The sequence below is a fragment of the Arthrobacter sp. B0316-1-20 genome, assembly GCF_059091865.1.
This window is the reverse complement of the sequence record NZ_JBNHHC010000004.1, coordinates 56,413-113,666: the sequence shown is the minus strand read 5'-3', so window position 1 is coordinate 113,666 and position 57,254 is coordinate 56,413. Positions and strand designations below refer to the sequence as shown.

At 63.3% G+C, this 57,254-nt stretch carries 52 protein-coding genes (1 of these 52 running past the window's edge); 19 read left to right on the top strand and 33 right to left on the bottom strand.

The window, feature by feature from the left end; genetic code table 11:
* Window positions 1-233 precede the first annotated feature (233 nt).
* Window positions 234-554: a hypothetical protein gene (locus AC5RW2_RS07940; RefSeq protein WP_494073896.1), complete on the bottom strand. Its 321-nt coding sequence runs from the start codon at window positions 552-554 to the stop codon at window positions 234-236.
* Window positions 555-931: 377 nt separating this feature from the next.
* Between AC5RW2_RS07940 and AC5RW2_RS07935 the strand changes: the two genes are divergently transcribed.
* Window positions 932-1,063: a rhodanese-like domain-containing protein gene (locus AC5RW2_RS07935; protein ID WP_493963013.1), complete on the top strand. Its 132-nt coding sequence runs from the start codon at window positions 932-934 to the stop codon at window positions 1,061-1,063.
* A 111-nt stretch (window positions 1,064-1,174) separates the two neighbouring features.
* Here the strand turns inward: AC5RW2_RS07935 and AC5RW2_RS07930 are convergent, their stop codons facing one another.
* A complete protein-coding gene (locus tag AC5RW2_RS07930) occupies window positions 1,175-1,531 on the bottom strand; it encodes a zinc ribbon domain-containing protein YjdM (protein ID WP_493963014.1) in 357 nt (118 codons plus the stop codon).
* Window positions 1,532-1,757: 226 nt separating this feature from the next.
* Between AC5RW2_RS07930 and AC5RW2_RS07925 the strand changes: the two genes are divergently transcribed.
* The 8 genes from AC5RW2_RS07925 (at window position 1,758) to AC5RW2_RS07890 (ending at window position 11,694) form a co-directional block, all read left to right on the top strand.
* Window positions 1,758-1,883 carry a hypothetical protein gene (locus AC5RW2_RS07925; RefSeq protein ID WP_493963015.1) on the top strand — a complete coding sequence of 42 codons (126 nt, stop codon included), beginning with the start codon at window positions 1,758-1,760 and terminating at the stop codon, window positions 1,881-1,883.
* 500 nt (window positions 1,884-2,383) lie between these two features.
* On the top strand, window positions 2,384-2,926 hold the full coding sequence (locus AC5RW2_RS07920; protein ID WP_493963016.1) for a flavin reductase family protein: 543 nt from the start codon (window positions 2,384-2,386) through the stop codon (window positions 2,924-2,926).
* 475 nt (window positions 2,927-3,401) lie between these two features.
* The gene (locus AC5RW2_RS07915) at window positions 3,402-4,991 is read left to right on the top strand and encodes an ABC transporter substrate-binding protein (RefSeq protein WP_493963017.1); all 1,590 of its coding nucleotides are present in this window, start codon (window positions 3,402-3,404) and stop codon (window positions 4,989-4,991) included.
* 105 nt (window positions 4,992-5,096) lie between these two features.
* The gene (locus AC5RW2_RS07910; RefSeq protein WP_493963018.1) at window positions 5,097-6,125 is read left to right on the top strand and encodes an ABC transporter permease; all 1,029 of its coding nucleotides are present in this window, start codon (window positions 5,097-5,099) and stop codon (window positions 6,123-6,125) included.
* Window positions 6,122-7,006, top strand: a complete 885-nt coding sequence (locus AC5RW2_RS07905) for an ABC transporter permease (protein WP_493963019.1) — start codon at window positions 6,122-6,124, stop codon at window positions 7,004-7,006. The genes AC5RW2_RS07910 and AC5RW2_RS07905 overlap by 4 nt, the downstream gene beginning before the upstream one ends.
* Complete coding sequence (locus AC5RW2_RS07900; protein WP_493963158.1) at window positions 7,006-8,673, top strand: ABC transporter ATP-binding protein; 1,668 nt, start codon at window positions 7,006-7,008, stop codon at window positions 8,671-8,673. Before AC5RW2_RS07905 ends, AC5RW2_RS07900 begins: the two co-directional genes overlap by 1 nt.
* Before the next feature lie 171 nt (window positions 8,674-8,844).
* On the top strand, window positions 8,845-10,434 hold the full coding sequence (locus tag AC5RW2_RS07895; protein WP_493963020.1) for a 4-hydroxyphenylacetate 3-hydroxylase N-terminal domain-containing protein: 1,590 nt from the start codon (window positions 8,845-8,847) through the stop codon (window positions 10,432-10,434).
* Window positions 10,435-10,860: 426 nt separating this feature from the next.
* Window positions 10,861-11,694, top strand: coding sequence for a VOC family protein (locus tag AC5RW2_RS07890; protein WP_493963021.1), 834 nt, complete (start codon window positions 10,861-10,863; stop codon window positions 11,692-11,694).
* Here AC5RW2_RS07890 and AC5RW2_RS07885 read toward each other — a convergent pair.
* A complete protein-coding gene (locus tag AC5RW2_RS07885) occupies window positions 11,646-12,773 on the bottom strand; it encodes a PucR family transcriptional regulator (protein ID WP_493963022.1) in 1,128 nt (375 codons plus the stop codon). The two genes, AC5RW2_RS07890 and AC5RW2_RS07885, sit on opposite strands and share 49 nt — an antisense overlap.
* A gap of 243 nt (window positions 12,774-13,016) precedes the next feature.
* Here AC5RW2_RS07885 and AC5RW2_RS07880 point away from each other — a divergent pair, with 243 nt between their 5' ends.
* Window positions 13,017-14,336, top strand: a complete 1,320-nt coding sequence (locus AC5RW2_RS07880) for an acyl-CoA dehydrogenase family protein (protein ID WP_493963023.1) — start codon at window positions 13,017-13,019, stop codon at window positions 14,334-14,336.
* A gap of 324 nt (window positions 14,337-14,660) precedes the next feature.
* On the opposite strand, the gene AC5RW2_RS07875 is transcribed toward AC5RW2_RS07880, so the two are convergent.
* Together AC5RW2_RS07875 and AC5RW2_RS07870 are read right to left on the bottom strand one after the other, a co-directional pair.
* Window positions 14,661-14,837, bottom strand: a complete 177-nt coding sequence (locus AC5RW2_RS07875) for a hypothetical protein (RefSeq protein ID WP_493963024.1) — start codon at window positions 14,835-14,837, stop codon at window positions 14,661-14,663.
* A 41-nt stretch (window positions 14,838-14,878) separates the two neighbouring features.
* Window positions 14,879-15,454, bottom strand: a complete 576-nt coding sequence (locus AC5RW2_RS07870) for a KH domain-containing protein (protein ID WP_493963025.1) — start codon at window positions 15,452-15,454, stop codon at window positions 14,879-14,881.
* A 139-nt stretch (window positions 15,455-15,593) separates the two neighbouring features.
* Here AC5RW2_RS07870 and AC5RW2_RS07865 point away from each other — a divergent pair, with 139 nt between their 5' ends.
* Complete coding sequence (locus tag AC5RW2_RS07865; RefSeq protein ID WP_493963026.1) at window positions 15,594-19,616, top strand: NB-ARC domain-containing protein; 4,023 nt, start codon at window positions 15,594-15,596, stop codon at window positions 19,614-19,616.
* 300 nt (window positions 19,617-19,916) lie between these two features.
* Here AC5RW2_RS07865 and AC5RW2_RS07860 read toward each other — a convergent pair whose 3' ends face one another.
* From AC5RW2_RS07860 to ychF, 5 genes are all read right to left on the bottom strand, one after another.
* Window positions 19,917-20,093: a hypothetical protein gene (locus AC5RW2_RS07860; RefSeq protein ID WP_493963027.1), complete on the bottom strand. Its 177-nt coding sequence runs from the start codon at window positions 20,091-20,093 to the stop codon at window positions 19,917-19,919.
* Between the two features lie 162 nt (window positions 20,094-20,255).
* The gene (locus AC5RW2_RS07855; RefSeq protein ID WP_493963028.1) at window positions 20,256-20,849 is read right to left on the bottom strand and encodes a hypothetical protein; all 594 of its coding nucleotides are present in this window, start codon (window positions 20,847-20,849) and stop codon (window positions 20,256-20,258) included.
* Between the two features lie 532 nt (window positions 20,850-21,381).
* Window positions 21,382-22,095 (bottom strand): DUF4839 domain-containing protein, encoded by a 714-nt coding sequence (locus tag AC5RW2_RS07850; protein WP_493963029.1) that lies wholly within the window; start codon window positions 22,093-22,095, stop codon window positions 21,382-21,384.
* A gap of 320 nt (window positions 22,096-22,415) precedes the next feature.
* Window positions 22,416-22,775, bottom strand: coding sequence for a zinc ribbon domain-containing protein YjdM (locus tag AC5RW2_RS07845; RefSeq protein WP_493963030.1), 360 nt, complete (start codon window positions 22,773-22,775; stop codon window positions 22,416-22,418).
* The gene (gene ychF, locus AC5RW2_RS07840) at window positions 22,768-23,853 is read right to left on the bottom strand and encodes a redox-regulated ATPase YchF (protein ID WP_493963031.1); all 1,086 of its coding nucleotides are present in this window, start codon (window positions 23,851-23,853) and stop codon (window positions 22,768-22,770) included. The genes AC5RW2_RS07845 and ychF overlap by 8 nt, the downstream gene beginning before the upstream one ends.
* Window positions 23,854-23,931: 78 nt before the next feature.
* On the opposite strand from ychF, the gene AC5RW2_RS07835 reads away from it, so the two are divergent.
* Window positions 23,932-25,143 (top strand): DNA recombination protein RmuC, encoded by a 1,212-nt coding sequence (locus tag AC5RW2_RS07835; RefSeq protein WP_493950081.1) that lies wholly within the window; start codon window positions 23,932-23,934, stop codon window positions 25,141-25,143.
* 68 nt (window positions 25,144-25,211) lie between these two features.
* Here the strand turns inward: AC5RW2_RS07835 and AC5RW2_RS07830 are convergent, their stop codons facing one another.
* On the bottom strand, window positions 25,212-26,297 hold the full coding sequence (locus AC5RW2_RS07830; protein WP_493963032.1) for a 4-hydroxy-3-methylbut-2-enyl diphosphate reductase: 1,086 nt from the start codon (window positions 26,295-26,297) through the stop codon (window positions 25,212-25,214).
* A gap of 9 nt (window positions 26,298-26,306) precedes the next feature.
* Window positions 26,307-27,149, bottom strand: a complete 843-nt coding sequence (locus tag AC5RW2_RS07825; protein ID WP_493963033.1) for a hypothetical protein — start codon at window positions 27,147-27,149, stop codon at window positions 26,307-26,309.
* A 171-nt stretch (window positions 27,150-27,320) separates the two neighbouring features.
* On the opposite strand from AC5RW2_RS07825, the gene xseA reads away from it, so the two are divergent.
* Together xseA and AC5RW2_RS07815 are read left to right on the top strand one after the other, a co-directional pair.
* Complete coding sequence (gene xseA / locus AC5RW2_RS07820; protein WP_493963034.1) at window positions 27,321-28,577, top strand: exodeoxyribonuclease VII large subunit; 1,257 nt, start codon at window positions 27,321-27,323, stop codon at window positions 28,575-28,577.
* Between the two features lie 57 nt (window positions 28,578-28,634).
* Complete coding sequence (locus tag AC5RW2_RS07815; protein ID WP_493963035.1) at window positions 28,635-28,919, top strand: exodeoxyribonuclease VII small subunit; 285 nt, start codon at window positions 28,635-28,637, stop codon at window positions 28,917-28,919.
* 78 nt (window positions 28,920-28,997) lie between these two features.
* On the opposite strand, the gene AC5RW2_RS07810 is transcribed toward AC5RW2_RS07815, so the two are convergent.
* The 10 genes from AC5RW2_RS07810 to AC5RW2_RS07765 form a co-directional block, all read right to left on the bottom strand.
* Window positions 28,998-29,858, bottom strand: a complete 861-nt coding sequence (locus AC5RW2_RS07810) for a PPK2 family polyphosphate kinase (RefSeq protein WP_493949586.1) — start codon at window positions 29,856-29,858, stop codon at window positions 28,998-29,000.
* A gap of 88 nt (window positions 29,859-29,946) precedes the next feature.
* Window positions 29,947-31,161 (bottom strand): pyridoxal phosphate-dependent aminotransferase, encoded by a 1,215-nt coding sequence (locus AC5RW2_RS07805; protein ID WP_493949585.1) that lies wholly within the window; start codon window positions 31,159-31,161, stop codon window positions 29,947-29,949.
* A gap of 73 nt (window positions 31,162-31,234) precedes the next feature.
* Window positions 31,235-32,218 (bottom strand): ABC transporter substrate-binding protein, encoded by a 984-nt coding sequence (locus AC5RW2_RS07800; RefSeq protein ID WP_493963036.1) that lies wholly within the window; start codon window positions 32,216-32,218, stop codon window positions 31,235-31,237.
* A gap of 10 nt (window positions 32,219-32,228) precedes the next feature.
* Entirely contained in the window at window positions 32,229-32,948 is a 720-nt protein-coding gene (locus AC5RW2_RS07795; RefSeq protein WP_493963037.1) for an ABC transporter permease, read from the bottom strand.
* Window positions 32,945-33,715 carry an ABC transporter permease gene (locus tag AC5RW2_RS07790; RefSeq protein WP_493963038.1) on the bottom strand — a complete coding sequence of 257 codons (771 nt, stop codon included), beginning with the start codon at window positions 33,713-33,715 and terminating at the stop codon, window positions 32,945-32,947. The genes AC5RW2_RS07795 and AC5RW2_RS07790 overlap by 4 nt, the downstream gene beginning before the upstream one ends.
* A complete protein-coding gene (locus AC5RW2_RS07785) occupies window positions 33,715-34,776 on the bottom strand; it encodes an ABC transporter ATP-binding protein (protein ID WP_493963159.1) in 1,062 nt (353 codons plus the stop codon). Before AC5RW2_RS07785 ends, AC5RW2_RS07790 begins: the two co-directional genes overlap by 1 nt.
* Before the next feature lie 166 nt (window positions 34,777-34,942).
* Complete coding sequence (gene rsgA / locus AC5RW2_RS07780; RefSeq protein WP_493963039.1) at window positions 34,943-36,028, bottom strand: ribosome small subunit-dependent GTPase A; 1,086 nt, start codon at window positions 36,026-36,028, stop codon at window positions 34,943-34,945.
* Between the two features lie 183 nt (window positions 36,029-36,211).
* A complete protein-coding gene (locus tag AC5RW2_RS07775) occupies window positions 36,212-36,667 on the bottom strand; it encodes an NUDIX hydrolase (RefSeq protein ID WP_493963040.1) in 456 nt (151 codons plus the stop codon).
* Window positions 36,668-36,708: 41 nt separating this feature from the next.
* Complete coding sequence (locus AC5RW2_RS07770; protein WP_493949579.1) at window positions 36,709-36,963, bottom strand: hypothetical protein; 255 nt, start codon at window positions 36,961-36,963, stop codon at window positions 36,709-36,711.
* Window positions 36,960-37,613 (bottom strand): helix-turn-helix domain-containing protein, encoded by a 654-nt coding sequence (locus tag AC5RW2_RS07765; protein WP_493963041.1) that lies wholly within the window; start codon window positions 37,611-37,613, stop codon window positions 36,960-36,962. Before AC5RW2_RS07765 ends, AC5RW2_RS07770 begins: the two co-directional genes overlap by 4 nt.
* A 216-nt stretch (window positions 37,614-37,829) precedes the next feature.
* On the opposite strand from AC5RW2_RS07765, the gene AC5RW2_RS07760 reads away from it, so the two are divergent.
* Window positions 37,830-39,572, top strand: coding sequence for a tetratricopeptide repeat protein (locus AC5RW2_RS07760; protein WP_493949577.1), 1,743 nt, complete (start codon window positions 37,830-37,832; stop codon window positions 39,570-39,572).
* 11 nt (window positions 39,573-39,583) lie between these two features.
* On the opposite strand, the gene AC5RW2_RS07755 is transcribed toward AC5RW2_RS07760, so the two are convergent.
* The 4 genes from AC5RW2_RS07755 to galU form a co-directional block, all read right to left on the bottom strand.
* The gene (locus tag AC5RW2_RS07755) at window positions 39,584-40,789 is read right to left on the bottom strand and encodes an aminoglycoside phosphotransferase family protein (RefSeq protein ID WP_493963042.1); all 1,206 of its coding nucleotides are present in this window, start codon (window positions 40,787-40,789) and stop codon (window positions 39,584-39,586) included.
* 101 nt (window positions 40,790-40,890) lie between these two features.
* Entirely contained in the window at window positions 40,891-41,670 is a 780-nt protein-coding gene (locus tag AC5RW2_RS07750) for a hypothetical protein (protein WP_494073895.1), read from the bottom strand.
* 261 nt (window positions 41,671-41,931) lie between these two features.
* The gene (locus AC5RW2_RS07745) at window positions 41,932-42,567 is read right to left on the bottom strand and encodes a GNAT family N-acetyltransferase (protein WP_493949574.1); all 636 of its coding nucleotides are present in this window, start codon (window positions 42,565-42,567) and stop codon (window positions 41,932-41,934) included.
* A 27-nt stretch (window positions 42,568-42,594) separates the two neighbouring features.
* Window positions 42,595-43,497 carry a UTP--glucose-1-phosphate uridylyltransferase GalU gene (gene galU / locus AC5RW2_RS07740; protein WP_493949573.1) on the bottom strand — a complete coding sequence of 301 codons (903 nt, stop codon included), beginning with the start codon at window positions 43,495-43,497 and terminating at the stop codon, window positions 42,595-42,597.
* A gap of 68 nt (window positions 43,498-43,565) precedes the next feature.
* Between galU and AC5RW2_RS07735 the strand changes: the two genes are divergently transcribed.
* The 3 genes from AC5RW2_RS07735 to cpaB all read left to right on the top strand — a co-directional run bounded on the left by AC5RW2_RS07735 (window position 43,566) and on the right by cpaB (window position 45,383).
* Entirely contained in the window at window positions 43,566-44,189 is a 624-nt protein-coding gene (locus tag AC5RW2_RS07735) for a 5-formyltetrahydrofolate cyclo-ligase (protein WP_493963044.1), read from the top strand.
* Between the two features lie 93 nt (window positions 44,190-44,282).
* Complete coding sequence (locus tag AC5RW2_RS07730; protein ID WP_493963045.1) at window positions 44,283-44,594, top strand: FmdB family zinc ribbon protein; 312 nt, start codon at window positions 44,283-44,285, stop codon at window positions 44,592-44,594.
* A gap of 117 nt (window positions 44,595-44,711) precedes the next feature.
* Window positions 44,712-45,383: a Flp pilus assembly protein CpaB gene (gene cpaB, locus AC5RW2_RS07725; RefSeq protein WP_493949570.1), complete on the top strand. Its 672-nt coding sequence runs from the start codon at window positions 44,712-44,714 to the stop codon at window positions 45,381-45,383.
* A 44-nt stretch (window positions 45,384-45,427) separates the two neighbouring features.
* Here the strand turns inward: cpaB and AC5RW2_RS07720 are convergent, their stop codons facing one another.
* The 6 genes from AC5RW2_RS07720 to AC5RW2_RS07695 all read right to left on the bottom strand — a co-directional run bounded on the left by AC5RW2_RS07720 (window position 45,428) and on the right by AC5RW2_RS07695 (window position 55,652).
* Window positions 45,428-49,462, bottom strand: a complete 4,035-nt coding sequence (locus AC5RW2_RS07720) for a DUF4011 domain-containing protein (protein WP_493950079.1) — start codon at window positions 49,460-49,462, stop codon at window positions 45,428-45,430.
* Window positions 49,463-49,580: 118 nt separating this feature from the next.
* Window positions 49,581-51,170, bottom strand: a complete 1,590-nt coding sequence (gene guaA, locus AC5RW2_RS07715) for a glutamine-hydrolyzing GMP synthase (RefSeq protein WP_493949569.1) — start codon at window positions 51,168-51,170, stop codon at window positions 49,581-49,583.
* 126 nt (window positions 51,171-51,296) lie between these two features.
* Window positions 51,297-51,791, bottom strand: a complete 495-nt coding sequence (locus tag AC5RW2_RS07710) for a DUF3817 domain-containing protein (RefSeq protein WP_493949568.1) — start codon at window positions 51,789-51,791, stop codon at window positions 51,297-51,299.
* A 5-nt stretch (window positions 51,792-51,796) separates the two neighbouring features.
* A complete protein-coding gene (locus AC5RW2_RS07705; protein ID WP_493963046.1) occupies window positions 51,797-52,690 on the bottom strand; it encodes an SURF1 family protein in 894 nt (297 codons plus the stop codon).
* 73 nt (window positions 52,691-52,763) lie between these two features.
* On the bottom strand, window positions 52,764-54,488 hold the full coding sequence (locus AC5RW2_RS07700) for a glycerol-3-phosphate dehydrogenase/oxidase (protein WP_493949566.1): 1,725 nt from the start codon (window positions 54,486-54,488) through the stop codon (window positions 52,764-52,766).
* Window positions 54,489-54,512: 24 nt separating this feature from the next.
* The gene (locus AC5RW2_RS07695; RefSeq protein ID WP_493949565.1) at window positions 54,513-55,652 is read right to left on the bottom strand and encodes a GuaB3 family IMP dehydrogenase-related protein; all 1,140 of its coding nucleotides are present in this window, start codon (window positions 55,650-55,652) and stop codon (window positions 54,513-54,515) included.
* Between the two features lie 401 nt (window positions 55,653-56,053).
* On the opposite strand from AC5RW2_RS07695, the gene AC5RW2_RS07690 reads away from it, so the two are divergent.
* Window positions 56,054-56,926, top strand: a complete 873-nt coding sequence (locus AC5RW2_RS07690; protein ID WP_493949564.1) for a hypothetical protein — start codon at window positions 56,054-56,056, stop codon at window positions 56,924-56,926.
* 86 nt (window positions 56,927-57,012) lie between these two features.
* Here the strand turns inward: AC5RW2_RS07690 and guaB are convergent, their stop codons facing one another.
* Window positions 57,013-57,254, bottom strand: partial view of an IMP dehydrogenase gene (gene guaB, locus AC5RW2_RS07685; RefSeq protein WP_493940037.1) — the 3' portion only. It continues 1,264 nt past the right edge of the window; only the last 242 of its 1,506 coding nucleotides appear in the window; its start codon lies beyond the right edge, outside the window; it ends in the stop codon at window positions 57,013-57,015.

The following is a 57,254-nucleotide window of genomic DNA, read 5'->3' as shown; positions in this document are numbered from 1 at the left end:
CCGCGGTCAGGGTGAGTAGTTCTGCGCAGAGTGCTTGGACCTGACGTTGGATGGCCGCCGGATTCAGCGGCGTGTTCTCCTTGCTCAGCCTCGTCTTGGCGGCCTTCCGAACAGTTCCGCCGTATAGAACTCGCCCTTGGAGTTGCCGCCTTCGTGGCCGACCAAATCGATCTTTACAAAACCCGGCTTCGCGTCGTCCCGCTCGGCCCGGGTACGCATCGGGATCGAGCCCTTCAGCAGTGTCCCGGGCTTCGTATGCGCCGTCCGCGTGGCTCCAGTTTCGCCCGGTCGACCTTTAGCCGACGGTCGATCATGGCCGGGGCGATCCTAAGCAGCAGTGCAGCACTTGCGTCATCGATCTCCAGTTCCTCGAACCGGCGCAGTCTCGGCACCAGGTCAGGCAGCGCCGCCGCGAGCAGCCGTCCGCACGGCGTGCCCTGAACGGCCCAGCAAAACCGCAGCGCCTCGATCACCGGCGCGCCGTAAAGCGGCGGCCGGGCCGGACGGGGCTTGACCGGTTTGAGGACCACTGCCTGCCGCAAGGCCTTGCGCACATGATCGCGGTGCCACCCAGTCAACTGGCAACTCGTCCAGGATTGCCTTCTTAGCGGCCCGTTCCGAGCGGGCGTACGGAGGGCAGTGGTTTTCGTGACGGCTCTGCGTTCGCTCATCGAAAGCACCATGGCTCAGCATGGACAACGGTGAAGCGGTGTCATATCTTCGACGATGGCGCCGCACCTGCCAACGCAGTTTAGGTCGCAGCGACTCCCCGGGACTCTTTCAATCAACCAATTACTACTTGAGCCGATCAGCGAGACCGGGACGGTCATCTTCCGGGAGCGGTCGTCATTGACCGAAACGTTCTCGAGTGGCGGCTCGACCCTCCCAGCCCACACCGGCTCCCGATCTCTGACGACCCGCTCGGCAAATCGTGGTCGTCTGCAATGACGGCTACAGCTCCAGCCTCGCGGCACACACCCTGCAACGACTGGGGCTGACCCGTGCGACCGACCTTGTCGGCGGTTTCCAAACCTGGGCAGCACTGCGCAAGCAGTCCGACTAAATATCAACGATACGAAATCGCAGGACGACTTCATACCTGCTTGTCAGGGCGCCGTGGCGTCTGCTCGCCATGGGTTTGGCCGGCGCGGAGGCCATCGGGAATCGGCGCAGGTCAGAGGACCTTCTTCACCACGCTGGACTTCAGTTGCATCCGCCCAAACCCGGGAACGGTCGCATCAATGTCGTGATCGCCCACCCCGTCCTCAATGAGTCGGATGCCGCGCACCTTCGTGCCGACCTTCACGACACCCCCACCGGCGCCCTTGACCTTGAGGTCCTTGACGATCGTGACCATGTCACCATCGGCGAGCACATTGCCAACGGCATCCTTGATCGAAGCCTTCTCAGGTGTGGCCTCGGCCGCGACCTTTGACCATTCGTGCCCGCACATCGGGCACACCCACAAGGCGCCCTGCTCGTACGTGAACGACTCGTTACACTCCGGGCAAGCCGGCAGAGCATCAGACATTGAAGCGGAACTCAACCGCGTTCCGTAGCCGAATAATCTATGAGATTTCTGCTCGTTGTACGAGCTAGACCTCGATGGTCGCCCCTCAAAGCGCGCTATACCAACTACAACCAATTACCGCTCAGCGCGTGTGCGACCGCTGAGAGTCGCAGGAACCTGGATGAGTTGCTCCTCTGACTGTTGCAAGACATTTCAAAAAGCCCGCAAGCCGCAATACCCGGACGCGGTGGAAATCGAGTTCTGGCGCCTGCAGGTGCAGGCCAACTCGACCTCACCGCTGCGGACGCTTGAAGTCCGGAAACATCCGGGCTGGGAAGGCTGGCATCTGGTGCACGTCTCTGACGACGAGTAAGCGTCAGGCCGTTCATAAAGCGGACTTCCACCAACCTGCCTGAAGCGAAGGCAGTGGCCCGCGCTCCATTTCCCCGGGCAACGGGCTGGTAAGGCCGCTTTTCGACGGCCTTTGTCAACGGCCATGTGGAACTGCCATGGCTACTAGTGGTATCGATGCTTGAATTGTCCAGGGCCTTGAACTTCACGCCGCGCTGCCAGCCCGTGGACCAGATCAGTTTCGTCAGTGCGCGCTCAGCCTATCCATTTTGCCGAGTCTCGGCCGTTGACTACTGCATCGGCACAGGATGTCCTAACAGAGGCGGGTGCCGCGGCCTTGGTCCTCGCTTCTCTAGCGAGCATTTTCGCTGTCGCTCTTGAGGATGAGGATTTGTGCCGAGTGCATAAGGCTGCGACCCCAGGTTGTCCTTCCCTACATCGAAAAGCTCCTTGTGGGAAAGCAGACTAAAAGCAGAGGCAGCCAAAGGGCAGCACACATAAACATGAAAATGGAGGCATGGCATGACTGCACCCGCCATTGAAGTGCCTGATGTCATCGTTGAGGACGTGTCAGGCGAAGGCACCAGGCAAGTCTTTGCACAGTTCCCAAGCGGCGTAGTTGCAGTCTGCGCGGTGTTGGACGGAAAGTATGCGGGCTTCGCTGCCTCGTCGTTCCAAACCGTCTCCTGGCAACCACCCCTAGTATCGATTTGTGTGCAGAACACCAACAACACTTGGCGGGCTATGCGCGACGCTGACAACATCGGCATCTCCGTACTCTCCGAATCGCAGGGCCACTTGGCCTACCAAATGGCTTCGAGGACCAGGGACCGTTTTGCGGATGTGCCAGTTCGCGTTTCCTCCAATCAGGCACTTTTCGTAGGCGGTGCCGTCGCATGGATGGATTGTTCTGTACGCCAAGAAATTGCAGCCGGAGATCATAGCATTGTGATCCTAGAGGTGCATGGCTTGGGCACTGTAGATCAAGCACCAATGGTCTACCACCGCCAGTCCATCGGCCGCGTAGTAGCGAACAGATCTCAGTTTCCGGGGACTTCGTCGTAACCATCGACCCGAGTAGCGCCTGTCTTCGCAGCGTAACGGCGCCGTGTTACGGGGTCTTACTTACGCCCGAGTGTTGGCCGGCGACCAAAGTGTCGGTCTACGTTGCCGTAAAGCGACTTTGGGCGTACGGGCCATCGGAAGCGAACCGGCAGCGAGCTGTGCGCTCTGCACTACTTACTGCTCAATCATTGTCCGGATTGAACTCGATGTTCGATCCTGGCCTTCCTAGAATTCGAGATGTGGATCACTGGCCGGGCCGATCATGGCGACTGTTTGAAGAGCGCCCGGCCTCTGACCCCTCTTGGCTAAGCGGAAGACGTGATCGCCGGCCAGGGGGTAATTGCTGGATCCAAACCGTTATACCGCTACCCAATATTGCATGGTACGCAAAACGGGATCTAGCTGCGCTCACGACGTAGTGGTCAGCTTCATCCTTCAGTGCCAAGCATCAAGACAATGACTTATTGGAGACATTATGGACCCTAGAATTGCAAAAGATCCTTCCCTGCAAGCTGCGGTCGGACTAAATTTCAGCAGGCGGAGTTTCGTCCAGGTGCTTGGAATTACCGGTGCCGGTGTCGGAGCGGCGGCTCTTCTTGCTGGCTGTGGCGGCACACCAGCCCCTACTGCCGCGAGCGGCTCTCAATCGAAGGCGCCAGCGGGCACACTCCGCGTCGGCATTGACGGCGGCAGTCCAGCGAGTACTTTGGACCCCCATCAGATCCAGGATTCATTTACATCACCGTTCTCGGATGTTTTTTACGAGCAATTGACGGAATTGGATGAGAACTTCGATCTGAAGTACGTCCTTGCAGAGACGCTGACTCCTGACCACACAAGTAAGGTGTGGACCCTCAAGCTCAGGGAAGGGGTTAAGTTTCATAACGGCAAAGTCCTCAATGCGGACGATGTCATATTCTCAATAAATCGTATTCTAGATCCGAAGGTCGGAGCTCTAGGGTTCGGCCAGCTTTCGGTTATTGAAAATATGAAGAAGATCGATCCGCGAACTATTGAGTTCCATCTTGTCTCGCCTTCGGGGATCTTTGATATTACGTTGGGAGATGGCGGCGGAAAGGGAATCGTCCCAGCCGACTTCAATCCGAAAGAGCCAGTATCCACTGGCCCGTTCCAACTCGAAACCTATCGAGCCGGCAATGAGGCGGTCCTCACGGCGTTCACTGAATACCACGGAGGGCAGTCCTCGCTCGACGGGCTGCGGTTGGTGTGTCTACCGGACCATGATGCCAGGGTAAATGCTTTGATCGCTAACCAAGTCGATTTGATAAGAAATATTCCAAGCTCTCAAGTTGCGCGAGTTCAAGCAGACGCAAATTTGCGCCTCCTCGATCTCCCAGCAGCCTCGTGGAACTGCATCTTCATGAGAACGGACACTGGCCTGACTGCGGACAACCGAATCCGTCAAGCAATTCGTTTGGCCTGCGATCGCAATCAAATAGTCCAGGTTGTTTATCAGGGACATGCCCAAGTCGGGCACGATCTGTATGGCTTTTCCGACCCAATGTACGACGCCTCTCTAGTGCGCAACCGGGACGTAGAAGCCGCTAAAAAGCTGATCCACGAGGCAGGAGCGGAAGGCAAGAAGTTTGTCATCACAACTGACCCGCGCCGGGAACAAATGAGTCAGATTGTCGCGCAGAACGTCAAGGAGATCGGATTGGACGCCAGCGTCGAGGTGCTGGACGAGGCTTCGTATTTTGCCCGGTACCTAGATCATCAGGTGGGCGTTGACTGGTATCCCGCAATGACTATTTTGACGACGGCGGCAATGTCTGATGGCCCCAACTCGGCACTAAATCAGACGCGGTTTAGCAGTAAGGAGTACGACGCGCTCTTTACTAAAGCAGTGTCGACGGCGGGGACAGAAGCGACAGAAGCGGTCAGGAAGATGCAACGCATTTTATTTGACGAGGGCGGCTTCCTCATTCCTGCATTCCCAAGTACTTTAGTTGCCTCCAGGGCCACGGTCACGGGATGGCCCAGCAGCGACAAATCAGGGCAAGCCGTAATGCGAACTCTAGACAAGTTGAGTTTTACCTCCTGAGAGATCCTTGTCCGCGCTTGTTGCGCAAGAGTGAAGTCCGGCTAGTGAAAGAGAGTGCATCAATGTCCATGCGGGCCCTACGCCTTAGATGTAGCAGGTACTGCTATGACTGAACGGACGCAGACTGTGTCACCAACACCCTTACAACCAATCCGTTCGGTGCCGTTGGGGAGGAAAACGTTCCGACGTTACCGATGGATTTTGACGCGACTAGTTTTGGGCTTAATAACACTGTTCGCAGTCTCAGTGCTTATATTTGCTGCAACAATATTTGTCCCTGGCGATGCTGCCAGCACTGTACTAGGTAACTCCGCCACTCCCGAGCGCATCGCAGAGTTGCGTGAACGCATGGGACTTGACCGGCCGCCGCTTGAGCAGTACCTGAGCTGGATGTCAGGTCTACTGCGCGGAGACTTAGGTCATTCATTAATCTCTTCTGAACCAGTGATTTCAATGGTAGGACCCGCAATTGCCAACAGCGCAGTTCTGATTGGAATAACAATCATCATAGCAATTCCGATGGCGGGATTGCTGGGAATACTCGCCGCGACTAAGCCCGGCAGCATCTGGGACGGTAGTATTAACATTTTTACGATTATTGTCGCTGCACTTCCAGAATTTGTAGTGGGCATTGTGCTCATCGTCATATTTTCAACGGGACTACTGCACGTTCTGCCTGCGGTTTCGCTTGTTCCTACAGGTTCTGGTCCCCTATCCAACCCGACGTCGGTGATCCTTCCGGTCGCAACACTAGTCATTGTGTCGCTGCCTTATCTAACTAGGCAGCTACGTGCTTCGCTGCTAGAGGTCCTCGACTCCGAGTACGTAGCAATGGCTGAATTAAAAGGCATGCCGCGGCGCGTGGTGCTGATTCGCCACGCCCTCCGAAACGCATTAGTGCCCGCTGTTCAGGCGTCTGCTTTATCCATTGCATGGTTGCTAGCCGGCACGGTGGTCGTCGAATTTCTATTCCAGTACCCCGGCCTGGGTCTATCACTCACTAATGCGGTATCGGCGCGCGATGTACCGGTGATCCAGGCGGGGGTGCTGTTGGTAGCCGCAGGCTACGTTGTTGTCAACCTCCTAGCTGACATCGCGACAGTAGTGGTCACGCCGAAATTGAGGACAAAATGAACGCAAAAATATCGGCGGCCGCAAGACCAATAGTGAAAGGATCGTCCCGCAATCTTGGAAGTGTCCGTCGCTTCCTGCGCGACCCGAAAGGGGCTTTCGGAAGCATCATTGTAGTTCTCGTTGTATTGACCGCGCTACTTGGGCCAAGCCTCGCTCCGCATGGAATCTCAGACTTCGTCACTGCCCCATTTACGCCCCCGAGTCCCGGTATCCCACTTGGTACCGATTTTATGGGTCAAGATGTTCTCTCGCGTCTTCTGCATGGTGGTTGGACCGTCGTGTGGATGTCCACAGTCGCAGCACTTCTTGGCATAGTGATTGGCACCGTCGTTGGGATGCTGGCGGGTTATTGCGGGTCATGGCTGGACGAACTTTTGATGCGCGGCAGCGACGTTGCAATGGCTGTACCTACACTGATCTTCGTTCTACTTTTCGTGTCGATGCTGGGAAGAAGCCATTGGCTATTGGTTTTTTTGATCGGTATTTGCCATGCGCCTCACGTTGCTCGGGTGGTTCGTGGCGTCACTGTAGATATCGCGCATCGCGAGTATATTGAATACGCACAGTCCATCGGTACTGCTGCGCCTAAAGTGGTCTTTAGTCAGATTCTGCCGAACGTTTTGACGACAGTCATGGTCGAACTGGGTCTTCGTATCGTCTGGTCGGTGGGGATCTTGGCTTCTCTCAGCCTTATTGGCCAGGGCGTTGCTGCACCCGCGGCGGATTGGGGGCTGATGATCAACGAGAATAGGGCTGCATTAACTTGGCAACCGTGGGGTGTATTGGCACCGCTAGCGCTCATCGCTGCTTTTGCCATAGGGGTAAACCTCGTCACTGAAGGAATCGGGCGTGCAGTCGGAAAATCAGGAGGAAATCGGTGATGCAACCAAGTAGGCCAGCAGTCACGGTCTCCGGCCTGGAAGTGAGCTTGGACGATGGCCGGCGGATTGTCAGAGAAGTCGACTTTGTCGTCCAACCGGGGGAAATCCTGGGCGTCGTTGGCCAAAGCGGTTCTGGCAAAACAACAGTGGGAACTGCCCTGCTCGGCTACACGCGTCGTGGAGCACGACTGACCGGTGGAACAATCGACGTCGCGGGGAGTCAGGTTTCCGCAACGAGCGGGGGCGCGGGGCTTCGTGGGCGACGCATCTCGTATGTCCCGCAGGATCCAAGAGCCTCGTTGAACCCGGCTCTGACGATTGGGCGGCAACTTCGCGAGGTCCTGGACCACTGCACGAGTGGGAAGACGAACGAGGAGAAACGCCATCTGGTCCGCGTTGCTCTGGAGGATGTCGGGCTTCCTGTAGACGATGTATTCCTTTCACGCTTCCCGCACCAGTTGTCCGGAGGGCAAGTGCAGCGGGTCGGAATCGCTATGGCGGTTGTCGCACAGCCACCTGTTGTGGTCTGGGACGAGCCCACTACCGGCCTCGATGTGACTACGCAGACCCGCATCCTTTCGCTCGTGCGCAGATTGTGCTCGGAACATGGGATCGCAGGAATCTACATCACCCATGACCTCGCAGTTGTTGCCGCCGTTGCCGACACAGTGATGGTCATGAAGGATGGGCAAATCGTTGAACGCAGCGGAGTGCGAGAGATTTTTGAGGCTCCACAACATGAATATACGCAGCGGTTAGTAGCTGCTGCCCCAGATATTGGCGTTGCCAACCCTGTCGGTCCCACGGTCAAGTCCACCCACGCAGGGGACTCCATGGAGTCCCTCTCAGTACGAAATTTGACAGCTGGTTACCAAAAAAAGCCGATTCTGGCAGGAGTCACCTTCGATGTTAACCCTGGCGAATGTGTCGCCATCGTCGGTGAATCGGGATCCGGCAAGAGCACATTGTCTCGAGCGTTGATCGGACTTCACACGGAACAATCTGGAAGCGTGCTTTGGAAGGGCAGTGAGCTCTCAGCCCGTGCGCGTTCCCGTCCACGCGAAGCTGTAAGGGAGATTCAATACATCTTCCAGAGCCCGTTCAGCGCACTCAACCCCAAAAAGAGTGTCGGCCAGAGCTTGGAATTCGCTTTCCGAGAAATTACTAGGGGAACGTCGGCTCAGGCACGCAGGGCGGCGCTAGAGGCACTCGAACGGGTCGGCTTGTCCGCTGACGAAGCGCACCTGATGCCCAACCGTCTTTCAGGAGGGGAGCGACAGCGCGTGGCCATTGCACGGGCCCTGATCGCAAAGCCGCGACTGCTGATTTGTGACGAAATCACCTCTGCGCTGGATGTGCTGGTGCAGGACGACGTGATCGCCTTACTCAAGGACCTTCGCGCTAAGGATGGACTGTCAATGTTGTTCGTCACGCATAACTTGGCGCTCGTTCGGTCCTTCGCTGACCGTGTGCTTGTTCTTGACCAGGGCCTTGTTGTTGAACAGGGCAAGACCGAGGAAGTGCTGAGCAATCCACACCACGCCTACACGCGGGAACTAATAGGCAACACGCCGTCCATAAGTACTGCCTTAGCGTCCCGCCAGATAATGGACGCCCCTGTGCAGATTCCACAAGAAGGACAAAGGTCGGCCCTGTCTTCCGGCTAGTCGGCATGCGTTCGACCGGAGTCCAGCCGCCGGCCCGTCAGCCCCTACGGGCTTTCACTTGGCCGGAGACCACACGCTCTTCACCGGGTCGATTCGGCGACTTTTCTCATATCCGGGATGCGACGCGAAACATCTGAGCGCCAGTTTGAAAAATTTTGAAAGGACCTATTCATGACCACCATCAGTGACAACGTAGACATGACCCAAGCCGAGAAATCGGCCGATGCCGTACCTCAACACAGTGGGCGAATGCAGACCGGTGAGGAGTTTCTCGAAAGCCTTCGAGACGGTCGTGAGATATGGATATATGGTGAACGAGTCGAGGATGTGACCACTCATCCCGCCTTCCGCAACTCGGCGCGATCGCTGGCTGATCTTTATGATGCCTTGCACGATCCGGCTACTCGCAGTCTTACGACTTCGCCCACAGACACGGGAAGCGGCGGCCTCACGCACCCGTTTTTCAAAGGCGCTCGCAGCAAGGATGACTTGCGAGCCAGCAGAGAAGCCATTAGGACTTGGCAGGAACTCGGGTTCGGTTGGATGGGACGATCCCCGGACTATAAGGCTTCGCTAATTACAGGCCTCGGTGCCAAACCAGAGTTTTTCGGAGAGTACGCCGACAACGCTCGATACTGGTACAAGGAGAACCAGGAGCAAGTACTACACATGGGTCACGCAATTGTGCATCCTCCTGTGGATCGCTCGCGGGCAACAGAGGATGTTAAGGACGTCTATGTACATGTTGAGCGGGAGACCGACAAGGGCGTAATAGTTAGTGGGGCTAAGGTGGTTGCCACGGGTTCACCGACCACGCAGTACATTTATGTTTCCCATAACGGCGCACCATTGCAGGACAAAGCACTCTCCATCACATTCCTTGCACCTACGGGTGGAAAGGGTGTGAAGATGTTTTCCCGAGCCTCATATGAGCAGGTTTCGGCGTTGTCTTCTGGACCATTTGATTATCCGCTTTCTTCCCGTCTCGATGAGAACGACGCCATCCTCGTATTCGATCAAGCCCTGATCCCGTGGGAAAACGTATTGATCTATGACACAAAGAAGCTCACCGAGTTCGACAAGAATTCCGGTTGGGGCGCCCGTGCTGCATTTCAAGCGGCAACACGCTTTAGCGTAAAATTGGACTTCTTCGTGGGCGTCTTGAGCAAGGCGCTTGAAATCACCGGTGCAGGGCAGTTCCGGGGGGTCCAGGCGGCTTTGGGCGAGGTGACCGGCTACCGCCATGCGGTTAGTGCCATGCGCGACGGTATGATTGAGAACGCCACGGAAGGTTGGGGCGGCGTAATCGACCCTAATCGCGCGTACGGGTATGCTTACGCCTCGATGGCTTCGTCCATGAACCGCAGGATCCGCGAAATCATTCAAACGGTCGTCGCGTCGGGATTGATTTACTTGAATTCAAATGCGGTAGACTTCCAGACGCCGGAAGTGCGGCCCTATCTAGATCGTTACCTTCGCGGGTCCAACGGCAAGACTGCTCTCGATCGTTCAAAGACCATGAAATTGCTCTGGGACGCGATAGGCTCCGAGTTCGGCTCGCGTCATGAGTTGTATGAGCATAACTACTTTGGTCAGCCTGAGATGCTGCACCTTCTGATAGGGGAGGCGGCGCAAAGTGATGGCACCTTTGACCACGCCCATGCCCTCGTAGAGACGTGTATGAATCAATATGATCTTAATGGCTGGACTCGTGACAAGCTGTTCAACCCAGATGATGTGCATTTCCTGAAGCGCAGTTAGGACGATACTGAAGGCAGCTAGTACACTTCCGGGCTTGGATGAAACGCGGAGATTCGAATATCAATGCCGTTACATGACTGCGACGCACCAGCGCCTCGGCCATAGCAAAGGACATCTCGAGTTGGTTCCACCCGCGTTCGCGGCTACGCCGCGGACGCGGGCCACACGCCCCTCCCCCAAGCAGAATCGGATGTGAGACTCACGTCCTGCTTCAGAACTGTGCGTACCGCACCAACGTGCATTCGTTGTTTGTGTAGAATCACATTCCCACTCAGACGCCTCCCTGATCAACTAGTGGAGCCTGATGTCGACCTCGTTTGTGGCTGCGAGGCGTAAAGATGTCCTGGCGGCCTGCCATAACCACAACCGTTCTGTACACTTCTAGTGCCCGCAGGGCTACTAGATTATTTGAGAGGCGTCCATATAATGGCGGCGAAGAGTCACAGAAGCCGGTTAGTCGGCCTAGAATTAATTACCGATAATCTTGAGGCCTCTGTGCGTTTTTACGCGTGGTTGTTGGGCGACCGGAAGCGTCCAGGAGAAATTCGCTGGGATAGTGAACAGCTCCTGAAGGAGCGCGGCGTTCTGTCCGTGCGCCCTTCGGGCAGAGGGAGGCCCGCTTCCGGCTGGGTTCCTATCTTCCATGTAGATGACGCCACCGAAGCTCAGCGCGCCTTTAAGTTGCTGGGGGGCATGTCGAGCAACGACCCTGGACACATCGTGGCTCATTACGCGGTGGACTCGGCCGGCACTTGGCTCGGGTTAATCGATGGCGAATACCAAGGGCAATGGAAAGAAGCCCTAGACCAAACCAACTGTGATTATGCCGCTACCGAAACCCGCCTTAGTGCCACGACCTTGGCGAAAGGTTTGAGCATTGATTACGCAGCTGTGGCGGAGGATCCCTATAATTTCTACGTCCTCCATGACGGCCCCTACAAGGTCCATGGCGTCGTTGAGTTCGGCGGTTCCTTCAACGAATCATGGCATTCGACTTGGGTTATCTACTTCGACGTAGAGGATGTCGACGCCGTGGCTGTTCAAGCGCTCGAGGCGGGGGCACGCATCCTCGTTCCCCCTGCCGATTCTAATGTAAATCGATACGCAGTGCTTGAGGACCCGGAACATCGAGTTTTTGGTATCAGCAGCATGCATCCGCCCGAACTCCGGAGAAAAACAGTGGTCACAACTGAGCGAGGGGCCCGCTTTAGTTATGACGGTGAACTGCTGCTCCCCATTTCAGAGGCTTCCAGGATATGAAGGGCCAGCCACAGGTTTGAGCTGTTGCGAGTAGCCTCTGGGCTCCGGCCAAGCAACTCTTCGATCTGACGTAGTCGATAGCGCAGCGTGTTTCGGTGGATGAACATGCCGTCGGCTGTCCTACTGATGTGGCAGTCCATTGCCAAATAAGCTCGTAGCGTGCCTAGCAGGTCGCTTTTATTCTCGGCGTCGTAATCGAGGATCGGCCCAAGGACCCGGGTGGCGAGGGAAGTAAGCGGTAGGGCCGAATTGGTTAGGAGCAGTAGTTGGGCTATGTCCACATCTACAGCTGTTTGAACGCCAGCACCCTGACGAATGGCGGCCAAGGCCTCAAAATAGCCGGCCCGCAGGCCCTCAGCTCCCACGTACCTTGAACTGACGCCGACGCTGGCGTTTGGACCGACACCGCGCATGTGTTCAAGCAAGATAGTGGCTACCTGTTCAGTCATGGGATCATCCGGTACCAGCATGAGTACGTAACCGTTAGCGACCACGCGCAGGAATGGTTCGTTCTGACCGGTCAGCAACGTATGAACGTTCCACGGAACGGAAATTAAACGTTCTTGTCGGCCATTGGCGGACCCTAGCAGCACCCTGAATGGGGCACGGGGGTCGAATCCAACGTTGAGTAGACGAGTTAGTCCCTCGGCGTCTGCTATTCGCCCGTCCAAAAGGTCTTCAACCACATGCGTAGCCAACTCCCGTTTGCCTTCTTGCCGTGCTCGGAGCCGGCCAACTTCTAAAGTGATCAAATCGACGGCTGTCGCAACATATCGTTCAGGATCGACGGTCGTGTTGGCCGCCAGTACGGCGACAGCTTCATTGTCTGCATAGATGCGAGAGGCGACGAGCGAATGGCCAGATCCTGAATCGAGGCTAGCTTTCAGTACAACCGGATAGTCCCAGATTGTCCTTGCCGGCACGGCGGTGATGGCACTGCCCCTGAGGTCGAAGAGGCCTACATCGCACCCAAGGGCGCGATGTAGTGTGGAAATTATGCCGCGGAGGCCCGAAGTCCTAGCAGATTGCACCAAGCCGCGGACGATCTCTGCGGGTCCAACGCCCAGGTTATTCTCCACCCATTCACTCCGTGAGCTAGTCGCGATGTTTACCGCTGCTGTATGCGAGCAGTTGGGCAAATCGATTGTCAATCAAAACCATTATCCAGCAGTAGGGGTGGAAGCGGAGGTGCATAGTGCACAGTGCACTCTCATGTATTTGTGAACTTTCACATGCCTTCCCTCACCGGACCCTCTCAGAATGGAGGGAAGATGTGGACGACGGCATCTCTAATTTAGATGCAGCAAAGGAGCTATAGCAGTATGACAAGAGCATTTCTGCCTGCAGGGGACGAGCGGGAAACAGCCCCGCCGCCCATTCAAGCCGTCAAGAGCAGCGAACCAGGACTTGCTGGGCCGGGCAGCATCCAGATTGCAACAGAAAAGGATCACGCAATACTGGCTGAACTAGAACGCCTTCTAGAACGAGCACGGGAGATCCGTCCTCGCTTACGTGCTGCCCAAGTCGAAACCGAAACCACGGGACGCTACCCGTCAGACGTGCACGAGTACTTTCTCAAGCATGGCTTTTATAGGATGCTCCAACCAAAAATGTTTGGCGGCCTAGAACTGGGTGTTTCGGCGTTCTACCAAGTAGTTGCAGAGGTGGCGCGTGGCTGCCCTTCAACCGCCTGGTGCCTGTCTCTTTCCGTTGGTCACTCACTGACGTTAGGGTCCTATTTTAATGAAACTGCCCAGCGCGAGGTTTTCGCGGAACATGGCTTGATGATAGCCCCGGCTAGCGGCAACAGCCGAGATGCAACCGTCCTGCGTGTAGACGGAGGATGGATTTTGAACGGGACTTGGCGTTACTGCTCGGGTGCTCCTTATTCGACGCATTTCCTCGCAACAGCCACAATACCGACGACAACTGCGACCGGGCCTTCACCCTACCGAGCTTGGATGGTGGTTAACCGCAAGGACTACGAAGTACTCGACGACTGGGGATCAGTTATTGGGATGCGAGGCTCGGGCTCCAACGGGATAACAGTCAAAAACGCGTTTGTGCCTGATGACTATGTCTCTCCTGAAACCTGGACAACAGCCCTGCTGGGCACGACTCCAGGATCTCGGCTTCACGGAAACAGCGTTTATGCGGGTACTTTCGTCGGCTTCGCAGAGGGTGAAGTTGCTGCCACGTCCGTGGGACTTGGCTACGCCGCTATTGATGAGTTTGAGCGTCTTATTTTGACAACCAACCACCCTTGGATAAAGGACGGATCGAAGCGGGCGGACCATGAGGAGTGGCGCCGTGTCCTGGGAATGGCTATGGGCTACGTGGACGCGGCATCGGCTACCCTGGTCCAAAGCGCACGCCTATATGAAACGTACGCTGATCGAAGCAACATCGGTCGTGAGGAGTTTAGTGCAGCCAGAACTCTACGGCTCAATGGTGCCTACTTTGTCGTCGAAGACCTCGTCTGGCGAGCTGTTGAACTTTTACTTCGCAACGCGGGTTCTACAGCGTCTGCCGATGGCCAAAAGTTGCAGCGGTACTTTCGGGACATCCTTGCCACACGCACCCGCACCGACCAGTTTGAGCTCTTTTCAGTTCGTAACGCCACAGCGCACTTGAACGTCTAGCGTCGTCAGATTGCGAGGCTGAGACCCGCGCTAGTAGCAGCTGCGCTCTGTGTTAAGCCCAGCTCGGTCAGCGAGAGTTCACAGAAGCACCCGATTGAGTACTCAGTAAGTACTCAATTGGGGTGCTTCAAACCAGCACGGTGAGACGAGCCCCGACCCTGACAGCTCTTGCGGAACAACCGTCAAACAGATGTTAGAGCGCAGACCTAAATTTGACCACGTTCCGTAGCCGAATAACCTCATCTAGAGGGGACGCATCTTCTTTCCTATGAATAGCGCCCCGTCCGGGGCCGCCATTAGTGGCTATCCGGACGAGGCGCTTTCCTACTTCCGAGTCACTTCTTCGTTGTACGCATGCTGAAGGTGTTGTTGGAATGCTTCACCTTTTCGTATCCGCCGAACGCGTTGGCTGAGCCAGTCTTCTGCTGGAGGCGCCGGAGAAACCGTGCGGGGTACGGCTCCCGCTTTAGCTGCGCCATTGGAATTCTTGCTGGTCATCATGATCACCTCCTTACGTTTTTCGTGGATTACGCACGAGCACTTCAGGCTGCTCGATAGCCGCTGGGGCCCGCGCCATGGGCGCGATCGACGACTCTGAAGATCATCTGTTTGGCCTTCTCAACGGACGGAGCACAGCCGGCCGAAACTGTCACCATCCCAGTCCTGCCGATACTTATCCGAGAGTTCGACGCGGCCTCGATCTGGCGAATGCTAGAGCCCCCAACCCCGATGACGATTCCAGTTTGACCAGCCGGGATCTGAAACGTCTGCACTACGTCAGCCCACGCCGTCGACTTAACTGTCGCCGCATTCGCGGTTGTCCAGTGTTCTGCCACTACCCAGACCTTCAGGATCCGTCCATCAATCTGGCGCTCGAGCCGCACGCTCTCATTATCCCGATCCGGGATCTGTCGACTGGGCTTGGCAAGAACCTCTTCGATGTGGTGCTGCTGCACCTGGCGTTCGAGCATCCGCTCCTTTGCATGATTCGTGTAAACGGGCGGTACAGCAAATCGGGGCCGGGATGACCGTTGGCTTTTCAGGTAAGTGAATATCCAAAGAGAAAAAGCAGCGAGAATAGCCGCCCCGATAAGTAGCGCCGCAATGGTTGTGTTCATGTCCTGCGTTCCTTCCGTTCCGGATGCGTCAGTTTGACGCTGGTTCCACGATCGAACGAGGCATCGCTAGGCATCAACCGCCCGTATGCCCAGCGATGCCTTGGCGCAAATTGAGTGCGACAGGTGAGAAAATCCAGTCATGGGAAACGCGGAGATCGTTGTTAGGGGCACACTCACACAAGCAATCGAATTTATTTTGGGAGACTCTCCGAACACAGCGGAGCCTGTGGTGGTTCTCGCCGCCTATCTGCATAGTTTGGTCGAACGATACGGCCTGACGGACAGTCAACACCTCGATCCCAATGAGTTCGAGCGCCCCGTATTGCCCTCCGCAGCGCGACATTTTGTCGACAGCTTTGTCGTTTCCGCCAACACCGAATCGCTGAGGAACTCGCTTTATAAGGCATTCGAGAATCTGGCTAATGACGGAACGGTGCGTAGCGTTCTCAATAAGAACCGCGCCCTGAGCCAGCGTGAGGTCCTTCTCCTGGCTCAGGTGGCCTGGAATCTGGAACGCAATGACCAGCGTCCTTCGCTGCCGTTGCATCCAGGAAGAATCCTCAAGGATGGGAAGCAGGTCTGGGCCGACATTCCAGTCCCCGGCGCCCACAAGGACTTTGCGACGATGCATTGGACCGATCGTGGAAACCAAAAGGGGGTTCAAGGAAAATCTGCTGGCGCCACCTTCCGCAGGCAGACGGCTAGGCTCGCCGTACTAGCCGCCCAGTGGTTCCTCGGATCCCATGCGAAGTCAGCGCCAGCGGTTGGCGGAGCGAGAATGCTGAACGGTGACAAGCCGGGAATCAGAAGGATTGTTTGGGCATCGACCACTGCTGACCAGGTGGATGACGCCGGCCTCCCCAGCTCTGCGGTTCAAGCACTAGCTGATGCGTTACCGCCACAATCAAAAGGATCGCCAACCGATCAGATACTTGTTGGGAACTTTGCGGAGGTGGGGGACCACTATCAGCCTCGTGCATTCGAGAACGAGATTGACCGACATTGGGGCGACAGCGGCGATCGGCGTGTGTGGCTGCGTGGCGGGCCTGGTTTCGGGAAAACCTTCGCGGCTCGCAAGATCATGCAGGAAGCGCTCAGGAGTTCAGACGACGAGCGTCACAACTTGCTGATTTGGGTGGAGTCCGCCGATGCCGTGGCCGTAACCCGAGAATTGGCACAGGCAGCGGAACGACTTGATAGTGGCCCCAAAAACTCCGTCGCAGCACACGCCGGGGATCGCGAAGAACAGCTTGCGCGCGGATTACTCGATCATCTGAAAACGACCGACATGCGCTGGCTGATCGTCTTCGACGACGCGAACGCCGCAGAGCTAATTGAACGCAAATTGGTCCCACCAGGGACGAATCCGAAGGGACGGGTTCTCATCACAACATTGAGCGCCTCCCATCGGATCAGCAGCTCTGGCCATCAGGTCGAAGCGGAGCTGTTCTCTCCGGACGAGGCTGAAGAATTTCTCAATACCCGCCTGCCTGAGACGTCCGCGCATGACAGGGCCGGATTGTCCGACACAGTGAGGCACCACCCGTTGGCGCTGTCCATTGCCGCTTCCACAATTGCCGCCAACAGCATGACTGTCTCTGACTGGGTCAAAGAGTTCCATGAGTCCCCGCAAATGGATGAAGCGGCCGATTATTCTGATGCTGGAGGCTATCCAACGCTTATAGGCGCCACGTGGAAGGTCGCACTAGACAAAGCCGCTCGAGGCATGCCGAACGGTATGGTGGAACGGACAGCAATGGTCGCGGCCCTGCAGGATCCAGATGGACACCCCACGTGGCTCTGGCAGCGGGATAGTGTCTGCGACTGGGTTGCAGGTGTCACAGATCTGCCGGCAACCAGGACGAGAATACATCCCGGGGTCAAACGCCTCGTTGACTACGGAATCATCCAGCTCACAGGAAGCTGGCAGGTTGGCCGCCTCGCGATTCATCAACTGGCAGCTCGCGCCATCCGTGAGGCCTCAGCCCCCGAGGAACTCGCCCAAGCTGGCGCCGTCCTGGCCGAGCAGTGGCTGCGTGAGCTCACGTCGAATCCAGCCAACGCACAGCACCAGAATATTCGGGCGGCCGTAGGACCCATCGCGGCGTTACCCAAGCTGAACGCTTTGACGCGAAGCACGGCAACCGCGCTTGTGGGGTTCTCCGCGCCATCGACGAACCAAACAAGTATCGAGCGGGATCTGTGGGAACTGGAACTACTGGAACCGCACCTAGTCCGTGGCGGTGCTGTAGGGCGTGCTGACCTGGCGGAGCGCTTAGCGAACATTGGACGCGCTCAACGAGAACTTGGACGACACTCGGAAGCGCACAACAATCTGGATGCCGCTTCCTCGATATACCGCGACCTTGCGGAACTCCCGGATCTCAACGACAATTTGCGGGCAGAATACCTCGTCTCCCTGGCAGACATCGATGCAGAAATGGATCAGCCCGAACTGTCTCTGGAACGTCGTAGAAAGGCTGCAGAACTGCTAAAACGATGGGCCGCACGAAAGTCGACGAGCGACGCCCCGATCTCGGACAGGTTGGCACTGGCCGAGATTTATCAGAACCTGTCGGACAATAACGAATCCCGGGCGGCGCTCGATAGCGCTCTATCACTCTGGGAGAGCCGACCCCCCGCCGGCGCAGTTGAAGATAGTGATGCGCATGAGGAGGCATCAACGCTCGCAAAGCTTGGGCAGCAGCTGGCAAAAGCAGGACGACTCACCGAGGCGAAGAGTTATTTGCTTCAGGCAGCCCGCCTCAACGAAAAAACAGAACTTGGCCGCCTGGTCCGACTCGAGGGTATCCACACCAAGCTGGCGTACGTGTGCTCCCAGTCGGGCGAGTGGCGGGAAGCTGAAAAGTGGTTCGAGCGAACGGAATGCGACCCTCTTCTCCTTGCCAGCGTTCAGTTGCACCAGGGGCGAGTCAGAGAGGCACAAGCCAACATCGATTCTTCAGCGTCGAAATACTCCGCCCGCTCAAATCAGAACCCCGATCGCGACGATCGGGAAGTTGACTCGAAGATTCGCGAATTGATTAAGGACGAACTCCCGTTCTTGCTCGCTTATCTGGCTCAAACGGCGATGAAGCACGAGCGGTGGGAGGATGCAGCCGGCTTGGCAGAAGGAAGCCTCGAAATCACTCGAGCCAAGGCTGACGCCTCCCCCGGGGAAGATCCCATCAAACTCTCCAACGCCTACCTCCAAGCCGGATATACCTCGTTAAAGGCTGGCCGCTTTCAGGTGGCTGCCACGCACTTCGCGAGTGGGGCTAACATCGCGGAATTGCTTTGGCAGATGTCTCCCGCAGACCACAAGAGACGGTTGGAGTACGGGCAATCACTCTATTGGGTGGCTTCCTCTCACGCGGGGGCTGGCCAACCGGATGCTGCGGTGAGGTACGCGCGAAGAGCCGTCGAAGTCCTTGAAGGGCTCGAAGGACTGGATGATGAAGCACGGATATTCTCAAGCGCAGCTACTTCAGTTCTCGGGCAGGCCCTCCTCCAGAAGGGCGATGCGGACGAAGCCGTCGTGTCTTTGACACAAAGAGTGCAATCCTGCCAGGCGTCACTTGCTGAGACTCCCGATGACCACGATTCAATGCGAACGCTCGGCGATGCCCTTCAAGAATTGGGGAAGACTCTTTTCGCCGCAGGCCGATGGCAGGATTCTATTCAACCTCTGATGGACACCATCGCGATCTATCGGGCCATGTCGAGCGGAGTCAGGGACCAACGCAGGAGCATGGCGGTTGTTTTTTTTATGCTTGCCTACGCCCACCACCGGCTACTGGAGCATTCCGAAGCCGCTATCGCCGCCGAACAGTCAGCCAACGTGTGGCAGGCACTAGTTGACGGCGACCCCAGCGACAACGAACTCCAAGTCTCGCTCGCACACGTGCTTGGTCTCCTAGGAGAATCGTTAAGCGCACTCGACCGTCCTAATGAGGCCGTGCAGGCAATTACCCGAGCTGTTGGCCATCTCCAGCTGCCTGCTGAGCTAAACCCAGATGACCACATGCAACACCTCATACATCTTCTCGATCGTCTCGGAACTTACCTACACGACCTAGGACTCTCCGTCGAGGCAGAGGAAACACAGGCACGTCTGGACGATCTTCGACGGCGGTTCCCGAAATCTGCCGAGGACGCGTGAGTGCCAGCCGAACCGCCTGGCCAACAAAATTGCAGGTAGCGTCCCTGGCAGTTGTGTAGTTTCCCGGGCTTGATGTGTCGCTCCGGCGATGTGAAAAGCCATCGTGCGAAGGTCAGCGAGAACTACCAAGAACTCACAGAAGGACACTTACGCACGATGGCCTTAACCTGGCTCTTGGCGACAGCCGCATGTGTCATATTTTCTGCTGTCCTGGTGGCCCTTCCCTCATCATGCGCCATGCAGAACTGCTGAAATCAGACTCCCGCTGACCGTCATGGCTTCAGCCTCGACCACCAACTTCTATTCCGGCGAGGCGGCCGGCCCGCCTTCATCAGCCTGGGCATTACGGGCACGGCGGGACTGCCTGACGAGCGGCGGCAGGGTCATCCCGGCCAGCAGCTTCACCTGCGGCGAGGTCTCACGGCCCAGTTTCCTGTCCAGCGTGACCTTGAGCCTTGAACCTGCGACCGTCAGCACACTACGAGAGGTGTTGCCGAGTGTACCCTCCGCTTTTCCACTCCTCCGTCGTGATGCATACGTGCAGCTTGGGCCCAGAGGTTAGAGCGCAAACCTAAATTCGACCGCGTTCCGTAACCGAATAACCTTTACGTGCGGAGGCGGTTGGCAACAGACGCGGACCTACACATCACGCGGGAAAAGCCAGCCCGTGAACGGGCCATCGAACATGGCTAGGCCGACTTCTGAGGCTGTCAGGACCATGTCATGGAAATCCTCCTCAGCGACCCGGGTTCCTCCAACGCGTGTCGACATCCAAACCTGCTTGGAGTCTCCCGCGCGAACGAAGCCCGGGAAATCATTCTCGATCCTGCTGACTTGCTGATCTCCGGGCCTGATTTTAATGTGCATTGGACGCGGTTGTTCGAGGGGGGCAATCGCCGCATGGATCTGAACACTTATGCCGCCAGGCCTAGGCATCAGGTAAATGGTGACGACCTTCTGCGCTACGGCTGTGGGCGTGTGGCCAGACACTAGTGGTACCTCCCACCGCGTCATACCGTTCGCCTGTGGAACGGCACGACCGTAGAGGAATTGACCGCGCATGGAGAAGTCTTGCTTGACGGTATCGAACTCATAAAAGACGACATCGGTCCAAGGCTGCCGCTCCAATCGGAATCGCATCCGGATGTCGCCATCGTCGTCATAGCTCCAGGTCGCGCCAGCATGGTCGAGCACTGTGCCGATCTCTTGGGATGTTGCGCGAGTCAGATCCATGCTTTGTCTCTCTCCAGTGACGGAATAGGGTGTGGGGGCGTCCAATATGCGCCGATACCGGCACGCGGGCTCTTTTGAAGAAGGATATCAGAGCAATCCATATTGATGGCCAGCTATTACGCCACTAATTAAGCTTTGACGCGATGGCAAATTTCTGTCGCACTGGCTTTGGTCCAAGAGCGAAACACCATCTATGGAGAATGCACGAGCCGGCTTACAGAATGCGGAGTCGAGGATCGGAATCACCGGAGTACCACGCTGAGAAACGACAGTATTACCAATAGCCTATGTCTTAAGGTCAAAACTAACAGGGGATGATATGACCGCATCACCACGCTGCAAGCCTTGGTGTAATGAACACGGATTTGGCGTAGAGGACCGGCTCACCTAAAAAGATAAGGCCCGGGATGCAGTCAGCACCCCGGGCCTTCCTCAAGCAATCACTTGAAACTAAACATTGAAGCGGAATAACCTCGATGGGCCGCTAAGAACACGTGCTCTCAGCTGCAAGTCGCGTCGACCCTTAAAGCGTCTAGCGGAACGTTGTCTCGCCCGGCTCCAAGAGGAATAGGCATGAGTTGGGTTCGTATTCTTCGACCTGTGCTGTGACGTGAAGGTTGGTACCGACGCCGATCGTGTCCGGCGTGTCGCCGGTATAGTGCAAATCGCTAGTGGTGTTCACGTCACGGAACTGAAACGCCGGGCCGAGTGCTGAGGTCTTACTGAAGTCCCCCGCGCCGATCAGAATGTCGTACCGCGTGCTGGCGCCGTCGTGACTGTTCATCGCTCCGATATTCCCATCGAATGCGATTGTCTGACCGCGGTACTTCTCCGCAAAAGCTGCGATGGAACCGTCGCAATAGTCAGCGAGGCCGAGGATCGCCGCAAATTCCGAGTTGTCTTCAGGAGTGAGCACGACCTCACCGGCTCCAGTCGACTCGGTGGACGTCGGCTCCTGGGAAGGTGTTTCCCTTGAGGCGGGGGCGCTCTCGCTGGCGGAGGCTTCAGGCGTCTCTACTGCCTCAGCGCTGCCCTGCTCGCGGATGATCCCGTTCACGATGAGGGCGATGATCAGGACCGCGAGCGCTCCACCGCCGAAGGTGACAAGACCCCGTGGCGTCTTCGGCTTGCGCCGACGCATGGTGATCTCCGTCTGCAGCTTTCCCTGCGATTGGGAGACGATCTCCCAGCCTTCCTTCTCCCATTTCGACACAGTTCGAGATTCAGTGCCGCGAATGGTGCGCACGGTTCTAGTCTCGTAACTGACGCCATCGTCCGTCATATCGTGCCCATCCCCCTCCAAGCTGGCACCATGCCAGCCTCGGTGAGCTTACCAGTTAGCGGCGACCAGCCATCGGATCGCCTTCGAGCCGGGGACGCCCGACCGAGATCCACACATTGAACCAAACACCACCAACGTTCCGTAGCCGAACACCCCTGATGACAGTGGACCCAGGATCACGGTCGAGTCCTCGTTCCCACCTCCGTTCCGGGAACGAGGCTCTACGCGGTGGACGAGGGCTACCTGCACGACTAGAACCCCTGCCCATTGGGAACGGCTGGCGGCTAGAGGACCTTCTTCACCACGCTGGACTTCAATTGCATCCGCCCAAACCCGGGGACGGTCGCATCGATGTCGTGCTCGCCGACGCCGTCCTCGATGAGTCGAATGCCGCGCACCTTCGTGCCGACCTTCACCGTACCGCCACCGGCGCCCTTGACCTTGAGGTCCTTGACGATCGTGACCGTGTCACCGGCAGCGAGCACGTTGCCCACGGCATCCTTGATCGAAGCGGCCTCCGGCGTCGTGGTCTCGGCCTCGTCTTTCGGCCATTCGTGGCCGCACATCGGGCACACCAACAAGGCGCCCTGCTCGTAGGTAAACCCCTCGCGGCACTCCGGGCAAGCCGGCAGAGCATCAGACATTGAAGCGGAACTCAACCACGTCGCCGTCGGCCATCACGTAGTCTTTGCCTTCGATCCGCACCTTGCCGCGGGACTTGGCCTCGGCCATGGATCCTGCGTCCACCAGGTCGGCGAACGAGACCACTTCGGCCTTGATGAAGCCGCGCTGGAAGTCCGAGTGGATGACACCGGCAGCCTGCGGGGCGGTATCGCCCCGGTTGATGGTCCAGGCGCGCGCTTCCTTCGGCCCCGCCGTCAGGTAGGTCTGCAGGCCCAGGGTGTGGAAGCCAACCCGTGCCAGCTGGTCCAGCCCGGATTCGTCCTGGCCGTTCATCTCCAGCATCTCGCGGGCTTCTTCCTCGTCCAGTTCAACGAGGTCCGCTTCCAGTTTGGCATCCAAAAAGACGCAGTCGGCCGGCTCCACCAGCGCGCGCAGTTCGGCCTGGCGTTCCGGGCTGGCCAGCACAGCGTCGTCCACATTGAACACGTAGATGAACGGCTTGGCGGTGAGCAGGCTCAGTTCCTTGAGGTTCTCCACGTCCAGCTTGTCGCTCTCCACCGAGGCGAAAACGGTGTCGCCGCGCTCCAGCACCGCCTGGGCCGCCTGCATGGCGGCCAGCTCGGCGGCGTCGCGCTTCTTAATCTTGACTTCCTTCTCCACCCGCGGAATGGCCTTTTCCAAGGTCTGCAGGTCGGCCAGGATCAGCTCGGTGTTGATCGTCTCCATGTCCGAGCGCGGGTCCACCTTGCCGTCCACGTGCACTACGTCAGGGTCGTCAAAGACGCGGATGACCTGGGCAATTGCCTGCGCTTCGCGGATGTTGGCCAGGAACTGGTTGCCCAGCCCTTCACCTTCGGACGCGCCCTTGACGATGCCGGCGATGTCCACGAAGGACACGGTCGCCGGAAGGATCCGCTGCGACCCGAAGATCCCTGCCAGCTGGTCCAGCCGGGGGTCCGGCAACGAAACCACGCCGACGTTCGGCTCGATGGTGGCGAACGGATAGTTTGCCGCGAGCACGTTGTTGCGGGTCAGCGCGTTGAAGAGGGTTGATTTGCCGACGTTGGGCAGTCCGACGATGCCAATAGTTAGAGCCACGGTAGTCAAGGATACCGTGACCGGGACACAAGGACCGGCGTTCGCTAATTTGTCCGAGGCAGCTGGCATCGTGAAGGCATGGATGCTTCGCATGTACTTCTCGCACTTCTGGCCTTGTTCGTTGGCGCCGCGGCCGGGGCTTTGGCCGTGGCTGTCCTTTTCCGCCGCCGTGTGGCGGATCTACAGGACGCTTCCAAACACGACGGCGACCGGCTGGCAGAGCTCTCGGCCCGCCTTGCGGGGGTGGATGCGGAGCGCCGGATGCTCGCCGAGCAGAACAGGCAGCTCTCCGCCCAGGATGAGCAAGAAAACACGGTGCTCCGCGCCCTGATCCCGGTCGGCGAGAAGCTCAAGCTGGTCCAGCAGCAGGTCAGCCTGCTGGAACGGGACCGGGTGGAGCAGTTTGGCCAGCTGGCCGAGCAACTGCGTGCAGCCCAGCAAAGTGACGAGGCGCTGATGCGTTCCACGCAGACGCTCGCCTCCGCGTTGCAGTCCAACTCAGCCCGCGGCCAGTGGGGCGAGGTGCAGCTGCGCCGGGTCGTGGAAGCAGCCGGCATGCTCCCCCATGTGGATTTTGACGAGCAGGTCCATCTGGCTGGCGCGGACCGGACCGGCCGCCCGGACATGCTGATCCGGCTGCCCGGCGGAAAATCCATCGTGGCGGACGCCAAGGTGCCGCTGCGGGCCTACCTGCAGGCCCAGGAGATCCCAGCGGCCGCATCGGCCGCCGAACAGCAGCAACGTGCGGATCTGCTGGCCGCTCATGCCAAGGCCGTGCGCGGCCACGTTGATGCTTTGGCGGGTCGGAAGTATTGGGAGCAGCTGCAGGCCTCACCGGAATTGGTGCTGTGCTTCCTGCCCTCGGAAGCGGTGCTGTCAGCCGCCCTGCATGCTGATCCGGGCCTGCTGGACCACGCGTTTGCCCGCAGCGTTGCCTTGGTCTCCCCCGTCTCGCTGCTGGCCACGCTGAAATCGGTGGCGTTTACCTGGCGGCAGGAAGTCCTCAAGGACAACGCACGTGAAATATTCGACCTGTCGCGGCAGCTTTACGAGCGGCTCGGAACGCTGGGCGAGCACGTCACGCGGCTGGGTTCATCGCTGAAAAGCTCGGTCGAGCGGTACAACTCGTTCGTCGGGACCTTGGAGTCGAGGGTGCTGCCGACCGCCCGGAAGATCAATGCCTTCGACGCGACGGTGCTGGAAGAACCCGCGGCACCGGCTGCCCTGGAAAATACGCCCCGGCTGCTGTCGGCCCCGGAGCTGATCGAAAACAGGGATCCGGCCGCCTAACTCGCCGGTTCCGCCCCCTGCGAAATGCGGTGTCCCGGGCAGCCAGCCCGGGACACCGCCCGGCGGGCTTAGCTGGCCGGGCGGGCGACCCTGCCGCCGAGACCGCGGGATTCATCGCCGCGTTCCTTGAGCGTGGCACGCAGTTCCTTCGGCAGCGAGAACAGAATGTCCTCTTGGGCGGTGACGATTTCCTCCACCTCGCCGTAGCCGTAGTCGGCCAACAAGCTCAGAACCTCGCGCACCAGCACCTCCGGCACGGAGGCGCCCGAGGTCACGCCGACGCTGGCCACACCCTCGAACCAGGACTCATCCACCTGGTTGGCGAAGTCAACCCGGTAGGCCGCTTTGGCGCCGTATTCCAACGCGACCTCCACCAGCCGGACCGAGTTGGAAGAGTTCGCGGAGCCAACCACAATCACCAGGTCAGACTGCGGGGCAATCTTCTTGATCGCTGCCTGCCGGTTGGAGGTGGCGTAGCAGATGTCATCGCTGGGCGGATCCTGCAGCGCCGGGAAGCGTTCGCGCAGGATCGAGACGATTTCCAATGTCTCGTCGACGGAAAGCGTCGTCTGCGAGAGCCAAATCAGTTTGTTCGGGTCGCGAACCTCCACAGTCCGCGCCTCGTCCGGGTTGTTCACGATGGTGGTGTGGTCGGGTGCCTCGCCGTAGGTCCCTTCGACTTCCTCGTGCCCCTCGTGACCAATCAGCAGGATCTCGTTGCCGTCGCGGGCGAAGCGCACCGCTTCGCGGTGCACCTTCGTGACCAACGGGCAGGTGGCATCAATGGTGCGCAACTGCCGATCCGCAGCAGACTGCACGACGGCGGGGCTGACTCCGTGCGCCGAGAAAACGACCAGCGCCCCTTCCGGAACTTCGTCCGTCTCTTCAACGAAGATGGCGCCCTTCTCCTCCAAAGTGGACACCACGTGCACGTTGTGCACGATCTGCTTTCGCACGTAGACCGGCGGACCGTAGTGCTCAAGCGCCTTTTCGACGGCGATCACGGCACGGTCCACGCCGGCACAGTATCCGCGGGGAGCTGCCAGCAGCACCTTCTTGTCGCCGTCCACGGGCTTGGCTGACGCGATCTCATCGGGAGTACGTCGCTTGCGGGGAACGGTAGGCATGGAAAGGGAAACTGCTGTACTGGCCATGCCTCTATGCTAGCCCGTAGCCCTGTTCCGCCGGTCCCCGCTCAGCAACGCCCGCAGGGTGAAGCCGGCCACGGCAACCACCAGTCCTGCGCCGGCAAAAACGGCAGCCCAGGGGCGGAAGTCGGCCACGGCCAATGCAGCCAGCTTCCCCGCGAACGTGGCGGCAAGCTCGCTGTGGCCCGCCGCGCCCGCGGCCACAGGCGGCACCTGCACGGCCGCCAGCCAGAGGATCCCGCCCAGCAGTGCCGCGCCAATACCGGCCCAAGCCAGTGCCGTGGTCTTGTGGCGGGCGGCCAGCAGCATCAGCACCAGCGCGGCGGCCGCAGCCAGCGCTGCCAGCCACCACTGCGCGGCCAGGCCCTGCCAAAAAGTCAGCAGCGCCGCGGTCTGGGCGGAGCCCAGCGGGACCAGCACTCGGTCCGGGACCGGAAGATTGGCGCCGAAAGCGTCCGCTACCCGCTTAACCGCCAGGTCCACAATGGGTGCAATATCCAAGGTGATCCCAGCGTCGGACCCCTTCTTGCCGGTAAACGTCAGGGTGTGCGACTTGGCCAGGGTTTCATTCAGCGCCTGCGGAAAACCGTCCAGCTCGGTGACCGCCCCGGCAGTCCGTTCGACGACGGGGCGCATCAAGTCCCGCAGACCCGCTGGCAGGTCTTCGCTTCCGGCAACTTCTTCCGTCACTGTGGAGGCAAGCGCGGCACGGAATTCGGCATCGTTGCCCAGCGGCGCAGCCAGCGACACGAAGCCATCGCGGTCGAACACGCGCTGGTTTGCCCAGGCCCCGCAGAGTGCGGCGCCAGCGAGGAGCACAGCCAGAACCCCGCTTAGCATGGCCAGAAATACGCGCACTGCTACCTCCGTCCTCGTCTTCCACCCAGTGGTTCGGCAGAGCCGTACGGGCCTGCGCGAATTGTACCCAGTACAACAGAGAATCCGAATGTCAGGGATAGCTGGTAAGAATGTAGAGTCTTCGGCAGCCGCCGGAAGCACACCGAAGCACACTGCCGGAGGGGGCAATTCATGGAGTCAGGCGGGGTCCAAGGAGCGGACACCGGGAAGTCGACCCTGCCCCCGACTGCCAACCAAACGACAGCCGAGAACCCGTGGCCGCTGCGGATGCTGTCCCAGAAGCTCAAGATGCACATCGACCGCGTGCCGCCCACCTGGGTGGAGGGCCAAGTCATAGAGCTGAATCGGCGCAACTCAACGACCTACCTGACCTTGCGCGACACCGACGCCGAGGCATCCTTCAGCCTGGTGGTCTGGGGAAGCGTGATGGCACGCCTGGAGATGCCGTTGGAACCGGGGTCGCGCGTGGTGGCGCAGATCAAGCCGGACCTGTACATCAAGACCGGGCGACTGACCATGCAGACCCGCGATATCCGGCCTGTGGGTCTCGGCGACTTGCTGGTAAGGCTGGAGCGGCTGCGCCGGGCACTGGCCGCCGAAGGCCTGTTCGACCCGTCGCGCAAGCAGCGACTGCCGCTGCTGCCGCACCGCATCGGCCTCATCACCGGCCGGGATTCCGATGCCATGAAGGACGTCATCCGGAATGCCTCGCTGCGCTGGCCGGCCGTCGAATTCGAAGTGCGCGAGGTTGCCGTCCAGGGCGTCAACGCGGTGGCGCAGGTGATGCGGGCACTCGCGGAGCTCGACTCCCGCCAGGACGTGGATGTCATCGTCATCGCCCGCGGTGGCGGATCCCTGGAAGATCTGCTGCCCTTCAGCAACGAAGACCTGGTTCGCGCGGTGGCTGCGGCAGCCACTCCGATTGTCAGCGCCATCGGACACGAAGCAGATCGCCCGCTGCTGGATGACGTTGCGGACCTGCGCGCCTCGACTCCCACGGATGCTGCCAAGCGCATTGTCCCGGAAGTCAGTGAGGAACTGCACCGCATCGGCCAGGCCCGCGCGATGCTGGCCCGGCGGGTGGAGCAACTGGTCCATCGTGAGTCCGACCGGCTGGCGACGCTGCGCAGCCGTCCGGTGATGGCTAATCCTGCCGGCATGGTGGATGTCCGGGCGGAGGACCTCCACCGGCTCATCTCACGAGCCCACCAAGCGGTCTCCTCGGCAGTGCACCGGGATGCGGACCGAATTGCCCATCTCAAAGCGCAGGTACGTGCGCTTTCACCTCAGAACACGCTGGACCGTGGCTACGCCGTGGCCCAACTGCCGGATGGCCACGTGCTGCGCAATGCGGCCGACGCTCCCGCCGGTACTCGGCTGCGCCTCCGCCTCGCGGTTGGCGAGGTCGCCGCCGAAACACTCCCCTGACGCTCCCGCAACCTCAACAGCCCTCGACAGATGACCTGCACCGAAAGTGAGAACCCGATGACAGAGCAGCCAGCAACGCCGGCCGATGTCGCGTCCCTGTCCTATGAACAGGCACGCGAAGAGCTGGTAGCCGTGGTCAGCCAGCTGGAAGCCGGCGGCGCTACCCTTGAGCAGTCCCTGGCGCTGTGGGAACGCGGCGAAGCGCTGGCCGCCCGCTGCGAGGCCTGGCTGGAAGGCGCGCGGCAACGGTTGGACGCCGCCCGCAGCGCGACCAACGCCGGGCAAACACCGGTCAGTGCAGGCACTCCGGCATCCCCGATTTCCCCGGTTACCCCGAACTAGCCCGCCCGGCACGCCCACAGGAGGGTCCGCCACAGCACAGACGCCTGCCTCGATAGTTTGCCGCCGGTCCGGCCGCTGCTACGAGTCGGCCAGCCGGGCCTTTTCCGCGGCGACGTCGAAATGGGCCGGCGGCCACTGCGGGTCGATGGCTTCCAACGCCTGCAGCAGCAGCTCCTGCACGGCAATCCGCGCGTACCACTTGTTGTCCGCCGGTACGACGAACCAGGGCGCCTCGGCGGTGCTGGTCCGGTCCAGCATCACCTGGTAGGCCTGCTGGTACTCGTCCCAGAGACGGCGTTCGTCCACATCACCCGGATCGTACTTCCAATATTTGTCCGAGCGGTCCAGCCGCTCAAACAACCGTTGGCCCTGTTCGGCCTTGCCCAGGTGCAACATGACTTTGACCAGCCGGATACCTCTGCCGGCCACCGATGCTTCGAAGTCGATGATCTGGCCATACCGGGCCTCCACCACCTCCCGGGAGGAGAGCCCGTGCACGCGGTGGATGAGCACGTCTTCATAGTGCGACCGGTCGAAGACGCCGATCAGGCCCGGACCGGGCAACTCCCGCTCCACCCGCCAGAGAAAATCGTGCTCCAGCTCTTCCGGCGTCGGGGCCTTAAATGCGTGATGGGAGACGCCCTGCGGGTCGGCCGCTCCGACCACGTGCCGCACGATCCCGCCCTTGCCGGAAGTATCCATGCCCTGCAGCACCAGCAGGACAGCATCCCGTGCCCCACCGCGACTCTGCGCAAAGAGCCGTTCCTGCAGTTCGGAGAGCCGGCGGTCGGACGCTTTGAGCAAGGCCTTGCCCGCCGCCTTGCCGCCGGCAAACCCCGGAGTGCTGCCGGGGTCCACGGCAGCCAGGTCAAAGCCCGGTCCGACCCGCAGCAACTCCGACGGACTCCGTGAAAATACCGGGACCTCTACCTCTTCCACCCTCGTCCTCCATTCGGCACGGCCTGCTTGGCACGCGGTGGGGAAAGCCTACCCACGTGAGGGCAGCGCGGCTACGGCGATGCGGCAGTTACTGCCGGTACCCCGTCAGGAACTCCTCGATCCGCCCGACTGCTTCGGTCAAGACGTCCACGTTTGGCAACGTGACCAAGCGGAAGTGGTCCGGCTGCGTCCAGTTGAAGGCCCGGCCGTGCGAGATCAGGATTTTCTGCTGCTTGAGCAGGTCCAAGGCGAACTGTTCATCGTCCTTGATCGCATAGACTTCCGGGTCCAGCTTCGGGAACAGGTAGAGCGCCCCCTTGGCCTGCTGGGTGCTGACTCCGGGGATGGCGTTCAGCAGCTCATAGGCCTTGTTGCGCTGCTCCAGCAGCCTGCCGCCGGGCAGGATCAGGTCGTTGATGCTCTGGTGTCCGCCCAACGCGGTCTGGATGGCATGCTGGGCCGGCACATTGGCGCACAGCCGCATGTTCGTGAGCAGGTTGATGCCTTCGATGTAGTCCGCGGCCAGATGCTTAGGCCCGGAGATGGCCATCCAGCCGCTGCGGAAGCCGCACACCCGGTAGGCCTTGGACAGCCCGCTGAACGTCAAGACCAACACATCGTCGGCCAGCAGCGCCGTATTCACATGTTCGGCATCTTCGTACAGGATCTTCTCGTAGATCTCGTCCGAGAAAACCACCAGGTTGTGCTTGCGCGCGAGTTCCAGCATGCCCTCGAGGATGTGCTTCGGATAGACGGCACCCGTGGGGTTGTTCGGGTTGATGATCACAATCCCCTTGGTGTTGGGGGTGATCTTCCGTTCCATATCTTCCAGATCGGGCAGCCAGCCCTCTTCCTCGACACAGAGATAGTGCACCGGGTGGCCGCCGGCCAACGACACCGAGGCGGTCCAGAGCGGATAGTCGGGTGCCGGGATGAGCACCTCGTCGCCGTTGTTCAGCAGCGCCTGCAGGCTCATGGTGATCAGTTCGCTGACCCCGTTGCCCAGGTAGACGTCGTCCACGCCGATCTCCTGGATGCCGCGCGTCTGGTAGTACTGCGACACGGCAGTCCGGGCGGAGAAAATACCGCGCGAATCGCTGTAGCCCTGCGCCGTGGGCAGGTTGCGGATCACGTCCACCAAAATGGCGTCCGGCGCCTCGAATCCGAACGGCGCAGGGTTGCCGATGTTCAGCTTGAGGATGCGCTGACCCTCGGCCTCCATCCGCTGCGCGTGCTCGAGCAGCGGACCGCGGATGTCGTAGAGAACGTTGTGGAGCTTATTGGACTGCTTGAACTCGGCCATTCAAAAATCTTCGCACACCGCACGCGCCGCCCCGGTGACCGGAGCGGCGCGTGCGGGAACTCCATGCAAAGCCTTAGTCGGACAGGCCCTTCTTGCTCAGCCAATCGGCTGCCGCGTCGGCCGGGTTGCGTTTCTCGTCCCCGCTGACCTGCCGGTTGAGGTCAATCAGGTCCTCGGTGGTCAACGCCGCCGAGACTTCGTTGAGCACCTTGGCTGCCTTGTCGTCCACCGAATCGGTGCGGACCAGCGGCAGTACCTGCTGCGCAATGAAGTTGTTCTTCGGATCCTCAAGCACCACCAAGTCGTTGTCCTCGATGGAGGGCGTGGTGGTGTAGATATCGGCCACCTGGATCTTGTCGGTGATCAGCGCGTTGAGCGTGGTCGGCCCGCCGTAATCGTTGATCGGCTCGAAGGACTTGGGCACGCAGTTGTAGTGCTTCTTCAGTCCCGGCAGACCGTATTCGCGCTCGGCGAACTCCGGGTTGGCGCCGATCACCAGATCGCGGCAGACCGGGGCCATGTCCTCGATCGAGGTCAGCTTGTGTTTCTCCGCGGTTGCCTTGGTCACCACCATGGCGTCCTTGCTCTCCGCCGAGGCCGGGTCCAGCACGCCGAGTCCCTCGGGCAGGGCCGCCGGCAGCGCCGCCATGACGTCCTTTGCGGAGGCCGCCGTCGCGCCGGAGTCCAGGAACAGCAGCAGGTTTCCGCTGTAATCCGGAATGACGTCCACGGATCCTTCCTCGACGGCCTTCACGTACACCTCCCGGGAGCCGATGCCGGGCTTCGTGCTGACGTCGTAGCCGGCGGCGGTCAGTGCACCCGCGTAGATTTCGGCAATGATCTGGCTTTCCGTGCCGCCGCTGGAACCGACCACCAGGGATCCGCCGGCGCTTCCCTCCGATGCCGGTGTCCCTTCCTGCAGCGGATTGGATCCGCCGCCGCAGGCCGCCAGCAGCAGCGCCAGGGCAGCCGTTCCTGCCGCGAGCACGCTCCGCCGGGCGGCCGGGGCCCTGTTCTTCCCTTGGCGGTGTGCGTTGATCCGGGGCTGCTTATTCATGCTTGTCTCCTCATCTGCCGGCACTGGCTGCTCCAACCTTACTTGTCCTGCCTTTGGGCTCGGAGGGGGCGCCGCGCACGCCGGGCGATACGGCGATTTTCTGGATTACGGCCAACACGGCGTCGGCCACCAGTGCCAGCGCAGCGATCAGCAGAGCGCCGGCAAACAGCCGTACCGGGTCGCGAACGGCAAGCCCGTCGATCAGATAGCGGCCGAAGCCGCCGAGATTAATGTAGGCAACGATGGAGACCGTGGCGATGACCTGCAGCACCGCGCCACGCAGCCCGCCAAGCATGACCGGCAGCGCGTTGGGCATTTCGGCACGGAACAATACCTGCCATTCGGTCATGCCCATCGCCCGTGCGGCGTCCACCAGCGGCCGGTCGACGGCGGCAATCCCGGAATAGGCGCCCGCCAGCAGCGGCGGGATGGCCAGGATCACCAGGGCGTAGATCGGCGGCATCAAACCCAGGCCCATCACGGTGACGAACAGGGTCAGCAGGCCCAGCGTTGGCAGCGCCCGCATCCCGCTGGCAAGCCCGACGACGGCGACGCGTCCCCTTCCGGTATGGCCGACGTACAGTCCCAGCGGCACGGCTATGGCCGCGGCGATCACCAGGGTCAAGCCGCTGTAGAACAGGTGCTCGGCCAGCCTGGCCGGAATGCCTGCCGGTCCGGTCCAGTTGGCCGGATCGACGAACCACGCCGCCGTCAGCTCGAAGAGATTCATCCGCGCACCGCCGCCTGGGCAGCATCGGGCCGCTGTTCCGGTCCGATGCGATCCGGTGCCGCCGCCGCACTGCCGGTTTCCGACCCGGAACCGGGCCCGCCGGCGGTGTGCGCCGTCGACCCTCCCGCACCTTTGCGCCGGCGCAGCCACGGTGTGAGTACTCGTTCCAGCGCCACCAACACAAGGTCCATCAGCGCCGCCAGCACCAGGGTCATCAGAATGCCGACCACGATCTCGGTCATGAAGTTGCGCAGCAGTCCGTCGGTGAACAGGAAACCGAGGTTCGGGACGCCGATCAGCGCGCCCACGCTGGCCACCGATATGTTACTCACCGACACCACCCGCAGACCAGCCACCAGCACCGGAATGCACAGCGGCAGATCCACCTGGAAGAACCGACGCACCGGCCGGTAGCCCATGGCCGCCGCGGCTTGCCGGATGCCGTCGTCCACGGACTCCAGCGCGTCAACCACCGCACGGACCAGCAGCGCCACGGTGTACACGGTCAGCGCAATGATCAGGTTGGACATCTCCAGGATGCCGGTGCCCAGAATGACGGGCAGAATTACGAACAGGGCCAGCGAGGGAATGGTGTACAGCACCGAGGAAAGGGACAGGATCAGGCCGCGGACAGCGTGGATCCGCCAGGCCAGATAGCCCAGCGGCAGCGACGCCACCAGCCCAAGCACCAGGGGGAGCACAGACTGGAACAGGTGGAGCCAGGTCAGTTCCATCACATAGGGCAGGTTCGCCAGAAACCACTCCATCAGCTGCCGTCCGCCCGCAGCCGCTGCAGCACGGCGGAGGGGTCGATGAGGCCAGCCACACGGCCGTCGGCGTCGACGGCGACCCCCGCCCCGGACGGAGAGGACAGCGCCGCGTCCAGCGCCTGCCGGAGGCTGGAGCCTAGCGTGAACAGCGATCCCCCGATCAGTGCCTTCGCGGGGTCCCGCTGGCCGGGAGGAAGCCAGCCCGCCGGTCCGCCGCCGTCGTTGGTCAACAGCAGCCAGCCCTCCCCTGGCGCTTCCGCAATGCGGTCTGCGGTGGCGGTGGTGGCCGGCATCAGGGCCAGGTCGGCGGCGTCGGTGAAGGACAACGAGCGGAAACCGCGGTCCCGACCGACGAAGCCGGCAACGAATTCGTCCACCGGTGCCCGCAGCACTTCCTCCGGCGTGCCGAACTGCGCCAGCCGCCCGCCGGTGGCGAAGACGGCCAGCTTGTCGCCAAGGATCGTCGCTTCGTCGATGTCGTGGGTGACGAACACGATGGTTTTGGCCAGGTGCTGTTGCAGCCGCAGCAATTCCTGCTGCAGCTCGGCGCGGACCACCGGATCCACCGCGCTGAACGGCTCGTCCATCAGCAGGATGGGCGGATCGGCCGCGAGCGCGCGGGCCACCCCGACCCGCTGCTGCTGGCCGCCGGAGAGTTGGGCCGGATAGCGGTTGCCCAGCTCCTGCGCCAGCCCGACAACGGCGAGCAGCTCTTCGGCGCGCTTCCGGGCGGCCGTGCGCCGAACTCCGTTGAGCCGCGGCACGGTGGCAACGTTATCCAGTACGGTGCGGTGCGGCAGCAGCCCGGACGACTGCATGACGTAACCCATGGACCGGCGCAGGGCAGCGGCGGGTTGGGCGGAGACATCCTGGCCGTCCACCAGCACGGAACCAGCGGTTGGCTCCACCATCCGATTAATCATCCGGAGCGAGGTGGTTTTGCCACAGCCCGACGGACCCACAAACACGGTGATCGCGCCGCGTTCAATGTCCAGTGTCAGGTCATGGACGGCCGGCTGTCCGGCATAAATCTTCGTGACTTCCCGGAACTCCACCATCGGCCTCTGCCCAGCCGTGGCGACGGCGGCCGACTGGTCAGCCGGAAGGGCAGTCGGCTGTATGGGCTCGGTCATGCTGAACCTTCCGTGGGAGATCCTGCGGCCGGCGGGCCCGCAGAAGTGCTGGCTCTGAGTCTAATCACCTCAGCGGCCCGCCTGCACGCGGTTACCGGCGGCCGCGGTAGTCCTTGGCTTGCGCGGCCGCCTTGGTGAGCTTGGCGAACTGCCGGCCGGTCCGGCGCTGCGCTGCCACGCTCTGCCGCAGGTGCAGGCTGGCCAATTCTCGTTCCATCTTCCGGTAGCTGTCCCAGCGCCGCCGCGCCAGGTTGCCGTCGGCGAGCGCCTGCCGGACGGCGCAGCCGGGCTCGGCATCATGGACGCAGTCGTTGAACCGGCAACTGAGAGCCAGCTCTTCGATATCCTCGAACACTGTCCCCAGCCCGTCCTCCGCATCCCACAGGGCGAAGCCGCGGATGCCGGGGGTATCCATGAGCACTGCGCCGTTGCCCAGCGGGATGAGTTCACGCACAGTGGTGGTGTGCCGGCCCTTGCCATCGCCGGCGCGGACCGCTCCGGCGTCCTGCACATCCCTGCCCACCAGCGCGTTGATCAGGCTGGATTTGCCCGCGCCGGAGGGTCCAAGCAACGCCATGGACCGGCCGGCGCCCAGATACCCGGCCAGGGCATCTATGCCGTCGCCCGTTTCCGCGCTGGTAGTCAAGACTTCGGCGCCGGCGGCCTGCTCCACGACCTGGGCGGCGACCTCATCATGCTGGCCGCTGAGGTCAGCCTTGGTCAAGATCACCAGCGGCACAGCGCCCGAATCCCAGGCGGCCACCAGCGTCCGTTCCAGCCGGTTCGGCGAGAGCGGCCGGTCGAAAGGCGCCGCGATGCCGATGATGTCCATGTTTGCGGCCAGGATCTGTTTGGCCGAGAGCGGATCGTAGGCCTGTTTGCGGGACAGCGCGGAAAACCGCGGCAGCAGCCCGGCGATGGCGGGGCCGCCCGCGGACGCCGGGCGGCCGGCGTCGTACGCCACCCAGTCTCCGGTGACCGGCTGCTGCGGCAGCCCCGCGGTAGCCAAATGCAATAGGCCGCTGTCGGCAGCCAGCAGGACGCGGCCTCGGTCGGTGCGCGCCACCCGGGCAGGGCGGAGTCTCAAATCGGGAAATTGGTCCCTGAACAGTGCGGCGATGCGTTCGGTGTAGCCGTAGCTGTACAGCAGGGAATGCGGTGTGGACGTGTCGGTCACGACGGTTACCTCGGGAACTGAGGCCTCCGGACCGGATATTCCGGCTGCTAGCCGCGGCTGGAGCGGTGGCGGGAGGCGGGGCTGGAGATGGCAGCGGCATCTGCGGAAATGACGCTCATGACATCCACCTCCTCGATCAGTCCCAGCGGGCACCGTGGCCCGGCAACCGGACCAGCATAGCGCTCAGCGGTCGGTTGCGGAATGGGCCGCCGGCACACCGTCCGGATAGAGGAGCCGCAGCCCCAGATCCACCAAGTCGACCCGGTCCAGCGACGGGACCTGGTCGAGCGGAATCCACCGGGCCAGGTCGGTGGACCCGTCGGCCTCGTCTTTGAGTTCGCCGTCGATCACGCTGGCTGCGTAGATCACGCGGAAGGCGTGCAGTGGGCGGGTCCCATGCAGCCGTTTCTCAGCCGGGATGTGTTTGCTGTCCACGCCCAGTAGCCGCTGGAGTTCGGCGGAATAACCGGTCTCCTCGCGGATCTCCCGGACGGCGCCGGTTGCGGCGTCTTCTCCGTATTCCAGGCCGCCGCCGGGCAGCGTCCACCGGGGCCAGCCGGCACCGGTCCAGCGGGCCAGCAGCACGGCTCCATCGGCGACGATCACGCCGTAGGCGGCCACCCGCGTATCGAACTCCATCCCTTCAGTGTAGGGCGGCCTGTGTAGGGCGGCGGCCCGGCCTAACGGGCGTGGATACCGCTGTGCGCTGCAGCTTGGGCATCGGTCCGAAGGGCTTCGTGGGCCAGCAGCAGCACGGACGGGGCGCCGTGGCGCGGCGGCGTCCGGCGCAGCGCTGCCTTCCGCCGGGCACGGTGCTCGCCGGCCGTCATCAGCGTGCGGCCTAAGTGGATCAGGAACGATTCGAAAGCCGAGGTCCTGATGTCGAAGCCAGAGGACGACGGCGGGCGGTACGGCTGGGTGGGGACGGTGGTCATGATGGGCTCTCGGTGGGTTCGGACGTCCGGTCCGAGCGGACGTCGATGATCGGAAAAGCGTTGAGGTGGAGCTGTACCGGGCGGACGCCTTCGGTGCTCTCCGCATTCTGGTCCAGATAAGGTGCGGCCAGTTTGCGGACGTAGTCAGATGCTTGTTCGGCAATATCAGCGAGTTGTTCACGGGTCAGCCGGACGTTGATCGTGCTGACCACCGACGCATCCAGCCATTCCTCCGGCACCAGTTCGGTCCCGTGTGCCATGAAATCGGCCAGCAGCTCCGCCCGGCTGCGCTCGAATTCCCGGGTGACCAAACGGGTTGCTTCCTTGGTGGCCGGGCTGCCGCCCAGTTCGCTGGCGCTGATGGTCAGGCTGCCGGGAGTGCGTCGCCACCAGCGTTGGCGAGCAGTTCCGCGGCCTTCGACCTCGCGCACAAAATCGTGCTTGGCCAGCTGGCGCAGGTGATAGCTGGTGGCTCCGCTGGACTCGCCCAGCCGGTCCGCCAGTCCGCTGGCGGTGTCCGGGCCGTATTGGGACAGCGCGTTGAGGAGCTGAATCCGAAGCGGGTGGGCCAGTGCCTTCAACGACACCACATCCACATGGCGGTCATTGCCGTGCCCGCTTCGGGTCCGCGGGGTTCCATCCTGCTCCATGCCCTTCACAATACGCCTGCAAAGAGTTCTTTGCAAGCAAATCTTTGCAACGGCTTGTGTGCATCTCTCACGGGTGTGTCCTGATGACTCCGGCTGCCTGCGCTCGGCGGGCAGCCGGAGGGGCATTGCGCCGACCTCCGTTGACAGCTAGAACTGAGATCATGGGCAATCGGGCAACCAGGTTCCACGGCACGGCGCTGCGGAAGCGGGGCCGCCGTGCCTGACTCCGCGGCCACCATGCCCCGCGGCCTGATCGCCGACCGGCTGCGCGCCGTGCTGGAGAACGCCGGGCCGGATCCTGCACGGTTCCCCGCAGCCGCCCGGGACTGTTTGGACCGCGCCTATGAGGCCGCCTATGCGGAAAACCATGCCAGCGCCCGGGCGTTGGCAGAGGCCGGGCTGGCCCGGTCCTCCGACGCCGATCTGGACGTCCGGCTGGGCCTCTACTCGGTGCTGATTGCGCTCGACCAGCTGGCCGGTGACCAGCGGCGGGCCCTTGAATATCTGCAGGCGCGGATTGACCTGCTCCGGAGCAACGGACTGGCGGCAGAAGCTGCCGCGGGTGAACGGCTGGGAATCGTCCTGTTCCGCGAGGCCGGCGACGACGACCTCCCGCTGCTGGAGGCCGAGCTGGCCCACCTGATGGATAGCCACGCCCCCGCCTCGGTGACGTCGGACGTCCAGCTGGCCATCGCCGTCGTCCGTTCCCGGCGGGGGGAGGCGAAGCGGGCGATCGCACTGCTGGAGGAGGCGGTGGCCGGCTACGAACGCGCCGGCCGGACCGACAGCTTGTCCGGCGCCCTGATGTATCTGGCCAATACGTACCTGCAGGCCGACCAGCCGGAACGGGCCACAGCGGCCGCCGACCGGATGCTGGCCTTGCCGGGAAACCGTGCCACCACCGCCAGCATGTGGCTGCTGAAGGCCAATGCGGCCGGCGGCGAGGGCGCGGCCGGGCTGGAGGAAGCGCTGACGGCACTGGAACTCTACGCTGCAGCCGGCGTACGCAAGGGCGCCATCAGTGCGGCGGTGGTGCTGGCCCGACTGTGTGCAGGGATGGGCGACTATGAAGACTCCGTGCTGGCCTGGCAGGCAGCCGTGGCGCAAGCTGAGCGCGGTGAGGTCCAGGAAGAGCTGACCCTGCGTCTGGCCCTGGGAAACCAACTGCTGGAGGCGGAAGAGTATGAGCTCGCCGGCGAGGTGCTGTCCAAGCTGCTGCAGCGCCTGGAGCAGACCAAGGCGCCGCACCCGCAGGTGGCCCGCGCCCTGATGAGCATGGGCCATGCCCACCGGCATGCCGGACGCACTCCCGAGGCACTGGATTGCTGGCGCCGCGCGGTGGCCGAATTCAGCCACGGCGGTGAATTCGGCGAGGCAGCCCGCGGCCTGCTGGCAACGGGCACGCTGCTGTCCCGGGAAGATCGCGAAAAGGACGCGCTGGTCTGCTTTGAAGCGGCGGTAGCCGCCGCCCGCAAAGCCGAGGACGACGACGCCGCGCTGCCGCAGGCACTGCATGCCCTCGGCCACGCGCTGTGCGAGTCCGGCGACCCGGACGGCCTGAGCGCCCTGGACGAGGCGATCAACTTGGCCCGCGAGTACGGGGCACACTGGTACGAGGCGGACTACAGCGACACACGGGCACGGGGACTGTGGGCGCTGGAGGACGGCACCGGGGCAGTCTCGGCGGCGCTGCACGCTGCTGACCTCTACTCGGCCGCAGATGACGCAGCCTCGGCCGGCAATTCCGAACTGTTCGCCGCACACGTCCTGGCCGAGATGGGCCGGGCCGACGACGCGGTGCCGATGTTCAAACTGGTGCTGCAGGAGCCCGACGTCGGCCGCACGCTCCGGGTGGCGGCCTATCTGGGGCTGGCCTCAGCGCTCGACGACCTTGGCAGGACGGTGGAAGCGGACATTGCCCGGCGCGCTGCGGACGCCGCGGCCGACGGCACCGACTGACGGCTGCGGCCTCAGGCCTCCGCGGCCAGCCCCTCGGCGATGGCAAGCCGCTGCAGGGCATCCTGCTGCCAGCTGTCCCCCTCCCCCGCGGTCTTGGCCCCGGCCACCAGCGACAGTGCCACGCCGGCGGCCCGGCCGCGCAGCCCGGCAGGGTCAACCACGGTGTCGAAGACCGCGGCGAAGCGCTTCAGGGCTGCCGGCACATGCACGTAGCCGGCGTGAACCGCAGGCAGCACGGCCAGGTGCCCCAGGAAACAGGCCAGGTCGTCCACCAGGTGGCCCGGACCCAGCGAGTCCACGTCCATCAGCCCGGTGATCCGCCCGCCGTCCACCAGCAGGTTTGCTTCGTAGAAGTCCCCGTGTGCGGGGACCACCGGGCCGGCATCCGTGGCGGCCAGCAGCTCTTCCACCCGGCCGGCGAGGGCAAAAATCCGGTCCTGCTCGTCGGGAAGCACCGCTGCCGCCGCCTTGGCGTAGTCGGCGGCGCGCTCGGCCCAGGCCGGACGCCGGGAGAGCTCCAACACGCCGGCCGGGAGGGACTTCAACAGGTCGAGCAGGGTTTCGGGTGCCAGCGCCGCGGCGCCGTCGTTCATGATGGCCCGGGCCAAAGGAGTTCCCTTCGCCTCAGTCAGCACCACCACGCCGTCCGCCGGGCCGGCGGTGGCGGTGGGAACAGGCAGGCCTGCGTCGGCGAGCAAATGATGCCGGCGAAGCAGCTGGGCGGCCCGGTCCGGACGGACTACCTTGAGGAAGACCTTGCGGCCACCCTGCACCGCTTCCAGCACGGCCCGGCGCAGCGGGCGGTAGCTGATCATCCTCAGCTCCGCTTCACCCCCGCCGAACACGCTGCGCCCCACGGCGGCCGGGTCGCAGGCAGCCGGCAGCCCGGCCAGCACCGGGTCGGACGGGTACAGCCAGGCGGTCAGCGGGACGGTTTCGCTGTCATGGCGCACCAGCGGCAGCCCGCATTCGGGTACCGGCGCCGTGGTGATGCAGACGTACTCCGTCCGTTCGCCGCCATCGGTCCCCCGGAGCCGGACGGTATAAATGCCCGTGGCACCGGCCCCCGGACGGTGCTGAAGTTTCGCCAACCGCCAGGACTCGACGGTGCCGAGCCTGGCCACGGCCAGTTCCAGCGGCTCGCGGATCCCCGGGCTTTCCAACAGGTCGATGCCGGCGGTCTCCGTGGCCATCAACTCCTGATGCGGTGCGTCCATGCTTCCATTCCACACCATTGCGCCCGCCACTGCCCGCTATTGCGGAGTAGAAAGCAGTGCGGCCCGCCCTGGTGGGCGAGCCGCAGCACATCTGGGGCAGGTCAGGCCCGGCGACGCTGCAACACGTCGTCCAGGTTCAGCCGGTTGGCGGCGGACACTTGGCCGGATGCCTCGGCCGCCGCAGCGGCTTCCTCGGTCTGCTGCTCGGCAGCCTCCGCAGACCGCTGCGCCGCTGCCTCTTCGGTCCGCTGTGCCACTGTCTGCTTGATGGATGTCTTTTGCTGCGGCTTCTTGACCTCGGGGGCCGGCAGCGGGGCGGGAGCCGGACGGTTGGCCTTGGCGGCGGCAACATAGGTCGGTTTGGGTACGTCCACGGGCTGCCAGGGGGTTCCGGACGGCCGGGCCGGGGCAACGGTGTCGCCGGCTTCTGCGGCCACCTTCAACGCTTGCTCGCGCAGCTCGGCGGACGTCAGCGGAGCCGGCGCTGCCGATGCGGCTTCCGGCGCCGCCTCGGCGTCCGCGGCGGCACCATCGAACAGCTGGGTGGGCCGGCTGGGAGTCCTCATGCCGGCCGCCTGCGATGCCGACATTGTGCGGGCGGCCCGGTCGGCACGTGCCGCCGCGCGGTTCCTGCGGTCGCGGATGGCCAGCGAGCGCAAAATGACAACGACGGCGATGGCCGCCAGCAGCGCGAAGCCAGGGACTTGGCCCGGAACTGCGCCGGCCAGCGCAAGTGCACCACCGGCGACGAAAACCACAAGGGCAACGGCTCCGGTCAGTGCCAGCGCGGTCCGGCCGTAGCGGATTCGGAACTCGGGCTGCCGGGAGGGCTGCTGCACGGGCGAGGACGTCGACGGTGCCGGCTGTGCGTTGTATTCCATGATGATCCCCTGGTTGCCGCTGGAGGCGGTTGCGGGTAGTGAAACTAGTGGTGCTGCTGCGTGCCCCGGCGCCGGTTCAGCCATCGCGGGACGGAATCCTCCGCGGAGCAGGTACGGTCCTACCCAGACAAACCACAGCCCAACGATGACCGCCAAGATCACAGAGCTCTGAATGTCCACTCTCAAAACCGTAGGAGCTCAAGCATGCCGGATGCGGCATTCTTCCCGGTGTGTCGGATAACGATTCCGCCCTGCGCTGCTTTATGGTGTCAGCCCAACGTCCCCGTACTCCTGCCAGCGGGCCAGCAGGCCGCCGGGAACTTCCTCGGCGGTGAGCGCAAAGCTGCGGTGGTCTGCCCATGCGCCATTGATGTGCAGGTAGCGCGGGCGCAGGCCCTCGTCCCGGAAACCGAGCTTCTCCACCACGCGGAGGCTGGCCCGGTTCTCCGGCCGGATATTGATCTCCATCCGATGCAGCCCCAGCGTCTGGAAACAGTGGTCGGTAGCCATCGCCACCGCCGTCGGCGCTATCCCCCGGCCGGCGCAGGCCTCGTCCACCCAGTACCCCAAGGTCGCGGACATCGCGGACCCCCAAGTAATGCTGGAGACAGTGAGCTGCCCGATGAGCGCCGGCTTGGGCTTTCCCTGCTGCAGCTCCGTGATGACCCAGGGCAGGGCCATCGCCATTCGTGCCTGGTGCCTGAGTGAGCGGACCATCTCGGAAAAGCCGGGCAGATAGCCGCCCGGAGCCGGATTTGAGGCCTCCCACGGTTCCAGCCACCGCGCATTGCGGCGCCGCACAGCCATCCATTCCTGCCTGTCCCGGTAGCGGATGGGGCGCAGCGACAAATCTCCGCACTCGAGCGTCGCCGGCCAGATCGCCGCGCCATAAACCATGTGAAGCTCTTAGCGGTCGAGCGGAGCTCAGTCGCAGGAGCCGTCGACGAATTCTTTCAGCCAGCCCCGCAGTTCCGTGCCGATATCCTCTCGCTCGGAGGCAATCGTCACCACCGCCTTGAGATAGCTGAGCTTGTCGCCGGTGTCGTAACGGCGGCCGGTAAAGACCACGCCATAGACGCCGCCGCCCTCGCCCTCCCGGCCGGCCAGCACTTCCAGGGCGTCCGTCAACTGGATTTCACCGCCGCGACCCGGCTTCGTGTCCTCCAGCACGTCGAAAACATCCGGGTGCAGCACATAGCGGCCGATCACCGCCAGATTGGACGGCGCTTCGTCCGGCGAAGGCTTCTCCACCAGTTCGTTGATCCGCACGTAGCTGCCGTCCCCCTCCGGGGTGATGTCGGCGCAACCATAGGCACTGATCTGTGCCGGGTCAACTTCCATCAGGGCGACCACGGAACCCCCGGTTTGCTGCTGGACCTCGATCATCTGGGTCAGCAGGTTGTCGCGTTCGTCGATCAAGTCGTCGCCGAGCAGCACCGCGAATGGCTCGTGGCCCACATGTTGGCGCGCCCGCAGCACTGCGTGGCCGAGTCCCAGCGGGTCCCCCTGGCGCAGATAGTGGATGTCCGCCAGTTCCGAGGCAGCCCGAACGGCGGCGAGCTTTTCGACGTCGCCTTTCTCCTCCAGGATCTGCTCAATGTTGGGGACCCGGTCAAAGTGGTCCTCCAACGGCCGCTTGTTGCGTCCGGTGATCACCATGACGTCGCTCAGGTTGGCGCGGACGGCTTCTTCGACCACGTACTGGATGGCCGGCTTGTCCACTATGGGCAGCATCTCCTTAGGCATTGCCTTGGTGGCGGGCAGGAAACGGGTTCCCAGGCCGGCCGCCGGAATGACTGCTTTGCGTACCGCACGATGAGACGTCATAGATTCAGAGTACCGAACGAAGCTGCGCAGCAAGCCGATTTGCGGGGAAAGGAATTACGATGGCGGCCATGGAGAAGCAGATCCGCATGGACAAGGAGACGGCCCGTGCGTTCTTCCGCACCCGCCGCAGCGAGCGCCCCGCCGAGGAACGGCTGCGGGCCGGAAGTGCTATCGCGCAGCAGGTGCTGGACGGACTGCAGCGGCTGAAGATCCCGGCCGGGACCACCGTTCCGGCGTACATCTCCGTCGGTTCGGAACCGTCCACGCGGGCGCTGCTGCCCGCCTTGGAGGACGCCGGCTATGACGTAGTCGTCCCCATTTGCGAACCGGGCTACCGGCTCAGCTGGGCCCGCTGGTACACCGGCGTGGAGTTGGCCCGCAGCCCCCGGGCCTGGGTCGACGAGCCCGTCGGAGAGCGCTTCGGACGGGAGATCATGGCCGGTCTGCCATTGGTGCTGATTCCTGGCCTCGCCGTCGACTCCGAGGGCAACCGGATGGGCCAAGGCGGCGGTTACTATGACCGGTTCCTGGCCTCGCTGCCCGACGGCGCCGACCGCGCGATGATCGTGGGGCTTTTCTACTCCGACGAAGTGGTCGCCTCCGGCACCTTTGAGTTCACCGCACTCGATGCACCCCTGGATGGTGTAGTCACCCCGGACGGCTGGACGTGGTTCAGTAGCCAGACGGTGTAGAACACAGTGTAGAATTGGCACTCGGAGCATTTGAGTGCCAACTTTTGCATCAGGCGCTGTTCTGCTCCAGACCGAGTTTCAGGAGGAACCACAGTGCCCACGTACGCCTACGCCTGCAAAGACTGCACCCACGCCTTCGATATCCAGCAGTCCTTTAGCGACGATTCGCTGACCGTCTGCCCCGAATGCGGCGGCAACCTGCGCAAGAAGTTCAACAGCGTGGGCGTCGTTTTCAAGGGCTCGGGCTTCTACCGCACCGACTCGCGCGACGCCGCCAAGGCCAGCTCCGTTCCCGCGGCATCCTCCGGTTCCAGCGGTGGCACAGAGGCCGCCAAGCCGGCTGCCGCCGAACCGGCCAAGCCTGCCGCAGCCCCAACTCCGGCACCCGCCGCGGCCGCCAGCTAGGCAGCCGCGGACGGCGACCTGCCGTCTCTCCTACACACCCCAGCAGTGGCGGCGCTGTATCCACAGCGTCGTGCTGCCTACTGCCGGCGCCTTGGCCACCCGTTCTAGCGTGGCCGCATGCCCCATGCCGCAGCGACTACCCGCACTGCCCGCCTCGCCGTGATGCCGCGGCGGCTGCTCCGACGGCACTACCGCTTGCTAGCCGCGCTGCTGCTCTGCGCCGCCGCTGCCCTAGTGGTCCACCACTTCACCCCTGCGCCGGCACCCACTGACGCCGTGGTGGTGGCTGCGGCGGATCTGCCAGCCGGCACCGTCTTGTCTGCGGACGACCTCGCACTGGCCGAACTGCCGGCAGGTGCCGTCCCGGACGGAACCGCAGACAGCACTGTGCCGCTGGTCGGTCAGCGTCTGGCCACCGCCCTGCGGTCAGGAGCTCCGGTCTTCGACACGTCAATAGTCGGGCCGGGACTGCTGGCAGGTGCGCCTCAGGGGACGGTGGCCGTACCGGTTCGGCCCGCAGACCCCTCCACCGTCCAGCTGGTCTCCCCCGGCCAACTGGTGGACATCGTCCTCAGCAGCGGCAACGGCTTCGAGGAGCCAGCCGAATCGACGGTCTTGGCGCGCGCCGTTCCGGTGCTGTGGAAAGCCGACGACGGCGGTGCCTCGCCTACGCTGCTCGGCTCAGCCGAACCTGACGGGCTGGTGGTGGTGGCTGCAGCGCCGTCGGACGCCACCAGCCTGGCTGGCGCCTCAAGCCGCGGCAACATCTTCCTGGTGCTGGTCGGCTGACAGCCCGGTTGGGGTGCCGGCTCCCTCACGGCTCGGTTTCCTGGTTAGCCCCAGTGCGGGGGACGCTGCTCACGCAGCCAGGCGTCCCGGTCTTCGTCCCGGTCGCCCCAGGCTTGCGGGTCGTCCTCTGTCGCCTTGGTCGGCAGCGTCGGAGACTCGCTGCGCCTTGCCCGGCGCGGCCGCAACCTCTCCTGGCCGGCGTCCTGTGCCTCGTCCGGGGCCTCCGTTGCGTCCGCGGGGTCAGCCGGCTCCTGCGCGGTTGGCTCCGCTGCCGGGTCCGGCTGTCGGGCAGTGGCCGAACGGTTGTCCTTCTCTACCGGTTCGTCCGGCTTTTGCAGTCCCAAGTAGCCTCCGATCAGGTCCGCGCATTTTTCCGGATCTGTGAACACTTCGATGGTCCACAACGTCAGCGGCCGCCAGCCGAGCCGTTCCAGCTGCTGCGGGCGCAGCCGGCTGCGTTCCCGGACGGTCAGTTGCCGGTATTCCGGGGTTCCGTCCGATTCCAGGGCCACCGGGAGCACCGGTTCAACCTCCGGCGAATACTGTACCGTGCCCGTGCTGGCCACAATATCGATGAGCCCGTAGTAGTGGTCCCATACTCGGGCGCCCCGGCTGCGGATTCGCTCCACCAGGTCGGCGACCAGCGGGTCGTCGATCCCGGGCGAGAGTTCGGATGCCACGAAGCGGCCGTCGCCGAGGTGGCGGTCCAGCAGGTCGTGGAAATCAACCGCGCCGTGCCGCAGCCGCTCCGGGTCCAGGTCCTCCGGTCGGAAGCAGCTGAGCACATGGAGCGAGTGCCGGGAGCGGGTCACCGCGGTCGCGAAGAGCGCGCGTCCACCCGGCGCCGACAGCGGCCCGAAGTCGTGCACCGCGCGTCCGTGCGGCGTCCGGCCGAAGCCCAGCGAGAAGATCACATCGTCGCGGACCAGTCCGGATGCGCGTTCCACCGGAACCACCCGGAACGGCTCTTGGCGGCGCTGGAAGAAACTGATAGCCGACGGGTAGTTGGGCATCTGCAGCCGGATGGCCTCCGCCACCCGCGCCGCGTGCCGGGCGCTGGCTGTCACCACGGCCAGCGACCGCGACGGCCGCAGGCTGATGTGCTCGAAGACCAGATCCACCACGCGGTTCAGTTCGGCCGGAACGCTCTCCACGCCTTCGTGGCCGGCGCCGGGCATGCCCGTGCCCTCCGGCAGGTATTCCACTTCCAGGCCGCCGCCGCGGATGGAGCTGGCACCGGGCAGCCGGGACAGCGATCCCGCGTAGAACTTGTCGCTCAAGGACCGGGTCAGGTCCAGGTCCACTGCCCGGTACGCCGTGGTCAGCCGCACCACCGGCAGCACCTCGGAGAGCGCGTGGAAGCAGCTGGTCAACGGCTTCGGGGCCTCGCCGGTGACCGGATCGTTCCGGCGGTCCACATTGACTTCGAAGGGCGCGGCGCGGCCCAGCTCGCCGTCGCCGAACGCCACCACCTGATGCGCCCGGGAGACCGCGGCGAGGGCCGAGGGCAGGCTGGTGGCCTCGGCGTCGAGGACGATCACGGCGTCGAAGTGCTTGCCTTCCGGCAGCAGCAGCGGCAGCACCAACGGGGAAGCCGTCCAGATCGGCAGCAGCGCCGACACGAGGGACTCCGACTGCTGTCCCAGCGCGGCCAGGGTGGGTTCGCCGGCCTTGAGCAGGTCGCGCAACCGGTGAGCCGCCTTGGGCTTGCTTTTGAGCGAATGCCGCCAGTTCTGTGCCAGTTCCCAGCGCAGCCGGGCGGGCCCGGACGCGATGTGCGCGTTGTCGGCGAGCCGGTAGACGGCCTCAAGCTTGCGCAGATTGTCGCCGTCCGACATGGCCAGGTAGTCGTCGCCGCTGATCATCGCTTCCAGCGCCGACTGCCACCAGGCCAGGTCCAGTTCGGCGCCGACCTGCTCGGCACCGACTTGGCGTTCGGCCAGGTCATCCAACAGTTCGCCCAGTCCGTGTTCACGCATCTGCTCCAGCAGCAGCGTCCGTTCGGGCAGGTTAATCAGCGTTTCCTTGTCCGCGGCCAACGCGTCGAGCTGTTCCTGGAGTTCGCCGTCGGGCATGGCCACCAGCGCACGGTCCTCCGGCACCGGTGCCAGCAACGCGGCCAGCTTCTGCAGTCGTTCGGCCACATCCCGATAAAAGCTGTTCAGGTCGGCCAGGCCGGACGGAACCGCGGGGTGGCGCTGCGAGGTAGCGTAGTCGGCCCACTTGGTCCGCTGCTGCTGCACTTCAAAAAGGGACTCGTGCAGGTCCGAGATGTGCACACCCGGGCGGATGTATTCCTTGGCCACCTTGCGCAGCCGGGAGCGGGTCATCGAGCTCATCTCGATCCCGCGGTCCCGCCGCCAGGAACTCGGCGCGGTCGCCGAGATCAGGTCGGTGACCGGCCGGTCGAAGATGTCCGGGGTGAACTTGTCCAGGCTCCCGCGGACCTGCACCAGCAGCTGCAGCTGCTCGCCCCACTCGCGGAATGTCCCGGCGAGGGCGATCTGCGAATGCTCGGCCACCGTGTTCATGCGTGTGCGCAGCTGCGGAACGTCCTTGGCCAGGTCGGAGGCCAGCTGGTGGGCGTCTTCCGTTTCCTTGCGGTTGAGCAGCTTGGCACCGAACCACGGACTGGTGGTGGCGGATTTGCTGAAACTGCCCAGTTCGGCCGCGCGGACCAGCCGTGCCGCCAGTTCGGCCCGGTCGGTGATGCTGTCCAGCACCGAACGCTTCAGCCGGACCGTGGTAGCCGGTGCCGGATCGAGCGAGGTGAGCTTTGCCAGCGATTGCATCGCCTGGTAGGGCGAACAGCGCCAGCGGCTGCGAACATTATGCAGCGACTTAACGTGGTCCAGCAGCTTGTGCCGGTGGTCGATGAGCGTGGCGTGCAGCTTCCGCAGCTGCGGCTCCTGCGCCTTTTCACTGCGGCTGATGGCGCGGATCAGTATCTGGCGCAGCTGGTCGGGCGTCAGGTCTGCGCTGAGCCGCAACGCCAGCGATCCCAAGTCCACGGTCTCCAGCAGCTGCGCAAATTCGTTCAGTGTGCCGCGCCGCTCCGCCACCACCAGCACGCTCTTGCCCTCGTAGGCGAGCGCCGCCGCGGCATTGAGCGCTGTCTGGGTCTGGCCGGTGCCCGGCGGCGTCGAGACCACCAGCGAGTGCCCGGCCTGGACCAAATCCAGCACCTGCTGCTGCGCCGTGTCCGCGTCGAGCAGCAGGAACTCGTCCTGAGGATCGCGTTCGTCGATCGGCGGCAGCTCCGCCTCCGGCACCGGCACCGCGCCCAAACCGCCAGCGGCGGGGCGTGCTTCCTCGGAACCGGCGCCTGCTTCGGCGAGGGCCTGGATCACCGGGTGTCCCGCATCGATCAGGACCGGATCGGTCACGGCCTCCAGATCGGCGAAGGTGGACACCAGAAAATGGTGTTCGATGGTCATGTTCCGCACGTCGGCGGTGAGCAGGCGCAGCCGCTCCAACACCGGATGCGGATCAAGGCGGGCAGTGCCGTAGGCCAACCGGGCGGTTGCCTCGGCATCGATGCCGATCCCCTGCTCGGCGGACAAATGACGCACCAGTGCAGGGTTCAGCCGGGCGCGGTCGGCCAGCTGCAGCTCGAAGTCGTCCTGGCTGGGGCGCACCGTCAGCGCCACCGGCGTCAGCATTACCGGGGCGTTCAGCGCCTCCGACCGGCCGACTTCGGGAACCCGCCAGGACGCGGTGCCCGCGGCCAGATAGCCGACGTCGATGCCGCGTTCGGAGCCCAGCTCCAAGATCTTGGCCCGCAAGCTGCGCGCGGTACGCATCGCAGCAGCGTATTGGTTTGGATCGCGCAACAAGGTGGAGAGGCGGGTGCGGCGTCCGGCCAGCAACTGGGCCAGGCCGGAAGGGTGGGCGTGCGTCAGGTCGATGCTGTTCGACGACGTGGGAGCGAACCGCAGCAAGGTGTCGGACCCGACCACATCGCCCAGGTTCTCCAGCCACGATGCGACAACGTCTTCAGCAGCCTCAGCTACGCTGGCCAGCGACACGGCTGCCCCCTTTACTTCACTCTCGGCTACTTGCCTCGACCACAACGGCATGTCACTCAAGGTATCGGACTTTAAACGCCAAACGGGCGACCGCAACACTGCCTCGGCGAATTTGCTGTGCAGTGGACCCGCGGCTGTGCGGCGGGTAGGCAGCGGTGGCCCGTTGTGGCTACTCCCACTCGATGGTTCCCGGCGGCTTGCTCGTCACGTCGAGCACTACGCGGTTGACCCCGTCGACTTCGTTGGTGATCCGGTTGGAGATTCTGGCCAGCAGGTCGTAGGGAAGGCGCGACCAGTCGGCGGTCATGGCGTCCTCGGAGGAGACCGGACGGAGCACGATCGGGTGCCCGTAGGTGCGGCCGTCGCCCTGCACGCCCACGCTGCGCACGTCGGCCAGCAGGACCACCGGCATCTGCCAGACTTCCTGGTCCAGGCCGGCGGCGGTGAGCTCCGCCCGGGCGATAGCGTCGGCCTTGCGCAGCAGGTCCAGCCGTTCCTGCGTGACTTCGCCGATGATGCGGATGCCCAGGCCCGGTCCGGGGAACGGCTGGCGGCCGACGATCTCGGCCGGCAGTCCGAGCTGCGCGCCGACGGCCCGGACCTCGTCCTTGAACAGCGTGCGCAGCGGCTCGACCAGCTCGAACTGCAGGTCCTCGGGCAACCCGCCCACATTGTGGTGGCTCTTGATGTTCGCGGCACCTTCGCCGCCGCCGGATTCGACCACGTCCGGGTACAGCGTTCCCTGCACCAGGAACTTCACCGACTCGCCCTCGGCGGCCGCCTCGGCCAGGACGGCCTTTTCGGCGGCTTCGAAGGCGCGGATGAACTCGCGGCCGATGATCTTGCGCTTGGTCTCCGGGTCGGTGACCCCGGCCAGCGCGGAGAGGAAGCGCTGCTGCTCGTTGGCAACATACAGTTTCACGCCGGTGGCGGCGACGAAGTCGCGTTCCACCTGCTCGGCTTCGCCCTCGCGCAGGAGTCCGTGGTCCACGAACACACAGGTCAGCTGGTCGCCGACGGCGCGCTGCACCAAGGCGGCGGCGACGGCGGAATCAACGCCGCCGGACAGCCCGCAGATCACCCGGGAATCGCCGATCTGGGCGCGGATGCGCTCCACCTGCTCTTCCACGATGTTGCCGGTGGTCCAGTTGGGCTCCAGCCCGGCGCCCCGGAACAGGAAGTTCTCCAGCACCTGCTGGCCGTGCGCGGAATGCTTGACTTCCGGGTGCCACTGCACGCCGTACAGCTTCTTCTCTTCGTTGGCGAACGCCGCTACCGGGGCGCCGGCCGTGCTGGCCAGCACATCGAAGCCTTCGGGTGCCTGCTGCACCGAGTCACCGTGGCTCATCCAGGTGTTCTGCGAGGCCGGGATTCCGGCCAGGATCGAACGTCCCTCCCCCACGGCGGTGGCGTCCGTGGCGCCGTACTCGCGCAGGCCGGTCTTCTCCACCGTGCCGCCCAAAGCATTCGCCATGGCCTGGAAGCCGTAGCAGATGCCGAACACCGGGACGCCAGCTTCGAACAGGTCCGCGCCGATGCGCGGAGCGCCCTCGGCGTACACGCTGGAAGGGCCGCCGGAGAGGATGATGGCCACCGGATTCTTGGCCATCAGCTGTTCGGTGGACAGGGTGTGCGGAACGATTTCGGAGTACACGTTGGCTTCGCGTACGCGGCGGGCAATCAGCTGCGCGTACTGGGCCCCGTAGTCAACAACGAGGACAGGCCGGTGATCCGTAGTGGCGGGGGGAGGAGTAGTCACCCCTACAGGATAGTCGCCGTGCCCGGCGCCACGCACTTTGGCGTCGGGCAGCCGAACGTGAGTTAAGGCACGACGGCGGTGCGCACCGCCGTCGTGCTCCTCGCCTGAGGGCGGTGGCTGCCTCGGTCAGTAGCGCTTGACTGCTTCAGGGTGGGCGGCCAGTTCTTCCTCCACCTCGCGGTGCACCTTGCGCTCCAGAATGATGGACAGGAACGGGATCACGCCGCCGAGCGCGATCAGCACGAACCTGGTGAACGGCCAGCGCATCAGCGACCACAGCCGGAAGTCCGCAATCAGGTACAGCACGTACAGCCATCCGTGCGCCACCAGCACCGCGATGGAAAGGTTCACGCCTTCGATCACCGACGGTTCGGCCTGCGCCAGGCCGAGCGCGAACGTCTCCCCGGTCAGCGTGTTAGTGGCGTTGGCAAACAGGAACAGATTGAAACCGTAACGCAGCACCATCTCCGCGCAGAGAAGCAACAACATGATGCCGGTGATGTAGGAGGTGACCTTGTAGAACGTCAGGGCGGAGCGGATCTGGGCGGGCGTTCCGGCGAAGCGGCGCTTGGCGGGGCGCTGGAGCGGTACGGCGGAACGGTCTGGAGCGTTGTCTGTCACGTGGACTACCTCGTTGCGTGGGGTGTGTTGCTGGGTCTGGTCTGATCGGCGCCGTCTTCGTCACCGGGATGAGGCGCTGCCGGGCCAGCCGCGGCGCCGCGTTCGGCTTCTGCGGTGGAGCGGGCCTCTGCGGCCGCGTCTTCGGCGTCCTCCAGGTCGCGGCGATAGTCGTCGGCCACCAGCCGCCACCAGAGGAAGATGGCGAAGCCGGCGAACACCACCCATTCCACCGCGTAGAAAATGTTCATCCAGTTGACCGGTGTTTCCTGCGGCTGCGGGTCGACGACCACCGGCTGCATGGCCGTGCCGTCGGTCGCGGTGCCCAGGTCTTTGCCGGCAACGGTGAAACCGGTACCGACCAGGAAGCCGGAGTAGCTCGGGACATCCCAGCGGTTGATCAGCTCGGCCACCGAGAGCGATGCAACCTGCCCGGCGGGCCGGGCTCCGGGCAGCGGCGCCTCGGTGGGCAGCAGGCGGCCGACGACGGTGGCCTCGCCTTCCGGGGCGGGAACGGCATCCGCCGGATTCTTGATCCAGCCGCGCACCACGGGGATGACCACGTCTTCACGGAACTGCTTGACGCCGTCCACGGCGAGGGCGTCCACCACCCACAGGCCGTTGTCACCGTCCTGCAGACGGCCCTGGACCAGCACCTGGGAACCGGGGACAAAGCTGCCTGTTACGCTGACCATCTGGTCCGCCGTGGTGGCCATCATCGGGATGCCCGGCTTGAAGACATCGGTCAGCGGCTTGACGGTTTCCGTCTCGCCCGGGGGCGGCGGCGGTTTGCTCTGGGAGGCGGAAAACTGCCACTGGCTCAGCAGCACAAACACCGTGGACAGCGCCAGCGCAAGCACCAGAGCCGCTATCCAGCGGGGTTTCAGGGCAGTCTTGAGCACCCTTTAAAGGTACTTCGCTCGCCTGTAGAAAACGAATCCACGCCGGGGTCGGCCGCGGGCGGTCCCTGCGTCGTTAAGCCAGCGGAACGATGTCGTCGACGCCCATCCGGGCACTGTCTGCCGACACGTCGTCGGGCTGCTCCTGGCTGAGCCGTTCAGCTTCCACCCGGGCCAGATAATGCTTAACCTCGCGCTCCACCTGAGCCTCGCTCCAGCCCAGGATCGGTGCCATCAGGTTGGCCACCACCGGCGCGGCCGAGACGCCGCGGTCCCAGGCCTCGATGGAGATCCGGGTCCGGCGCGTGAGCACATCGTGAATGTGCCGGGCTCCCTCGTGCGTGGTCGCATAGACCACTTCGGCGGCCAGATAGTCGTCCGCGCCCGGCAGCGGTTCGGCCAGCTCGGGCCGTTCGGTGATGATGTCCAGCACGTCGCCGGCCATGGAGCCGAAGCGGTTGAGCAGGTGCTCCACCCGGGCCACATGGATGCCGGTCCGGTCGGCGGTGCGGCTGCGTTGGTTCCACGCGGCTTTGAAACCGGACGCGCCGAGCAGCGGGATGGTGTCGGTGCAGCTTGGCGGCACCCGCTCGTCCAGTGCCCGCGCGGCTTCGTCCACGGCGTCCCTGGCCATCACCCGGTAGGTGGTGTACTTGCCGCCGGCCACCACCACCAGGCCGGGGACCGGGTGAGCCACTACGTGTTCGCGCGAGAGTTTGGCGGTGGAATCGTTTTCACCGGCCAGCAGCGGCCGGAGTCCGGCGTAGACGCCTTCGACGTCTTCCCGGGTGAGCGGGCGCTGCAGCACTTGGTTGACGCGTTCCAGCAGGTAGTCGATGTCCTCGGACGAGGCCGCCGGATGGGCCTTGTCCAGGTTCCAGTCCGTGTCGGTGGTGCCGATGATCCAGTGCCGGCCCCAGGGAATCACGAAGAGCACGGATTTTTCTGTGCGCAGGATCAGTCCCACCGTGGACTGGAACCGGTCCCGCGGCACCACCAAGTGGATTCCCTTGGACGCGCGGACGCTCAACTGGCCGCGTTCGGTCACCATCGCTTGGGTTTCGTCGGTCCAGACCCCGGTGGCATTGACCACCTGCTTGGCACGGATATCGAACTCGCTGCCGTCCTCTTGGTTGCGCACCCGGGCACCGACCACGCGTTCGCCCTCGCGCAGGAAGTCGATGACCGCCAACCGGTTGACCGCCTGCGCTCCGTAGGCGGCGGCCGTGCGGACCAGGTTCACCACCAGCCGGGCGTCGTCAACCTGCGCATCGTAGTAGCGGACGGACCCCACCATGGCGTCCTTCTTCAGGCTGGGTGCCGCCCGGAGGGTCCCGCGCCGGGACAAATGTTTGTGGAAGGGCACGCCGCGTCCGCGCCCCGTGGCCGCCGCCAAGGTGTCGTACAGGGCCACGCCCGCGCCCACGTAGGGCCGCTCCACGAACCGCTTGGTCAGCGGATACAGGAACGGCACCGGCCGCACCAAGTGCGGGGCAATGCGCTCCAGCAGCAGCCCGCGTTCCTGCAGCGCTTCACGCACCAGGGCGAAGTCCAGCATCTCCAGATACCGCAGCCCGCCGTGGATCAGTTTGGAAGACCGCGACGACGTTCCCGAGGCCCAGTCCCGCGCCTCCACGATGCCCACGTCCAGCCCGCGGGTCACCGCGTCCAGTGCCGCGCCGGCACCGACCACGCCTCCCCCGACGATCAGCACGTCCAGTTCGGCGCCGCGTTCCACGGTGGCGCGCAAAGCGGCGAGCGACTGCTCGCGGCTTGCTGGGCTCAGGGCACCGGTGGTCATCGCGTCAGCCTTCCATGATCGGGATCAGTCGCCGGGCTGGATCGGGGCCAGCACCACTTCGCAGCGCTGGAACTCCTTCAGGTCCGAATACCCGGTGGTGGCCATCGACCGGCGCAGCGCTCCCACCAGGTTGGAGGTGCCGTCCGTGTGGTTCGACGGTCCGTGCAGCACCCGCTCCAGCGGACCCACGGTGCCCACATTCACGCGGTCTCCGCGCGGCAGCTCGTCGTGGTGGGCCTCCTGGCCCCAGTGCCAGCCGCGGCCGGGCGCTTCTTCGGCCCGGGCCAGCGCGGAACCGAGCATGACGGCGTCGGCTCCCATGGCGATGGCCTTGACGATGTCGCCGCTGAAGCCCAGTCCGCCGTCGGCAATCACATGCACATAGCGGCCGCCGGATTCATCCATGTAGTCCCGCCGTGCGGCAGCCACATCGGAAATCGCCGAAGCCATCGGTGCGTGGATGCCCAGCGCACGGCGCGTGGTGGTGGTCGCTCCCCCGCCAAAGCCCACCAGCACGCCGGCCGCGCCGGTGCGCATCAGGTGCAGGGCCGGCGTGTAGCCGGCCGCGCCGCCGACGATCACCGGCACATCCAGCTCGTAGATGAACTGCTTCAGGTTCAGCGGCTCCTGCGTCTTGGACACATGCTCTGCTGAAACCGTGGTGCCGCGGATCACGAAGATGTCCACGCCGGCGGCCAGCACCGTCTTGTAGTGCTCCTGGGTGCGCTGCGGGGTCAGCGAGCCCGCCACGGTGACACCGGCTTCGCGGATCTCGGCCAGGCGGGACGTGATCAGTTCCGGCTGGACCGGCGCCGAGTAGAGCTCCTGCATCCGCTTGGTGGCGGCCGGGCTAAAATTTTCCGTGCCAAGGTCGCTGATTTCATCCAGCACCGGCATGGGATCCTCGTACCGGGTCCACAATCCTTCGAGATTAAGCACGCCGAGGGCGCCGAGCTTGCCCAGGGCAATGGCGGTGGCCGGCGACATCACCGAGTCCATCGGCGCGGCGATCACCGGAGCGTCAAACTTGTACGCGTCGATCTGCCAGCTGACCGAGACGTCCTTCGGATCGCGCGTACGGCGCGACGGGACGATCGCCACGTCATCGAGGGAGTAGGCTCGGCGCCCACGCTTGCCACGGCCAATTTCAATCTCGTAAGTCACGGCTCTAGGTTATCCCACTGCTGGAACGCTTCACCGTTTGGACGGGCAGGGACAGGTCTTTCGCCAGCCGTGGCGTCGGCTGCCGGGCGGCCCTCTTTCGGCTGCTGGTGTCGTGCCAGCGCTGGCGGTACGCTCAACCTGCCGCATGGCAGGCAAGCGCCCCGGACCCCCCCAGTCTCTTCACGGTTGCCGCTGGGTCGGCCGCAGGCAGCCGGAGCGGGAAGTGGGCAGTCATGGGAGGAAGAAACCGGCAATCCGTTGAGCGCACGCGAGGGTTGGCGGGTGGCTTGGCGTCCGCCCTGTGTTTTGGCATCGCCGGGCTGATCTGGTCCATGCCCTCCCTGCGTTCGCGCCGGTTGCGGAAAGCCGCCTCCTGTACCGTTTGCGCTTTCCATCAGCGAGTGCGCGGTATTGTCGTCTTTGTGGTGGCGGCCCTCCTCGTGGCGGGGGCTGGGGCCCGCCTGCTGGAGGGACTCTCCCCGCAGATCGTCTGCCACAGCCACATCACTGCCGACGGGCTGATCAAGCCCGAGCCGAGGCTGCAGATTTTGCCGCCGACTCCTTGGCGCGTCACGCGCAATTTCCTGGTCGCCCCGATCAGCGGCGTCGGAGTCCTGACCGGACACAGCCTGGATATGGAATCGTGCTCTGGACCATCCCTGTTGGTCATGTTCTGGCACCCGCCGCGAACCAGCGGTGGCGGGACGATGCTCGGCGACGTGTTCGTTGCGTGGATGCCGCCGGTAGCACCATGGGGCCCGTTGAGCGTCTACGGGTACGGCATCGGCGACGAGGGCCAGTATGTCCGCTACGGCCCGAACTTTTCCCAGAGCCGGACCGAGGAGGAGAATCTCGCCAGGCATGAGTCGCGGCACGTCGACCAGTGGGCCGTCGGCACCGTGCTCGCCGGCCCGTTCGCCTTTCCGGCCGCGTACATCATCGACGGTGCACTGTTTCCCTCCTCACGTAATCATTTCGAGCGAGCCGCCGGGTTGTCCGAGGGGGCGTATCCGCCCGCGCCTGATAACTGGCCGGCACCGCGCTGGCCTGACCTTGCGGCCATCGTGATCATCGCGCTTGTGTTCTTCCGACGTCGACTCCGTTGGCTCACCCGCCTCGCGGTCCGTGGCCGCATGCACGCCGGTGACCACGCGCCCATGCGCTGTCCCGTCCACACCCGTGGATGGTCGCAGCCCGTCTCACAACATCACGTGGAGCGGCGGGACTTTCGTGTAGGCGCGCATCGCCGACCGAGGAACGAGGGAGGTGTCTAAGCGCCGGCGAAAGTCCCGCCGCTAGGTTAACGCGAGAGGCGCCGCTCCCCTGGTTGCGGGGAACGGCGCCGTCGTGAGCGGTGCGACTACCGCTTGTAGTTGGGTGCCTCCACGGTCATCATGATGTCGTGCGGGTGGGATTCCTTCAGGCCTGCCGCGGTGATCCGGACGAACTTGCCCTTGGCCTTCAGCTCGGCAATGTTGCGCGCGCCGGTGTAGAACATGGTCTGACGCAAGCCGCCGACCAGCTGGTGTGCCACGGCCGACAGCGGTCCGCGGTACGGCACCTGGCCTTCAATGCCTTCCGGGATCAGCTTTTCGTCGTCCG

What these genes read in the sequence shown, in the direction of transcription:
- AC5RW2_RS07930 (WP_493963014.1), bottom strand. Translation starts at nt 1,531, where the DNA reads ATGTCTGATGCTCTGCCGGCTTGCCCGGAGTGTAACGAGTCGTTCACG.
- AC5RW2_RS07920 (WP_493963016.1), top strand. Translation starts at nt 2,384, where the DNA reads ATGACTGCACCCGCCATTGAAGTGCCTGATGTCATCGTTGAGGACGTG.
- AC5RW2_RS07915 (WP_493963017.1), top strand. Translation starts at nt 3,402, where the DNA reads ATGGACCCTAGAATTGCAAAAGATCCTTCCCTGCAAGCTGCGGTCGGA.
- AC5RW2_RS07910 (WP_493963018.1), top strand. Translation starts at nt 5,097, where the DNA reads ATGACTGAACGGACGCAGACTGTGTCACCAACACCCTTACAACCAATC.
- AC5RW2_RS07905 (WP_493963019.1), top strand. Translation starts at nt 6,122, where the DNA reads ATGAACGCAAAAATATCGGCGGCCGCAAGACCAATAGTGAAAGGATCG.
- AC5RW2_RS07900 (WP_493963158.1), top strand. Translation starts at nt 7,006, where the DNA reads ATGCAACCAAGTAGGCCAGCAGTCACGGTCTCCGGCCTGGAAGTGAGC.
- AC5RW2_RS07895 (WP_493963020.1), top strand. Translation starts at nt 8,845, where the DNA reads ATGACCACCATCAGTGACAACGTAGACATGACCCAAGCCGAGAAATCG.
- AC5RW2_RS07890 (WP_493963021.1), top strand. Translation starts at nt 10,861, where the DNA reads ATGGCGGCGAAGAGTCACAGAAGCCGGTTAGTCGGCCTAGAATTAATT.
- AC5RW2_RS07880 (WP_493963023.1), top strand. Translation starts at nt 13,017, where the DNA reads ATGACAAGAGCATTTCTGCCTGCAGGGGACGAGCGGGAAACAGCCCCG.
- AC5RW2_RS07875 (WP_493963024.1), bottom strand. Translation starts at nt 14,837, where the DNA reads ATGATGACCAGCAAGAATTCCAATGGCGCAGCTAAAGCGGGAGCCGTA.
- AC5RW2_RS07870 (WP_493963025.1), bottom strand. Translation starts at nt 15,454, where the DNA reads ATGAACACAACCATTGCGGCGCTACTTATCGGGGCGGCTATTCTCGCT.
- AC5RW2_RS07865 (WP_493963026.1), top strand. Translation starts at nt 15,594, where the DNA reads ATGGGAAACGCGGAGATCGTTGTTAGGGGCACACTCACACAAGCAATC.
- AC5RW2_RS07855 (WP_493963028.1), bottom strand. Translation starts at nt 20,849, where the DNA reads ATGGATCTGACTCGCGCAACATCCCAAGAGATCGGCACAGTGCTCGAC.
- AC5RW2_RS07845 (WP_493963030.1), bottom strand. Translation starts at nt 22,775, where the DNA reads ATGTCTGATGCTCTGCCGGCTTGCCCGGAGTGCCGCGAGGGGTTTACC.
- AC5RW2_RS07835 (WP_493950081.1), top strand. Translation starts at nt 23,932, where the DNA reads ATGGATGCTTCGCATGTACTTCTCGCACTTCTGGCCTTGTTCGTTGGC.
- AC5RW2_RS07830 (WP_493963032.1), bottom strand. Translation starts at nt 26,297, where the DNA reads ATGGCCAGTACAGCAGTTTCCCTTTCCATGCCTACCGTTCCCCGCAAG.
- xseA (WP_493963034.1), top strand. Translation starts at nt 27,321, where the DNA reads ATGGAGTCAGGCGGGGTCCAAGGAGCGGACACCGGGAAGTCGACCCTG.
- AC5RW2_RS07815 (WP_493963035.1), top strand. Translation starts at nt 28,635, where the DNA reads ATGACAGAGCAGCCAGCAACGCCGGCCGATGTCGCGTCCCTGTCCTAT.
- AC5RW2_RS07805 (WP_493949585.1), bottom strand. Translation starts at nt 31,161, where the DNA reads ATGGCCGAGTTCAAGCAGTCCAATAAGCTCCACAACGTTCTCTACGAC.
- AC5RW2_RS07800 (WP_493963036.1), bottom strand. Translation starts at nt 32,218, where the DNA reads ATGAATAAGCAGCCCCGGATCAACGCACACCGCCAAGGGAAGAACAGG.
- AC5RW2_RS07795 (WP_493963037.1), bottom strand. Translation starts at nt 32,948, where the DNA reads ATGAATCTCTTCGAGCTGACGGCGGCGTGGTTCGTCGATCCGGCCAAC.
- AC5RW2_RS07790 (WP_493963038.1), bottom strand. Translation starts at nt 33,715, where the DNA reads ATGGAGTGGTTTCTGGCGAACCTGCCCTATGTGATGGAACTGACCTGG.
- AC5RW2_RS07785 (WP_493963159.1), bottom strand. Translation starts at nt 34,776, where the DNA reads ATGGTGGAGTTCCGGGAAGTCACGAAGATTTATGCCGGACAGCCGGCC.
- AC5RW2_RS07775 (WP_493963040.1), bottom strand. Translation starts at nt 36,667, where the DNA reads ATGGAGTTCGATACGCGGGTGGCCGCCTACGGCGTGATCGTCGCCGAT.
- AC5RW2_RS07770 (WP_493949579.1), bottom strand. Translation starts at nt 36,963, where the DNA reads ATGACCACCGTCCCCACCCAGCCGTACCGCCCGCCGTCGTCCTCTGGC.
- AC5RW2_RS07765 (WP_493963041.1), bottom strand. Translation starts at nt 37,613, where the DNA reads ATGGAGCAGGATGGAACCCCGCGGACCCGAAGCGGGCACGGCAATGAC.
- AC5RW2_RS07755 (WP_493963042.1), bottom strand. Translation starts at nt 40,789, where the DNA reads ATGGACGCACCGCATCAGGAGTTGATGGCCACGGAGACCGCCGGCATC.
- AC5RW2_RS07750 (WP_494073895.1), bottom strand. Translation starts at nt 41,670, where the DNA reads ATGGAATACAACGCACAGCCGGCACCGTCGACGTCCTCGCCCGTGCAG.
- AC5RW2_RS07745 (WP_493949574.1), bottom strand. Translation starts at nt 42,567, where the DNA reads ATGGTTTATGGCGCGGCGATCTGGCCGGCGACGCTCGAGTGCGGAGAT.
- galU (WP_493949573.1), bottom strand. Translation starts at nt 43,497, where the DNA reads ATGACGTCTCATCGTGCGGTACGCAAAGCAGTCATTCCGGCGGCCGGC.
- AC5RW2_RS07735 (WP_493963044.1), top strand. Translation starts at nt 43,566, where the DNA reads ATGGAGAAGCAGATCCGCATGGACAAGGAGACGGCCCGTGCGTTCTTC.
- cpaB (WP_493949570.1), top strand. Translation starts at nt 44,712, where the DNA reads ATGCCCCATGCCGCAGCGACTACCCGCACTGCCCGCCTCGCCGTGATG.
- AC5RW2_RS07720 (WP_493950079.1), bottom strand. Translation starts at nt 49,462, where the DNA reads ATGCCGTTGTGGTCGAGGCAAGTAGCCGAGAGTGAAGTAAAGGGGGCA.
- AC5RW2_RS07700 (WP_493949566.1), bottom strand. Translation starts at nt 54,488, where the DNA reads ATGACCACCGGTGCCCTGAGCCCAGCAAGCCGCGAGCAGTCGCTCGCC.